The sequence below is a fragment of the Streptomyces sp. bgisy100 genome (assembly GCF_057709105.1).
On the sequence record NZ_JBYITE010000020.1, the window covers coordinates 56,629 to 109,664 of the forward strand.

A 53,036-nucleotide genomic window follows, 5' to 3' on the forward strand; every position below is an offset into this window, starting at 1 on the left:
ATCAACATCCCGCTGATGGCCGTGTGTCTGCCGGTCGGCCGCTGGCTGCTGCCCGAGTCCACCGGCGACCGCAACGGCCCCTGGGACGTGCTGGGCGCGCTGATGGCGGCGTTCGGCCTGTTCGGCATGGTGCTGGGGGTGAAGCGGGCCGGCGGCGGTGAAGCGGTGCTGCACCCGGTCACCCTGATTCCGCTGATCGCCGGAGCCCTGCTGCTCCTCCTCTTCGTCCGTCGGCAGCGCCGCCGCGAGCACCCGCTGGTGGATCTGCGGATGTTCGCCCGCCCCGCCTTCGGCACCTCCGTGGGCTGCATCGTCGTCGGCATGCTGGCCCTGGTCGGCCTGGAGCTCATCGCCACCCAGTACCTCCAGCTGGTCCTCGGGTTCTCCCCGCTGGAGACCGGGCTGCGCATGGTGCCGCTGACCGTCGCCGCCATGGCCGCCGGGCTCCTCGGCTCCCGGATGCTCCAGCGCTTCGGCCCGCGCGCCATGGTCTCCGCGGGCTTCGCCCTCACCGCCGGCGCCGTGTTCTCGCTGACGCTCATGGGGGCGGACGACCGGCCCTGGCTGCTGACCGTCGCCCTGATCCTCCTCGGCTTCGGCCTGGAGACCACCCTCTTCGGCGCCTACGAGTCGATGCTGAGCGAGGCTCCCGCCGCCGACGCGGGCGGCGCCGCCGCCATCGGCGAGACCTCCTACCAGCTCGGCGCCGGCATCGGCATCGCCCTGCTCGGCAGCGTCATGAACGCGGCCTACGCGCCGGGAGTCTCCGCCGTGACCGGTGTGCCGGACCGGGCCGGGCGGGCCGCGGGACACTCGCTCGGCGAGGCGTACGAGGTGGCCGACCGGCTCGGCGGCCCCGCGGGCGCCGCCCTGCGCGCCGCCGCCCGCCAGGCCTTCGTCCACGGCCTGCACGTCACGCTCGTGGTGAGCGGCGTCCTGCTGCTGCTCGGCGCCTGCGCCGCGCTGCGCCTGCCCCGGTCCATGGAGGAGTACGGCGACGAGCCGGAGGACACCGACGGCCCGGCGGCGGAGCACCCCGGGACCCCCGGGACCGGCCGTACCGCCGACGGGCTGCCCGGCCAGCAGAACCGCGGCCGCACCCGGGTCGGCGCCGACCACTCGGGCTGACCGGGCGGGACTGCCCGTCCTCCCGGGCGGGCGCCGGCGTGCGGCCGTACCCGTCGATCGGCCGTTACTTCACTGTGCCCGGGCCGACCGTGCTGACCGGGCGGGACTGCCCGTCCTCCCGGGCGGGCGCCGGCGTGCGGCCGTACCCGTCGATCGGCCGTTACTTCACTGTGCCCGGGCCGACCGTGCTGACCGGGCGGGACTGCCCGTCCTCCCGCACAGGCACCGGCGTGCGGCCGTACCCGTCGATCGGCCGATACTTCACCCGCGCCCGGGCCGGCATGTGCCCGCCCGGCCCGGGGAGAGCGAGCCGCGTTCAGGCGGCGGCCGGTACGAGGCCGCCGGCCGGCCCCGTCGCCCCGAGGGCGGCACGGGCGGTCCGGGGAAGGCCCCGGCCAGGGGTGGACGACGGGGGTTACCCCGCCGTAGCGTCAGGGCCGAACGGGATGATCACAGCGCCCGGCGCGAGCCGGTGGCGGCGCCCTACCGAGCCGGAGGCCGACCGATGTCCGCAAGCCGCACCCTGCCACGGTTCGACCCGGGCGACCCGCTCGGGATCGACGACCTGCTCGGCGAGGAGGACCTCGCCGTCCGCGGGACCGTACGGCAGTGGGCGGCCCGGCGGGTGCTGCCGGAGATCGCCGACTGGTACGAGCGCGGAGAACTGCCCGATATCCGCGAACTCGCCCGGGAGCTCGGCTCCATCGGCGCCCTCGGCATGTCCCTCGACGGCTACGGCTGCGCGGGCGCGAGCGCCGTGCAGTACGGCCTCGCCTGCCTCGAACTGGAGGCGGCCGACTCGGGCATCCGCTCCCTGGTCTCCGTGCAGGGCTCGCTGGCCATGTACGCCATCCACCGCTACGGCTCCGAGGAGCAGAAGCAGCGCTGGCTGCCCGGCATGGCCGCCGGCGAGATCATCGGGTGCTTCGGACTGACCGAGCCCGACGTCGGATCCGACCCGGCCGCCATGCGCACCCACGCCAGGCGCGACGGCTCGGACTGGGTGCTCACCGGCCGCAAGATGTGGATCACCAACGGCTCGGTGGCGGGCGTCGCCGTGGTCTGGGCACAGACAGAGGAAGGCATCCGCGGATTCGCCGTACCGACCGACGCCCCCGGCTTCTCCGCCCCCGAGATCAAGCACAAGTGGTCCCTGCGCGCCTCGGTCACCAGCGAACTCGTCCTCGACGAGGTCCGGCTGCCCGCCGACGCCGTGCTGCCCTCGGTCACCGGCCTCCGCGGGCCGCTCAGCTGCCTCAGCCACGCCCGGTACGGCATCGTCTGGGGCTCGATGGGCGCGGCGCGCAGCTGCTTCGAGGCGGCGGTCGACTACGCGAAGACCCGCGAGCAGTTCGGCCGGCCGATCGGCGGTTTCCAGCTGACCCAGGCCAAACTCGCCGACATGGCGGTGGAACTGCACAAGGGCATTCTGCTGGCCCACCATCTGGGGCGGCGGATGGACGCCGGGAAGCTGCGGCCGGAACAGGTCAGCTTCGGCAAGCTCAACAACGTGCGCGAGGCGATCGAGATCTGCCGTACGGCCCGGACCGTCCTGGGCGCCAACGGTATTTCGCTGGAATACCCGGTGATGCGGCACGCCACCAATCTCGAGTCGGTGCTCACCTACGAGGGCACCGTGGAAATGCACCAACTGGTGCTGGGCAAGGCCCTGACCGGACTGGACGCCTTTCGCGGGGACTAGTGTCCCCGGCTTCCGCCGATGACGCCGCTGCCGCCGCTTCCGTCGTTTCCGGCCGGGGCGGGCTCGTCCGGCCCGGCCCGGAGCACAGGTGTCCGGTGCCGTCCGGCCGTTCCGTGCGGACCGCGCCGCAGCAGGCACTCGTCGGTGCGCGCGGAGCGGAAACGGACAGCGGCGAGCGACCGGGCCCATGGCACGGATCGTGAGCGACGCCCGATGAGCGACGCTGATGAACGACGACCGGTGAACGGCCCGTCGATGAACGACAGCCGGTGAAACACAGCCGGTGAGCGACGGCCGATGAACGACGGTCGGGAAACGGCGGCCGGTGCGGCGGCAGCCGTCGGGCGATGGCCGGGGGCGCGACGGCGGTGAGCGGCCCCGGCTGTCAGCTCTGGTTGAAGAAGCCGTCGCCCCTGCGCCCGGCGTCGCCGCTCACCACCTGGTAGTCGGCCGGAGTGAGCAGGAAGACCCGGGTGGCGACCCGCTCGATGGACCCGCGCAGCCCGAAGGTCAGTCCGGCCGCGAAGTCCACCACCCGCTTGGCGTCCGACGGCTCCATGCCGGTCAGGTTGACGATGACGGGCACGCCGTCCCGGAACAGCTCGCCGATCGCCCGCGCGTCCCGGAAGCTGTCGGGAGTCACCGTCGCGATCCGGGTGCCCTGCTCCTGCGCCGCCTCGTCGGCCACCTGCACCCGCGGGTCGGTCACCCAGGCGTCGACGGGCTCCGGTCCCTCCGCGTAGTCGTCGTCGTAGTAGCGGTCGTCATCGTTGTCATCGACGAGGCCCAGCCAGGCACTCGCCTTGCGCACCGATCCCATGAACGCCTCCTCCCTTGCACGCGGTCTCTGCTGTCCGCCCCTCCATGGTCGTCCATGATGCGGATGTTGCGCCAAGCGAATAGACCCCGCGCAGGGGTTTCGTGACGGTACTGGTGCACAACGGGTGGTGCGGAATCAGGGTTCCGCCTGCGCAGGGCAGCTGACGGGGCGCTGGTGGAAAACCACCCGCCCGGATGGGTGACATGGGGGGCGTCTGGGTGATCGGCACGATCGCTAACATGCCCTCAGCTGCAAAACGTATGTACAGGGGGAGTCTTGTTCGGAATAGTCAGGCCGTGCCGCCACCGTCTCTCCGAGGGGTTGCGGACGCAGTGGATGGCCCATCTCTGCGGACTCTGCCTGGCGTTGCGTGGCGCGCAGGGCCAGTTCGCGAGGATCGCCACCAACTACGACGGCCTGATCGTCTCGGTGCTCGCCGAGGCACAGTCGGAGCGGTCCGGCGCCTGGCGGCGCACCGCGGGACCGTGCCCGCTGCGCGGGATGCGCACCGCCTCGGTCGCGCAGGGGGAAGGGGCGAGGCTGGCGGCCACCGTCTCCCTTGTACTGGCCTCCGCGAAGATGCGCGACCACATAGCCGACGGGGACGGGATGCTGCGGCGCCGCCCGGTGGCCCTCGCGGCCCGGAAGGTGGCCGCGACCTGGGACCGGGCGGGCGCCCGCACCGGAGCCGGTCTGGGCTTCGACACGGCCGTGCTGCTCGACGCGGTGGACCGGCAGGCCGGGATCGAGGCCTGCGCGGGCGCGGGAACCCCCCTGCTGCGGATCACCGAACCCACCGAGACGGCGACGGCGGCGGCCTTCGGCCATACGGCCGTACTCGCCGGGCGGCCCGGAAACATCGCGCCCCTGGAGGAGGCGGGCCGGCTCTTCGGCCGGCTGGCCCATCTGCTGGACGCGGTGGAGGACCTGGCGGACGACGCCGCGACCGGTGCCTGGAACCCGATCACCGCCACCGGTACCGACCTTGCGCAGGTGCGGCAGCTCTGCGACGACGCCCTGCACGGGGTACGGCTGGCGCTGCGGGACGTGACCTTCGCGGGGGACGGGGCGGGCCGGCTCGCCCACGTTCTTCTCGCCCACGAACTGCGGCAGTCGGTGGACCGGGCGTTCGGCAGCTCCTGTTCCCACGCGCAGCACGGAGCGCCGCAGGGCTCCCACGGGCACGGCGAGCCGCCGCAGACCTCGCCGTGGATCACGGACCCGTACGGCCCCGGCCACGTCCGTCCGGGAGGCATGCCGCCCGAGCCGCCCCGCCGGGGGCGCGGGCTGATCGCCGGGTGCGCGGTGTGGACCGGGCTCTTCTGCACCTGTCAGGTGTGCTGCAAGAACCCGTACGAGGACCCGTGGAACGGGCGGCAGCGCGAGGGCTGGTGCCGCAAGTTCTGCGACTGCTGCGACTGTTGTGACGGCTGCTCCTGCGTTGACGGTTGCAGCTGCTGTGGCGACTCCTGCGAATGCTGTGAGTGCTGCGGGTGCTGCGAGGGCTGAACGTCGGGTACCGGCGGCTACGGGTACGGGGCGTTCCCGTACCCGTTCGCGTTCCCGGTGTGGGGTGTGCCCGCGCGGGCGCCCCGCACCCCGGGTGCGTGCGGGTGCGGACTCGACCGGCGACGCGGCCGGCGGGACGGCCGGGATCGGTGGCCGTGCGCTGAGCCGGTGAGCCGGCGGGCCTGTGGGCGCGCAGGCCGGGCGGAGTTGCCACGGAGGAGGGGACACGGCAGGCGCCGAGGGTGGCGCCTGCCGTGGCGGGTGGCGTCGGCTGTGTGAGGGCGGAGGTCGGGAGGCGCTGCGCGGAGCCGCTTCCGGTACGTGCGGCGGACCGGACGGGCGAAGGCCCGGACATGCGGCCAACCGGACGTGCGGCGGACCGGACCTGCGACGGACTGGATGTGCGACGGCCGACAGGAGGGAAGGCGCGACAGGGTGAAGGCCGGTCGGTGCCAAGTCCGTTGCTGCGGAAGTCCGGTACGTGCGGAGCGGGCTCGGGCGCGGAGTCAGCCCGAACAGGACGACGACCACACCCGGCCGAAGTCGATGTGGCATCGCGTGACGAGCCGGTGACCTGCCTGCATGGGGCCAAGTGGACCAGCAGCCCCCCGTGACGTCAACTGCCCCCGGCTCAACGGCTCACAGTGCGGACAACCTTGACAGCGGACCGTGCGCACCGCATAGCCTCGGTGCCCGGCCGTGCTGAGGGGTGCGGTCGGGCTGTTGCTGTGAGGGCGTCCGCCACCCGTGCTCGATCCGTAGCCGACGGAGCCTTTGCATGTCCGTGTCGCCGGACACCGTTTCATCGAACGCCTTCGCCGTTCCGGTTGCTGTTCCCGCCCCGGTCCCGGGGACCTTGGGTCTCCGCTGCGGTACCGAACCCCGGTCCGCTGTCCCTGCCGTGATTCCGCTCGCCGCGCCGACGGCCGACTCCGCGGTCCGGAAGGGCAGTTGGCCGCCGTGGCTCTCCGTGCGTCCGGGGAACCGCCGTGACCGTCCGGATGTTCCTGCCGCGGCGCGGTGTCCTGCCGTCCGCGGTGGCGATCCGCCGGGCGCCGAAGGCGGGCGCGGCGCGGTGTCCGGCGGTCCGTACGGGGCCGCCCGCGCACGGGCGCACTCCGCTCCGCGCGTGCCCTCGGGCCCGGTGCCGGCTGCCGTGTCCCCTCGTTGAACCGCTCCTTGCCACCCCCCTCTTCCGAAGGATGACCATGCCCGGACCGACCCGACCGCTCCATCTGGCCGCCGCTCTCGACACCGGTGGGTGCCAAGAGGCCGACACGTATGTGGAGTTGGCCCGGCTCGCCGAACGCGGCGCCCTGGACTTCGTCACGCTCGACGACAGCGCCGCCCCCGCCGGAGGCACCACCCTCGACGCCCTCGCCGTGCTGGCCCGGGTCGCGCCTGCCACCGAGCGGATCGGCCTCGTACCGACCGTTGCCGCCTGCCGCACCGAGCCTGCCCGGGTCGCCGCGTCGCTCGCCGCGCTGGACCGGGCGAGCCGGGGCCGCGCGGGCTGGACCGTCGACGTCCCGGCGCCCCGTGCCGCGGACCGGCCGGCCGGCGCGCGCCCGGCCGCCGAGGCAGCGCTGTGGGCCGAGGCGGACGACGCGGCCGGGGCCGTCGCGCGGCTGTGGGACGGCGGGGAGGACGGCGCGGAGGTGCGGGACACGGTGGCCGGCCGCGTGGTCGGCCACGACGGGCCGCGGTGGGGGGATTCCCTGAGCTCGTTGCGTACCGTGCGCGGACCGTCGGCGCCGCCCCGGTCGCCGCAGGGCCGTCCCGTGATCGCCGTCGACGCGACGGGGCCGGGCCAGGAGACCGCGGCCCGCCATGCGGACCTCGTCCTGGTCCGCGCCGAGGACCCCGACACGGCGCGCGCCGTCGGGGAGGAACTGCGCGAGCGCGCTCGCGCCCACGGCCGGGAGCCGGGCCGTCCGGCCGTCTTCGTCTCGCTGCCCGTCGAACTCCGCACCCCGGCCGACGCCGTGGGGCTCGCCCACCTCATCGGGGACTGGTACGCGGCGGGCGCCGCCGACGGCTTCCACCTGCGGCCGGCCGACACCCGCCGTGACCTCGGGCTGATCGTCGACGGCACGGTGCCCGTCCTCCAGCACCGCAGTCTGCTCCGCCGCTTCTATCCGGGCTCCACCCTGCGGGAGCACCTGGGGCTCGGATACCCCGCCGGCCGGTGCGCGGCGGCGGGAGCGCGGGTCGCCGGGCCGTGATGCCTGAGCCAGGGCCGGGGTTCGGGAGCCGGGGGCGGTCGGCGTGGGCGGCTGCGGTGGTCGGGTGCCACGGCTGCGGAAGCCCGCCGCGGCCGAGTCCGGCCGGAACGGCCGCAGAGCGGCGCCGCGGGGAGCCACGGTTCGGCTGACGTTCCGTCCGCATATCACAGATCGTGCCCGAGCGGCTGGATGAGGTGGTCGACCGGGTGGAGCCGCTGCTTCAGGAGCGCGGCGCGTTCCGGACCGCGTACGAAGGTGCGACGCTGCGCAAGCACCTCGGCCTTCGTCGGCCCGTACGGCTCGTAGGAAAGGACTCCACCCCGGCATGGAATGGGACCACCCCGGCATGGAACGGGACCGCATGAGCGCGCAGCGGCAGCGGGCGGCATGGCTGCCCGCCCGCGGTGCCGCGTGTGCTGTGCCGGTCCCGGGTGTGCGGGCGTTGCCGAGGCTCTCGACTCTTCCGGCGTTCCCGGCCGTTCCGAGGGTTCCGGCTGCCTCGGCCGCGCAGTCCGCGCAGTCCGCGCCGACCGCGCCGGCCGTGCCCGCGATCCCGGCGCAGCGGCGCGGTCCACGCGCTCTTCCGGAGCGGCGCAACGGCCGTGCGGGCGCCGGTAGCTGCCGGGCCACGGAGCACCGGGCCGTGGGGCGTCCCGCGTCGGCGCGCCCCGCCACCCGTCTCCCCGCCCGGCATCGCCCCGCCACTCGTCTCCCCGCCCAGTACCGCCCAACCCTGCATCTACCCACCCGGCATTGCCCCCGCCCCGGCCTGCGCCGCCCCGCCGCGGAGTGCCGCGAGCCGGAACGACGGGGCGGTCTCTGCGAGTTGCCCCGTTGCGTCCCGACCGGGCGGATCCGCGGGCCTGAGCCGTTGAGCGGCCGATCGGAGGGGCGGATTCCGGACACTCCTGCGCGCTGGATGGACAACGGCCGTCCGGCTGTGCCGCATCCCGCAGTCGACGGCGCCCGCGCCGCCGTCGGGTATCCGTCCGGTGGCGTTGCCAGGCCCTCCGGGGTGACCGAGGAGCGTGCCGCGCCCGCGGGTTCGCCCCTCGGCGGCGGCGTCCCGCGGCTCGTCGTCCCCTGTCGCTGCGGGGTGTGCGCGCTATGGGCCCCGGTCCCCGGGGCCGGGTGGCCGAGCAGTGCGGCGCCCGCGGGCCCGCCCCCCGGCCGGTGCCGGGCCGCGTCGGCCATAGCCCGGCCGTACGGCGGACGGCGCACGGCCCGGGTGCCCGCCGCCGACGGCTCCGCGTGCGGACCGGGCCCGGGCACGACGCCGGACTCCGCACCGGACGAACCGAGAACGCCTTTCGGGCGGCAGCCGAGACGGATGGGACGCAGTGGATCGTCTTCGCCGATGCGATCAGTGGGAGCGGGAGTCGCCGCTGCCGCTGGTCCGGGCTGCTCCCGGCCACCGCCACCGCGGTGGCCTCGGACGGCGCGCGGACCCCGCCGTCGTCGTGCCCCGTTGCCGGGACCGTGCGGCGCCCCCTCCCGCCCCCTGTGAACACCGCTCCCTTTGCTGTCGCGGCGGGGGAGCGGAACCTGCTGACCCACCGGCCCGTCCGCGCGCGGGCCGGGTACCGCGGGCCCCCGGCGGCCACCGGCCGCCGAGGCCCCGCTGCCTGCGCGGACCACGGCTGAAAGGCGCTCTTGCGGCCCGGGGCGCGGCGGCCGAATACTCCCCCCAGCGCTTGTCAGGAGCACGTCCAAAACGACTCCGGAGTGCTCTCCGACTGCGCCTCACGGGCCTGCCCACCCAAGCGGACCCCCGATTCCCCACTGGAGGAAGAAGTGAGGATCAAGCGCATCACCCCCCACTCAGGCATCGCGAGACGCGCACGGCTGATCGCCGTCGCCTCCGGGCTCGTTGCCGTCTCGGCGTTCGCGGTCCCCGCCGCCAACGCCGAACCCCCCGCCCCCACCTACAGCGCGGCCCAGCTCACCGAGGTGAGCGACGCCGTACTCACCGCCGATGTCGGCGGCACCGCCTGGCATGTCGACAAGGAGACCGGACGGGTCGTCGTCACCGCGGACAGCACCGTCTCCAGCGCCGAGATCGCGAAGATCCAGCGACAGGCGGGCCGGGACGCCGGTGCTATCCGCATCGAGCGCACCCCCGGCAAGTTCACCAAGCTGCTCTCGGGCGGCGACGCCGTCTACGCCGACGGCTGGCGCTGCTCGCTCGGCTTCAATGTGCGCAGCGGCAGCACCTACTACTTCCTGACCGCGGGCCACTGCACCGACGGCGCGGGCAACTGGTACACCAGCGCGGCCCGTACCACGGTCATCGGCCCGACCGCCGGGTCGAGCTTCCCCGGCAACGACTACGGCCTGGTGCGCTACACCAACAGTTCGATCAGCCACCCGGGCACCGTCGGCAGCCAGGACATCACCAGCGCCGCCGACGCCACCGTCGGGATGTCCGTCACCCGCCGGGGCAGCACGACCGGCACCCACGGCGGCACCGTCACCGCCCTGAACGCCACCGTCAACTACGGCGGCGGCGACATCGTCTACGGCATGATCCGCACCAATGTCTGTGCCGAGCCCGGTGACAGCGGCGGCCCGCTCTACTCCGGCAGCAGTGCCGTGGGTCTGACCTCGGGAGGCAGCGGCGACTGCACCTCCGGCGGGACGACCTTCTTCCAGCCGGTCACGGAGGCGCTGAGCGCGTACGGCGTGAGCGTCTACTGATTCCGCGCCGTCCGGCGCCCATCGCACCATCCCCTCCAGCCGTCCCCGGCCCGGTCTCCCACCCCCACCCCGGAGAGTCCGCGGCCGGTGACGGACGAGCCCCCGCCCGGTCTTCCGGGCGGGGGCTCGATGGCTGCTCGGCGCCCCTCACGGTTCCGCGGCGCGGGATTATCGTGGACAGCAGAGGCCCTCAAAAGGGGCATGATTCGCAAATCAGACGGGTGGGTGGCCGTGATGGTCGAGCAGTTCGTGACAGCGGCAGTCGCGGCACTCTGCTGTGTCGCGGTATACCTCCTGGCCGCGGCGCGCGTGGTCAAGCAGTACGAGCGCGGGGTCGTCCTCCGGCTCGGGCGGCTGCTGCCACAGGTGCGGGAACCGGGATTCACCATGATCGTCCCGCTGGTGGACCGGCTGAACAAGGTGAACATGCAGATCATCACCATGCCGGTGCCGGGGCAGGAAGGCATCACCCGGGACAACGTGACGGTGCGGGTCGACGCCGTCGTCTACTTCAAGGTCGTCGACGCCGCCGACGCGGTCGTCCAGGTCGAGGACTACCGCTTCGCCGTGTCCCAGATGGCGCAGACCTCACTGCGCTCCATCATCGGCAAGAGCGAGCTGGACGATCTGCTGTCCAACCGGGAGAAGCTCAACCAGGGCCTGGAGCTGATGATCGACAGCCCCGCCCTCGGCTGGGGGGTGACCGTGGACCGGGTCGAGATCAAGGACGTGTCGCTCCCCGAGACCATGAAGCGGTCCATGGCCCGGCAGGCGGAGGCCGACCGTGAGCGGCGGGCCCGGGTCATCAACGCGGACGCCGAGCTGCAGGCCTCGAAGAAGCTGGCCGAGGCGGCGCAGCAGATGGCGGACACTCCGTCCGCGCTCCAACTGCGGCTGCTCCAGACGGTGGTGGCGGTGGCCGCGGAGAAGAACTCCACGCTGGTGCTGCCCTTCCCCGTGGAGCTGCTGAGGTTCCTGGAGCGGGCCCAGCAGGGGCCGTACGCCCCGCAGCAGGAGGTCGGGGCGGCGCCGCGGACCCCGGTGGCCGCGTCCGGCCCGGTGTCCGACGGGGCCTCCGACTCCGCTTCCGGCGCCCCGACCGGTACGGGTTCCGGCGCCCCGACCGGTACGGGTTCCGGCGCGACGCCCGCGGAGACGCCGGCCGCCGCGCCGACCGCAGCATCCGGTGCCGGTGCCGGTGCCGGTGCCGGTACCGAGGCCGGTGCTGCTGCCGGTGCCGAGGCCGGGGCTGCTTCTGCGACGGCGGCCGGAGCCGGGCGGGAGGCCGCAGGGGCATCCGACTCCCCGGCCGACGCGGCTGCCCTCGCCGCCGACGATCTCCGCTCCGGCCGCCGGCCGGAGGCCCGTACCAACGGCGACGGTTCGGCGGCCGGACCGCCCGTGGCCGGGGTGCCGTGATGTCACAGGTGTGAGGTGGTGAGGTCCTGACCGGGGCGGACGGCCCGCCCCGGTCGGGCGTGCGACGGGGGCGTTACGGCTGGTGGCCCGCGGCCGTGAACGACCGGGCCGTCGGCCGTCGGCCGGTCGATGATCTGGGGGGGATGGTGCGGGTGCGGGTACGGGGGCGGGGATGGGGATGAGGGCGGGGGACGGTCCCGGTGCGGGTGTGAAGGTCCGGCCGGTGTGACCCGAGGCCGGCGGGGGGTGGTCTTCGAGGGCGGGTGCCGGTAGCGGTTTCCGGCAGCTCCGGCTCCGCAACGGTCCGGCGTCATGACCGGGTGCGGTGCGTCGGCCGATGTGCGGCGGCCGCCGTCCGTCGTCTCCATGACGGACATAGCGTCGCAATGCCTCCCCGGGTGGACGCCGCTCTTGTGGCTTCGTACACACGGCCGGAGCCCGACCTTGTGTGTCGGTGGGGGACCTGGGCATACTCGGCGCGCCAATTGGCATGGACGCGGCTCCTTTTCGGCGGGCCCGTCCTCGTCTGTACGTATGTGCCAGGTGTGCGTGATGTGCACCCTCCGGGCCGAATGCTCCCCACAGCAGGCCCAACCCCCCACTGGAGGTCTTGACTTGAAGCACCGACGGATCACCAAGCGGCGCACCGCGATTGCGGGCGCGGCGGCGGCAGCCGTCGTCGGCGCGGCGTTCACTCTGCAGAGCGCCACCGCCACCCCCGCTCCGCCCCGGGCCGCGGACCTGCTGTCGGCACCGGCCGCCGCGAAGCTGGCCTCCTCCGTCACGTCCGATCTGCGGGGCGACACCGCGGGCGCGTACTACGACACCGAGGCCAGGAAGCTCGTGGTCAACGTCGTGGACAAGACCGCCGCGGACAAGGTCCGGGCGAAGGGCGCGGTCGCGAAGGTCGTCCAGCACACGCTGGCCGAGCTCAAGGAAGCGCGGACGACGCTGTCGGACAAGGCGACCATTCCCGGTACGTCGTGGTCCGTCGACCCGCGGAAGAACAAGATCGTCGTCACCGCGGACCGGACCGTCAAGGGCGGCAAGCTCCGCAAGCTCGACACGGTGCTGGACAGCCTGGGCAGCAAGGTCGCGCTGCAGCGGACCTCCGGTGCATACCGGCCCTTCGTCGCCGGCGGCGACGCGATCACCAGTGGCGGCGGTCGCTGCTCGCTCGGCTTCAACGTGACGGTCGGCGGCGAGCCCGCCTTCATCACCGCGGGGCACTGCGGCAAGAAGGGCAGCGAGTGGTCGGCCGACGGTGCCGCGATCGGCACCATGGAGGACTCGCAGTTCCCGGGCAACGACTTCGCACTTGTGAAGTACTCGGGCGACACCGAGCACCCCAGTGCGGTGAACCTCTACAACGGCAGCACTCAGAAGATCACCGAGGCGGCCGAGGCGACCGTCGGCCAGAAGGTGAAGCGCAGCGGCTCCACCACCCAGGTGCACGGCGGTGAGGTGACCGGCCTCAACGAGACCGTCAACTACCCGGAGGGCACCGTCGAGGGGCTCATCAAGACCAACGTCTGCGCCGAGCCGGGCGACAGCGGCGGCGCGCTGTTCGCCGGTTCGTCGGCGGTCGGTCTGACCTCGGGCGGAAGCGGTGACTGCTCCGCCGGTGGCACCACGTTCTTCCAGCCGGTGCCGGAGGCGCTGGAGGAGTTCGGCGCCGAGATCGGCTGACGCCGGGCGGGTCGCCCCGCAGGTGTTGCGGGCCGCAGGCCCCGGGTACGTCCGACGTACCCGGGGCCTGCGCTGTTGCGTCCGGGCCCCCCACGGCCCCGGTCGCTGCCGGCCGGCGCCCCCACAGCACCGGTGCGGCTCAGCGGCCCCCCGGATGTTCTCCGGGTCCTGCAGGAGGGTTCCCCTCCCGGCGGGGAGGATGCGCTCTCCCGGGCGGGCAGGGAATCACTCCCTCCTGGTCAGAAGGCGAAGACGTTCCCCTGGGTCGTCCCCTCCATCACGCACTGGTTGGCGAAGGTCTGCGACCAGGAGACGCGACGGCCGTTCCAGACCCCGTCCGCGGTGACCGTGACCGGGTCGTAGATCCTGGTGCACACGGTGCCCGGTGCCGGGGGCTGGGTCAGCGCGGAGAACTCGCCGTTCACGGCACGGAGCTGGGAGCACGCCTCGGCCGCGGCCGGGTGGTCCCCGCCGGGCCTGGGGGTGCAGCGCAGCACGACGGCCCGCTGCACGGCCGCGGTCGCCGCGTCCTCGCCCTTGCCGATGGTGAGTACCAGAGCCGACGGTGCGTAGAGGCTGCTCTGACCCTGGCTGTCGGCGTGTGCCACGGCGGTCGTGCTCGCCAGGCAGCCGACGGCCAGGGCGGCGGCCGCCCCCAACGCCCCAATGGTGTAGCGCATTTCGAAGGCTCCTTCTGTTCGCGGGTGCAGATGCCGGACGGGAGTCTTGCTCATGCGAACGGTGAACGCACACCGAGCGGTCACTTCTGGTCGCCACACCGGAACACACTGTGCCCGAATGTATATTCGGGCAGGTCGGAGGGGGTGTGAGGCTGTCGAAGATGTGTCCGACATGTGGACGAAAATTCCCGCTTGAAGCAAAAACTTCCGTCTGACCTGCGCAAACGCTGTGCAACGTTCCTGGCTTGTCGTGCCACCTCGGCTGGAAAGTGCCGTTCGGCTCCGGCGTGTCGCCGGGCTTCGGTGGGGGCGGCTCGACTCGCCCCGGGCATATGTCCGCAATCGGACCGGTCTCCGGGGCGCCTCGGGGCTGCCGAGTGCGGGGTGGTGGGTGCGGATCGCGCCGTCCCGCCCTGTTCACCAGGGGGGTGTGCGGTGTTCACCGGCAGTCCGGGCGGCGCTCCGGCGGGCCGTCCATATCGATCGTACGAATGTTCGATCCTTGGTCTATGGTGGAGACCGGGGAGACAGAAAAGTTCCGGCCAGGGGGTGTACGAGCTGCAGGAGGTGCGGGTGTCCGGGTTCACGCATCTGCACACCGTCTCCGGCTTCTCCATGCGGTACGGGGCCACCCATCCGGAGCGGCTCGCCGAGTGCGCCGCGGAGCGGGGCATGGACGCCCTCGCGCTGACGGACCGGGACACCCTCGCCGGCGCGGTCCGGTTCGCCAAGGCGTGTGCCCGGGCCGGTGTGCGGCCGCTGTTCGGGGCCGCACTGGCCGTGCGGGGACAGGCGCCGGACGGTTCCGGGCGCACGCTCGGCCGCACGCCCCCGGGGCGGCGGAACCCGGTGCGCGGCGGCGCCTTCCTCGACGAGTCAGCGCCCCGGGCGGTCTTCCTCGCCCGGGACGGCGCCACCGGCTGGGCCGGACTGTGCCGCCTGGTCTCGGCCGCCCACGCGGGCGACGCCGGACAGCCCCTCCTGGACCGGTCCGACCTGGAGAGGTCCGCGGACAGCGGGCTGACCGTGCTGCTCGGCCCCGGCTCCGACGTCGGCCGGGCCCTCGCCGAGGGCCGCCCCGACCGGGCCGAGCGGCTGCTCGCCCCCTGGCGGGATCTGTACGGCGGCGCGCTCCGGCTGGAGGTCGTCCACCACGGGCGCGGGGGCACCGGGCCGGGGTCGCTGCGGCTCGCCGCCCGTACCGTCGGCTTCGCCGCCGACCAGGGCGTGCCGGCCGTCCTGAGCAACGCCGTCCGCTACGCCGACCCCGGGCAGGGCCCGGTCGCCGACGTGCTGGACGCCGCCCGCCTCCTCGTCCCCGTCGACCCGCGCCGGCCCGACCGGCTCGACAGCGGCGAACGCTGGCTCAAGGACGAACGGGACATGGCCCGCGCCGCCGAGCGGATCGCGGAGGCCGCGGGCTTCCGCCGGGACGCGGCGCACCGCCTCCTGGAGGAGACCCGGCGGACCGCCGCCGCGTGCCGCGTCGACCCCGAGGACGACCTCGGCATCGGCACCGTGCACTTCCCCGAGCCGCGGCTGGTGGGTGCGGAGCGGCGCACCGCCGACCGCGTCCTGCGCGGCCGGTGCGCCGCCGCGATGGTGCTGCGCGGCTACGACCGCGAACGGCGGCGCTGGGAGCGGCTGCACGAGGAACTGGCCATCATCGAACACCACGGCTTCGCCTCGTACTTCCTCACCGTCGCCCAGGTCGTCGACGACACCCGCGCGCTCGGCATCCGCGTCGCCGCCCGCGGCTCCGGCGCCGGATCGCTGGTCAACCACCTCCTCGGCATCGCGCACGCCGACCCCGTCGAGCACCACCTGCTGATGGAGCGCTTCCTGTCGCGGGAGCGGCGGGTGCTGCCCGACATCGACATCGACGTGGAGTCCGCCCGGCGCCTCGACGTCTACCGCGCGATCTTCGACCGCTTCGGGGCGGAGCGGGTCGCCACCGTCGCCATGCCGGAGACCTACCGGGTGCGGCACGCGATCCGGGCCGTGGGCGCGGCCCTGGGCATGGACCCGGCCGAGACCGACCGGCTCGCCAAGGCCTTCCCGCACATCCGGGCCCGCGACGCCCGTGCCGCCCTCGCCGAACTGCCGGAGCTGCGCGCGGTCGCCGCGGAGGGGGACCGCTACGGACGGCTGTGGGAGCTGGTGGAGGCGCTGGACGGACTGCCCCGCGGGATCGCCATGCACCCCTGCGGAGTGCTGCTGTCCGACGCCTCGCTGCACGACCGCACCCCCGTCGTCGCCAGCGGTGACGGCTTCCCGATGGCGCAGTTCGACAAGGACGACGTCGAGGACCTGGGGCTGCTCAAACTGGATGTGCTCGGGGTGCGGATGCAGTCCGCGATGGCGCACGCGGTGGCCGAGATCGCACGGGCCACCGGGCGGGGGCCGGATCTGGACGACCCCGCGCAGGTGCCGCCGGGCGACCCCGCGACCTACGACCTGATCCGCTCCACCGAGACCCTCGGCTGCTTCCAGATCGAGTCCCCGGGGCAGCGCGATCTGATCGGCCGGCTCCAGCCCGCCACCTTCCACGATCTCGTCGTCGACATCTCGCTCTTCCGGCCCGGCCCGGTCGCCGCCGACATGGTGCGCCCCTTCATCGAGGCGCGGCACGGACGGCGGGTGCCGCAGTGCCCGCACCCCGACCTGGCGGACGCACTCCGCGAGACCTACGGGGTGGTCGTCTTCCACGAGCAGATCATCGAGATCCTGTCGGTCATGACCGGCTGCGGACGGGGGCGCGCCGACGAGGCCCGCCGCGCGCTGTCCGACACCGAGCGGCAGGGGCGGGTACGGGCCTGGTTCGCGGCGGAGGCCGCGGCCCGGGGGTACGCACCAGAGGTGGTGGAGCGCACCTGGGAGATCGTCGAGGCGTTCGGCTCGTACGGCTTCTGCAAGGCGCACGCCGTGGCCTTCGCCGTGCCGACCTACCAGTCGGCCTGGCTGAAAGCCCACTACCCGGCTGCCTTTTACGCGGGGCTGCTCACCCACGACCCCGGGATGTACCCGAAGCGGCTGCTGCTCGCGGACGCGCGGCGGCGCGGGGTGCCGATCCTGCCCCTGGAGGTGAACCGGTCGGCCGCCGACTATCGAATCGAACTGGAGTCCGGTGGAAAGTGGGGCATTCGCCTCGCGCTCTCCGAAGTGCACGGCATCAGCGAGGCCGAGACGGAGCGGATCGCGTCCGGCCGTCCGTACACCTCGCTCCAGGACCTCTGGCACCGGGCCCGCCCGGGGCGGCCGGTCGCCGAACGGCTCGCCCAGGTGGGCGCGCTGGACGCGTTCGGCAACAACCGGCGCGACCTGCTCCTGCACATCGCCGAACTCCACCGGCACCAGCGCGGCACCACCGCCCGCGCCGGACAGCTCCCGCTGGACGCGGACGCCCGGCCCGCCCTCGCGGAACCGGCCGGACTGCCCGACCTCGACGCGGGCGAACGCCTCGGCGCCGAACTGGGCGTGCTCGGCATGGACACCTCCCGGCACCTCATGGGCGACCACGCCGCCTTCCTGGAGGAGTTGGGGGTGATTCCGGCCAAGCGGCTGCGCGCCGCCCGGCACGGCGAGACGGTGCTCGTCGCCGGTGCCAAGGCCGCCACCCAGACCCCGCCGATCCGCTCCGGCCGGAGGGTCGTCTTCACCACTCTCGACGACGGCACGGGCCTGGTCGACCTGGCCTTCTTCGACGACAGCCACGCGGCCTGCGCCCACACCGTCTTCCACTCCTGGCTGCTCCTCGTCCGCGGCACGGTCCAGCGGCGCGGACCGCGCAGCCTCAGCGTGGTCGGCGCGGCGGCGTGGAACCTCGCGGAGCTCGCGGAACTGCGCCGCGAGGGCGGTCTGGACGCGGTCGCGGCGCGGCTGACGTCCGGCGCCCCGGGGGACTCGGGGGAGCCGGGAGGCCCGGGGGAGCGGCCCGACGGCGGGCCCGGCGCGGAGCCGGCGTCCGGGGCGCCCGCCGGCTCCGCGGACGGCCGCCGCATCCACCTGTCCACCGGCTACGCCATGCACCCCTGGGCGGACCTCCGCCCCGCGGGCGACCCGGCCGCCACCGGCCGCAAACTGTGGCACTCCAGCCCGGGGAGCGCGGGCCGATGACCTCCCCGACTCCTCGGAAAGCGGCCCCGGCCCCTCGGAAGGCGGCCCCGACTCGGAAGGCACCCCCGGCTTCCGGGAGCGGGCCCCGGGCTCTGCGGAACACGGCCCCGGCTTCCGGGAGCAGGCCTTCGACGCTGTACGTGCGGTTCCGGACCGCGGGGACGGAGACGGCCCCCGGCGAGGAGACCTATCCGGAACTCCTCGGGCTGCTCGCCGAGTTCAGCCCCGTGATCGAGGCCCTCCCGCCCGACGCGGCCCTCGTCGACGTCCGCGGCGCGCTGCGCTACTTCGGCCGGGACGCCGTCGGGATCGCCGGCCTCGTCCGGGTCCGGGCGCTCGCCCGGCACGGCGTGGACTGCACCGTCGGGGTTGCGGGCAACCCCCTGCTGGCCCGCCTGGCCGCCCTCGACCCCGCGCCCGGTGACGCGATCCGTACCGTCCCCGACGACCCCGGCGCGATGGCCGCCTTCCTCGCGCCCCGGCCGGTCACCGCACTCCACGGGGTCGGCCCGGCCACTGCCCGCACCCTCGGCGCGTACGGACTGGACAGCGTCGGCCGGATCGCCGCCACTCCGCCGGCCACCCTCCAGCGCATCCTCGGCGCGAGCGCCGGGCGCCGGGTGTACGACCGCGCGCACGGTATCGATCCCACCCCCGTCTCCTCGGCTCCGGGGCACGGGCCGGCAGGCGCCACGACGCGCTCGGTCAGTGCCGAACAGCGCTTCGACCACGACGAGCTGGGTGCGGACCTCAGGCGCCGGGCGCTGCTCGCGCTCGCCGCCGACCTCGGCTTCCGGATGCGGGCCGACGGCCGGGTGGCCCGCGCGCTCACCCTCACCGTCCGCTACGCCGACCGCACCACGACGACCCGCACCCAGGCGCTGCCCGAGCCGACCGCCCACACCCCGGCCCTGGCCGCCACCGCCTATGCGCTGCACGACGCGCTGGGCCTGCAGCGGGCCCGGGTCCGGGCGGTCTCCCTGCGGGCGGAGGACCTGACCGGCCCCGAACGCTCCGGCCGGCAGCTCACCTTCGACCGGCAGGCGGCCAACGCATGGCTCCTGGAACCGGTCCTCGACCGCGCCAATATGCGCTGGCCCGGGGCGGTCCGGCCGGCCGTCCTGGCGGACCCGCCCCGCCGCACCGCGTGACCGGCGGGCAGCGCCGTCGCGCTCGTGCACGGCGCGGCTCCCCGTGGCCTTCCGTTGCACGGCGCCGCTCCCCGTGGCCTTCCGGCAGCGGGCGGACCCGTCAGCGGACGGACCGTCAGAGGGTGAGCCCGAGCCCGAACGCGGGGAAGAGTTCGGCGTCGAAGGTGGTGATCTCCGCGATGGCGCCGCCCTCGACCCGCAGCACGTCGAGTTTGAACGCCCGGTGGCCGGATTCGCCCTCCGGACGCAGGTAACCGGCCGCCGCCGGCGAGCGGTTGGCACCGGTCGGCAGCAGCTTCCAGTCGCCGGGCCGCTGCGGACCGAAGGTCTGCTCGAAGAGCGGGGCGAGCGCTGCCCGGCCCTCGTAGGACCACGGGCGGGGCAGCGTCGTGACCCGTACGTCCTCCCGCAACAGCGCGCTCAGGGCGGCGGTGTCGGCCTGTTCGTGGGCGTCGACGTAGCGCCGGAGCAGCTCCGCCTCCGCCTCCGCGTCCACCTCCGCCGCGCCCTCGCGTCCGGCCGCGGAGCCCGGGTCGTCCAGGTGCGGCGGCCGGTGCTCCCGGAGGGTCGCCCGGGCGCGCTGCAGCGCACTGTCGGCCGCCGTCGCGGTGGTACCGAGCAGTGCCGCGGTCTCCTCGGCCGCCCGCCCGAGCACATCGCGCAGCACGAGCGCGGCCCGCTGCCGGGGCGGCAGGAGCTGGAGGGCCGCGAGGAAGGAGAGTTCGATCGTCTCCCGGGTGACGGCCGCGGGCCCCGGTCCGCCCCCGCCGGGCGCGGCCTGGTCCAGCAGCCGGTCGGGATAGGGCTGAACCCAGGGCACCTCCGCGATGGAGTGCAGCGCCGGCAGCCTCCGCTTGTGCCGCAGCGCGTCGTGGCAGACCACCGTCGCGATCCGGTACAGCAGGGTCCGGAACTCCGGTTCCCGTGACGCCGGATCCCCCTCGGCGCTCCTCGTCTGCCGCCGTGCCCGCAGCAGCGTCTCCTGCACGAGGTCCTCGGCCTCCTCGAACGAGCCGAGCATGCGGTAGCAGTGGATGTGCAGCTCACGGTGGTGCCGCTCGGCGAGCAGGGCGAACGCCGACCGGTCGCCGCCCGGCGTCGCACCGCCCGGCGCGGCAGGGGGCGACGCCGTACCGGACGGGGCGTCCCCGGGGTGGCTGCCGGGGCCGGGCTCAAGGTGACCGGGCTCGTGACGGCCGGGGACGGGCTCGTGGTGGCCGGGGGTGGGCTCGTGGTGGGGCACGGACGGGCTCTCCCGTTCCGGATCGGATGGGCCCCTGCACAGTAGAACGCGCGGAGCGGCGGGAACCGACCGGCGCGCGGCAGGGCATCCGGCTGTTGTCCGTCACGCGTTCCCCGGCGGTCCTCACGTGTCCGCGTCCTACGGCCCGTTGCGCGTCGTCCGGTCACGGGCCGGCGACCGCACACCTCCGCACCGGGTCGTCGCCCCCCGGCCTTGTGCCCGCGGGGGCGCCGGCCGTCGGGTGCGGAAGCCGTTCCGTGCGTGGGGGCAGGTCCATGCTGGTGGGGCGTTCGCGGGCTGTTCGGAAGCCGTTTCCGTATACCCGCTGCCCCCGCCCTGGGGCGGCGGGTGGGGCGGAGTGCTGCTCCTGAGGTGAATTATGAAGAGTGCATGACATTCTCTTTGCCGCCGCGTGACTGGCCAGACGTGCTACTCGTCCGTAATTTGACATGAGCACAGCTTTCTTGTGATCCGGATCACAGGGTTCACGGTCACCCCACTCCGTGTCGCCCCGCGAGGAGATCACATGAAGCTGCCCTGGAAGCGAGCGCTGCAGCTGCTTCCCGCCCTCCTGCTCACCGCCGCACTCACCGCCACCCCGGCGGTGGCGGACGACAGCACCGCTGCCCGTACCACCTCCAGCGGCTGGAACGACTTCTCCTGCCGGCCGTCCGCGGCCCATCCCCGTCCGGTCGTGCTGGTGCACGGCACGCTCGGCAACTCCATCGACAACTGGCTCGGCCTCGCCCCCTACCTGGTGCAGCGCGGTTACTGCGTCTTCTCCCTGGACTACGGCCAACTGCCCGGCGTTCCCTTCTTCCACGGCCTCGGCCCCATCGAGGCGTCGGCCCGTCAGCTCTCCGCCTATGTGGACCGTGTCCTGGCGGCCACCGGCGCCGCCGAGGCGGATCTGGTGGGCCACAGCCAGGGCGGGATGATGCCGCGTCATTACCTGAAGTTCCTCGGCGGCGCGGCGAAGGTGAACGCGCTGATCGGGCTGGCGCCCGACAACCACGGCACCACCCTGAACGGACTGACGTGGCTCCTGGACCAGTTCCCCGGAGCGAAGGACGCCGTCAGCCGGTCGGCCCCCGGCCTCACCGACCAGGTGGCGGGGTCGGACTTCCTGACCAGGCTCAACGAGGGCGGTGACACGGTGCCCGGCGTCCGGTACACGGTGATCGCGACCAAGTACGACGAAGTCGTCACGCCGTACCGGTCCGCCTTCCTGTCCGGGCCCGACGTGCGCAACGTCGTGCTCCAGGACCTCTGTTCCGTCGACCTGTCCGAGCATGTGGCCATCGGTCTCCTCGACCGGATCGCCTTCCACGAGACCGCCAACGCCCTCGACCCGGCCCACGCCACGCAGACGAACTGCCTGTCGGTCTTCAGCTGACCCACGCGCGGTCTTCAGCTGACCCACGTGCGGCCTTCGGCTGACCCACGTGTGGTCTTCGGCCGCCCCACGCGCGACGGCCCCCGGCACGCGACGGTCTGAGAACCGTCGTGCGCCGGGGGCCTTTTCCCGCCCCGTCACGGTGCTGCCGCCCCCCGGGGGGAGGAGGTGCGGCAGCCCGGCCCACTGGGGCGGTGGTACGGAGGCCTGGAGCGGTGGTACGGAGTCGCGCGGATCAGCCGCGTCGGTGGGCGGCCTTGCGTCGGGTGGCGAACAGGACCGAGGCGCCGAGCGCGAGGACCGCCGCGCCGCCCATCGCGAGGGGAGCGGTGCTGCTGTCGCCACCGGTCTGCGCGAGGTGTTCCTCGTCGACCGGCTGGGTGATGGCGCCCTTCGCCACGGGGGCGTTGCCCGCCGGGGTGTCCTCGCCGGTGGCCGTGGTGCCGGCCGCGTCGGCGCTCCGTGCGGACGAGCCGCGTGCGGACGAGGAAGTCTCGGCGCCGTTCTCCGGCCGGGTGCCGTGGCCGTGTTCCGTCCCGGTGCCGTGGCCGGTGTCACCGCCGTGCTCGGCGGCTCCGTGGCCGTTGTGGTCCACGGTGGACCTGGCGGCGCCGGCCTCGATCTGCTGATCGCTCGGCCCGCTCGCCGCCGCGGCGGAACGGACTCCGCTGCCCTTGCCGAACACCACGTCGGAGCAGGTGTAGAAGGCCTCCGGGCTGTCCGACCGCTGCCAGACGCTGTATATCAGGTGCCGTCCCGTCCGCTTCGGCACCTTGCCGCTGAAGACGTACTCGCCGTTCACCAGCTTGGGGTCGCTCACCTTCGCGAAGGGCTTCGCCTCCAGGTCGGACCACTTGAGCGGCTTCTTCGGGTTGTAGCCGCTCCTGGTCAGGTAGAGCGCGAACGAACCCTTGTGGGGTGCCGTGGCCTTGTAACGGAAGGTGTGCTTGCCGGCGGACATCCGGGAGGACGGCCAGTCGGCCCGCGGCAGGTCGAGCCCCTTGTACTTGTCGCGGCCGGCGCTGCACAGCTTGCCGTCGGGGATGATGCTCCGGTGCTTCCCGGCGGCGTCCGCGATGTTCACTTCGTTCCAGTCGTACAGCGGCTGGGTCCCGCCGGCCGCGACAGCCGCCTTGCATGCGCCCGACTTGGGGCTCTCCGGACCCTCGGCGAAACAGGCGGACACCCGGCTGACGGGGTCGGTCATGGAACCGTGCGCGGCCGCAGGCCCGGCGGCCAGCCCGGCGAGCGCGAGCGGCGCGAAGCCGGTGGCGACGAGCCGGGCGGCCTGACGACGTGCGGTCATGTGGGGTTGCTCCTTCAGGGTGTTCGGGGGAACTGCGGGCGGGGGCCGGCCGGCGGTTCCGCCCCCCGAATCCGGCGGCACCGACGGCCGGAACCCCGCCCCGGCGATCAGCACGCTAGACCGGCGGGACGGCGAAAAACGCCCTGAGGAGGGGGAGAAGGGGATCGTTATGGTCCGCTTAAGGGGAAGCTAAGCGGGGGCTCAGTCAGTGGGTGTCGGCGGGGGTGGCGGGGTGTGGAGCGGATGCTTCCGGAACCGGGGGCGAGGTCTCCGAACGGGGCGGAAGGCCGTCGGCCCCCATGCGGTGCGGGGGCCCCGGTGATCCGCCCTACGGAAGCGGATGACCGGGGCCGGTCATAGGACGCAATGCCTCAGACAGTCCAGGAGTCGGCCGGATCGTCCAGCCAGGCCCGCTGTCCCCCGGCGGTGACGGTCAGGCCGAAACGGGTGTGTTCGGGCTTGCCACGGCCGGTCCACCACCGATGGGCCGCCTCCACCTCGTCCCACAAGCGGCGGGACCCCGACTGCCAGACGTGCGCCGTCTCTCCGTCGCGGAACATCACGCATGCCCAGGAGCGGTCACCCAGCCCGTAGAACCAGACCGGGCGGGCTCCGTCGCGTTTGTCGGCGACGGACTGGACACAGCCCCGTACGCGGAGCCCCAGAGCGAAGGGCAGGGCGGTGTACCTTCCGTGGACGAACTCCGCTTCGGTGATCTCCGTGGTGGAGGTGTCGGCCCCCTCCATGGCTTCCGCCGGGACGTACTCGGCATGGTCGGCGGACGGCAGCCGCTGAGCGCGGAGCTTCATGAACTCCACAGGACGGGTGAAGCGCCCGGATGCCTCACCGTCGCCGACGACGAGCCGGACGACGGCATCCGCGTTGCTGTAGTGCGTGCCCCAGGGAGCGACGACCAGACCGCCCCGCCGGGTCTGCTCGATCCACGCTCCGGGGATCTCCCGGACTCCAACGGTGGCCAGCATGCGGTCATACGCTGCCGCGACGGCGTGGCCCCGGAACCCGTCGCCCACGACCACCTCTGGGTACAGCCCGGCAGCGCAGAGCCGCTCACGGGCATGTCGTGACACCGAGGGATCCACCTCGATCGTGGTCACGTTCCCGTGGCCGAGCCGGTGGGTCAGGGCTCCGGCGCTCTCGCCGGTACCCGTACCGACGTCCAGCACACGCATTCCCTGGTCCACATCGAGGGTCCGGAGCATCGCGTACACCACGGAGGGCATGGAGGAGGAACTGGTGGACACCCTCCCGGGTTCCGGGCCGGAGTGCTCACCGTCATCCCACTGGGTCACGATGGGGACGTTGCTGTCCGCCTTCGCGTACCAGGCGTCCGGGTCGTCCGTCCGCTCCAGTGCGATGCTCCTGCCCGCGTCCATGTCGAAAGGCCACATCAGGTCGGGCAGGAAGGCGGCCCGGTCCACGGCCGCGAAGGTCGGAGCCCAGTCCGACGACAACGCACCTGTCGCGACGAGGACACGCCCCAGCTCCGTACGGCTGGGGCGGTCCGCCTGCGCGGAGTCGCGCGTCACTTGCGATGTGTCCCGTCACCGGGCGGGGTGTCGCCGTCCGGTGACGGCGGTTCCTGCGGAGGCGTCCAGGGCTGGCCGGGATGTCCGTCACCCCCGTCCCCGCCACCTTCGCCGTGTCCTCCGTTCAGGAAGCCGTTGATCCGGTCCTTGCGCATGTCGGGCCCTCCTCGGTCGTGGCTCGGCTCCCTGCACCCGGGCACCGGAGTCGGCTTCGGGGATCCGGGTGCTGGGGGAGCTCCATTGGCACGTTCGGCGGCTTGTGGGTTCCGCATCGCGGTCCCCGGCGTCGGCCGTGCAACACCAACGCTAGGGACCGCCGTGTCCCAACTCCCAGCCGATTGCACGTGATTGCGGACCGATCAGGCGAATGAGTCCCCTGCCGCTGCGATCAGCGCGCGAGCCTTTGTGCCGTGGACGGCGAGGGCGGCCAGCATGGCGAACGTTTCCGCATAGGCGGCCACCTCGCTGGGCTGCGTGATCGTGAGGTATCCGGATACCAATTCCACGTTCACCTGGGCCGTGTCGAAGATCCAGAAGCCTTCCACCGGCATCCGTGCCCGCCCGAGGCGGGCCGGGATCACGCCGATGCTGACGTTGGGCAGCGCCGCCATCGTCAGGAGGTGGTCGAGCTGCTCCGCCTGTGTGTCGGCGTCACCGATCCCGTTGTTCAGGACGGACTCCTCCACGAGGAACGCGAAGCGCCGCTGCCCTTCATGGATCACCCGCTGACGCGCCATGCGGGCGGCCACCGCGTCGGCCACGTCATCGGTCTCGACCCGCCTGCGCTGAACGGTACGCAACACGTCTTCCGTGTATCCGCAGGTCTGGAGCAGTCCAGGCAGGAGACCCGGCGAGTACGCCCGGAACCAGCGGGTGCGCTCGTACAGCGGCAAGCGGGCTTCCTGCGCTCGCCGCAGCCCGGCGCGCTCCATCCTGTGCCAGGACACCCACATGCCCTCCATGGCCCGCAGAGAGGCAATCAGGTCTTCCGTCCGGTCCTCCGCGCCGCAGGCCCGGCACCAGGCCCGAATGTCGTCGGCGGACGGCTGGGACTTCGCTGTCGAGATCCGCGACACCTTGGACGGGTGCCACCCGCACGCGGCAGCAAGGCCCTTGCCGTCCAGCCCGGCGTCCCGGCGCAACTCGCGCAGGTGGTCGGCCAGGACTTTCCGTGCCTGCTGGACGCTTGACGATCCTGATACGGGCATGGTGCGTCAGACCGGCTGGTATTCCTCGTGAGGGGTGGCGCGCTCCCAGACGGTTTCGAAGGCGGAGCCGACCAGCTCCACGACGGCCGGTTGCCTGTGCCACTCCCGGTCGACCACGTCGCCGACGCCCGAGAAGTAGGTGAACAGCACCGACTCACGGTCGAACATCCACAGATCGGTGCCGGGCAGAGCGATGTCAGCCGCCTTCCGACGGGGCAGCCAGCGGACCAGTTCACCCGCGGCCACGTTCGGGAACGTCACGTCGTACTCGTACCGGATGTAGTCCGTCACCGGCTCCGAAACGATCCGGGCCCGGCGCATGACGACTCCGCGCCCTGTCGTCTCGGTCACCACGTCCAGGAACGGACGCCACCACTCCGACCGGTCGGCGGCAGGATCGAGGCGCTTCCCGTTCCGCCATGCGAGGAACTCGGGGTCGCTCGGCTGGTAGGCGTCACGCATCTCCAAGTGCACAGCGGAGTGCCGGGCCTTGGCCAGTCCCTCGAGCACGGGGTTCGTCATCGTCACTGCTCACTGTCGGGCCGGGGAACGTAGTTCAGCATGACCTTCGGGAGCCGGATGACCGTCTCGTGATCCGGCACGTCGGTGGAGTGGCCCGGAATGGAGCCGGTCTCCTGGCACGCCTTCACCTCCTCCTCGGTGGCCTTGTAGGACTGGATCAGCAGATCCCCGCTGTCCTCGTCCAGCCAGATCGTCGGTGAGTCCGTGTCTGGCGTGTTCGGGATGATCCCGAGAAAACGCAACTGCATGCCCTCTCCCTGAGTCGATCCAATTGCGCTCGATTGCGCGACTTTCACCTGCTCCGCCGAAGCCGTCAAGAGAGCCGATTCAGCCGACTCACGGCTCCTGACGGATGGGCCGGGGAGGGGGAACGACGGTGCCCCGAACCTGTGGGTGAACCGTCCCTCGGGGGAGTTGAGGGTTCCGTAGCGGTCGGTCAGGCCCGATCCGGCGGAAGGGTCTGCGGCTTCGCCGGCCCTGGCACGCCGGCACTCGGTTGCGGGGCATCGGGCCGGGGCGGCACCGGTCCGGGGCACCGCCACACGTTCAGGCCAGCGGCCCCGCGATGGCCCGCAGGGCGGCCATGTGGCGTCGGTAGACGGTCAGTCCCTCCTCGGTCAGTGAGAGCCAGGTGCGCGGTCGGCGGCCGACCTGTCCCTTCTCCACCGCGACCCAGCCCGCCTCCTCCAGTGCCGAGGCCTGCTTCGAGAGGGCGGAGTCGGTGATCTCGACCAGGTCCCGCACATAGCCGAACTCGGCCTTGTCCACGGCGGCCAGCGCGGCGACCACCGACAGCCGCACCGGCGAGGCGAGCAGCGGTGCGAGCGCATGGCGCGGGTGCGGGCCGTCCCCATGCGGGCCGTCGGCCTGCCGCCCGTCGCCGCGCTGCCCGTTCTCGTGCTGCCCGTTCCCGTGCTGTTCGATCCCGCGCTGTCCGTTCCCGCGCCGCGCGGAGGGAGTTCCCGGCGCCGTCTCCCGTGTCACGCCGGACGCCTCGTCCGCCACGCGCCCCACGCGGGCGGCAGGGCACAGGCCACCGCGGCCATCGCGACGAAGGGCGGGCCTGGCTCCAGGACGGTGAATGCCAGGACGACGCTGCCGGTGTAGGCCACGGTCCAGGCGCCGATGACACCGAGGTGCCTGCGGGTGTGGCCACGGGGCACGGTCCGCTGCCGTGCGGCGTGGACGGAGAGCGCCGTGACGAGGGCGGCGTTCGCCCCGCCGCAGACCAGGGCTCCCACCGGCCCGCGCCACAGGAACAGGGTGGGCACGAAGATCAACTGCCACCCCGCGAACACCCACAGATAGGTCGCGTACCAGCCGCTGTGGGCTCGCGCGGCCCGCTCCATCCGTGCGGCGCTTTCCAGTGCCGCGCCGGCCTTCACCGCTCCGGACATGGTCGTCCCCCTGTTCGTCGGCTCGGTCTCCGCCTTCGGTACTTTCCATACTGGCATCTACTTTCCAAAGTGGAAAGTAGATGAGGGTGCGCTCTGCCGCGCCGCCCGGTGTCCTCGCCGGTGGGAGCCGGTCCACGAGGGGGATTGCGTCCCGTCGGGCAGGCGGGTGATCGTGGCAGGGTGTCCTCCATGACGCGACCGAGCCCCCGCACCCCGGCCCTGGACCTGATCGCCGCCGTCGTCGACCCCGGAACCTGGCGCGGCTGGGACGAGCCGGTCGCGGTCACCACCGAGGACCCCGACTACCGTGCCGATCTGGAGCGGGCCCGCGAGCGCACCGGTCTCGACGAGTCGGTCGTCACCGGCGAGGGCGCGATACGCGGACACCGGGTGGCGGTGGTGGCCTGCGAATTCCGCTTCCTGGCCGGGTCGATCGGGGTCGCGGCGGGGGAACGGCTGGTCCGGGCGGTCGAACGGGCCACCGCGGAACGGCTGCCGCTGCTCGCCGCACCCGCCTCCGGCGGTACGCGGATGCAGGAGGGCACCATCGCCTTCGTCCAGATGGTGAAGGTCACGGCCGCCATCGCGGAGCACAAGGCGGCCGGGTTGCCGTACCTGGTCCATCTGCGGCATCCGACGACGGGTGGAGTGTTCGCCTCCTGGGGCTCCCTCGGACATGTCACGTCCGCCGAACCGGGTGCCCTCATCGGATTTCTGGGTCCCCGGGTCCACGAGGCGCTGTACGGCGAGGAGTTCCCGCCCGGCGTCCAGACCGCCGAGAACCTCCTGGCGCACGGACTGGTGGACGCGGTCCTCCCGGTTGAGCAGCTGCCCGAGGCCGCGGCGCACGCCCTCGCCGTCCTCCGCGGTGGCGAGGTCGGACGGCCCGGCGAGGCCGGATCGCACGGCGAGGTCGGACGGTACAGCGACGTCGGACCGCATGGCGACGCCGGACCGCATGGCGAGGCCGGACCGCGCGGCGAGGCAACGGAGCAGGGCAGCGAATCAACGGAGCAGGGCGGCGGGGTGGCGGCGCGGGACGGTCGCGCGCCGCGGCAGGACGAGGCGGGCCCCGAGCCCGCCCGGGACGTTGCCGCCCGGAACGCCGGTGCGAGGGAGGCCGGGGCGGACGGCCGGACCGCGAGCGGCCCGGGGGACGGGCTCGTTCCCGGGCCCGGGAACGAGCAGGCGACCGCCGACTCCATCCGGCGCTCCCGTCGCCCCGAACGGCCCGGCGTCCGCGCGCTGCTGAAGGCCGTCGGCCACGATGTCACCCCGATGAGCGGCACGGGAGCGGGGGAACACGACCCCGGACTGCTGCTCGCCCTCGCCCGGATCGGCGGAACGCCGTGTGTGGTCCTCGGACACGACCGGCAGGGCGAAGCGGCGTCACCGCTCGGTCCCGCCGGGCTGCGGGCGGCCCGCCGCGGGATGCGGATCGCCGCCGAACTCGGCGTTCCGCTGCTCACCGTGGTCGACACCGCGGGGGCCGCACTGTCCCGGGAAGCCGAGGAGGGCGGACTCGCCGGTGAGATAGCGCGCTGCCTCGCGGACCTCGTCACGCTGCCCGCGCCGACGCTGTGTCTGCTGCTCGGCCAGGGCGCCGGCGGTGGCGCGCTCGCGCTGCTGCCCGCGGACCGGGTGCTCGCCGCACGCCACGCCTGGCTCTCCCCGCTGCCGCCCGAGGGCGCCTCCGCGATTCTGTACCGCACCACGGAACGGGCCTACGAGGTCGCCGCCCGCCAGGGCGTGCGCTCCGCCGACCTGCTCGACCAGGGCATCGTGGACCGCATCGTCGAGGAGGTGCCGGACGGCGGTGCCGCGGGCGGAGCGACGCTCGACGCCGCGGACGAGCCGACCGCTTTCCTCGCGCGGCTGGGAGCCGCGCTGGGCGAGGAACTCGCCGCCCTGCGCGGCCAGGAGCCCGACGCCCGGCTCACCGCCCGCCGGCGGCGGTACCGGGAACTCGGCGCGCGCCACCGGCGCCCTTGACGGGGATCGGGGCCGGAACCGGAAACGCCAAGTCCCCTCCGGAAGACACCGTCCCGGAAGGGATCGTTCCGGGACGCGCGGGCGTTGTCAGTGGCCGGTGCGACGATCCCGATGTGCACTCCGAGACCTCGAAGAACCCCAAGAGCCCGCAGAGTCAGCCGAGTCAGCCGAGTCAGCCGAGTCAGCAGAGCCCGCAGCGCCCCCAGAGCCCGCAGAGTCCGATGAGTTCGCAGAGTCCGACAGGTTCGACGAGCCCGACAGGTTCGACGGACCCGACGGATTCGACGAGCCCACGGACACCGGCGTCCCTGACGCCTTCGCCGGCCCCGGACGCCCGGACGGCCTCGGCGGCCGGGTACTGGGACTCCGCCGCGGCGGCGTTCGACGACGAACCGGACCACGGGCTGCGCGACCCCGCCGTACGGGCCGCCTGGGCGGCGCGGCTGGAGGACTGGCTGCCCGACGGCCCGTCCGACGTCCTCGACATCGGCTGCGGGACCGGCAGCCTCTCCCTGCTCGCGGCCGAGCGGGGCCACCGGGTCACCGCGGTCGACCTCTCCCCGCGCATGGCGGAGCAGGCGCGGGCCAAGCTCGCCGGGACCGGCGCGCGGGTCCTCGTCGGGGACGCGGCAGAACCCCCTGTGGGGGAGCGGCGGTTCGACGTCGTACTCGCCCGCCATCTGGTGTGGATGCTGCCCGACCGGGCCGCGGTGCTGCGTCACTGGGCGGGCCTGCTGCGCCCCGGCGGGCGGCTCGTTCTGATCGAGGGGGTCTGGGGCGACATCGATCCGGCGGGGGTGCCGCTCGGTGAACTCTCCGCGGAGGTGGCCCCCTGGGCGGCCAAGGTGCACACCGAGCGGCTGTCCGCCGACCCGGCCCTCTGGGGCCGGCCGGTCACCGACGAGCGGTACGCCATGGTGGTCCACCCGGCCCCGCCGCGGCGCCACACCGAGGTGGTGGATGTGCACCTCGTGCTGCGCAGAGAGGGGCAGGTCCTGCTCGGCCGCCGTGCCAACACCGGCTACGCCGACGGCCTGTGGCACGCGCCCTCCGGACATGTGGAGGACGGCGAGGACGTCCGGGAGGCGATGATCCGCGAGGCGCGTGAGGAGACCGGACTCGACCTTCGCCCCGAGGACCTGCGGGTGGCCCTGGTGATGCAGCACCGCGCGCCGCGGGCCGGTGCGCGGCCGCGCACCGGCTGGTTCTTCGAGGCCACGTACGGGGCGGGCGGCGAGCCGGTGAACCGCGAGCCCGAGAAGTGCTCGCAGCTCGACTGGTTCCCGCTGGACGCCCTCCCGGACGACATGGTCGCGTACTGCAGGGCGGGGCTGGACGCCTACCGGGCGGGAGACCGCTTCGTGCTGCACTGGCACCGGGCGGGCGACCCCGTCGCGTACGACCCGGCGCTGCCCGACCGCGCCGTGACACTGCCGCCCACGACCGGCCTCCCGTCCGAAACGTGAGCCTCGCCCCGGGGTTTTCCCGGAATCGTGCGGGAGCGGAACCGGGGCGGCCCGGTGGGGTGTTTCGGATGAGTGGGATGTTTCGTACGACACGCCGGGACGCCGGGCCGGGCGTGCGAGACGATGGTGCCGAACAGCTCAGCGCATTGTGAGGAGTCCCCCGTGAGCTTGAAGGTCACCGTCACCGGCGACTCCCCCGAGGCACCCTACGAACAGGTCCGCGCCCAGATCGCCGACCAGGCACGCTCGGGCGCGCTGCCCGTCGGGTACAAGCTTCCGACGGTCCGGGGGCTCGCCGAGGAGCTGGGGCTGGCGGCCAACACCGTCGCCAAGGCGTACCGCGCGCTGGAGTCGGACGGGGTGATCGAGACCCGCGGCCGCAACGGGACGTTCGTCGCCGCCGCGGGGGAGGCCGCCGACCGGGAGGCCGCCGCGGCCGCCTCGGCCTACGCCGGGCGGGTCCACCGGCTGGGCCTGGACCACGCCGCGGCACTCGCAGCCGTCGAGGACGCCCTGCGCGCCGCCTACGGCACCGACCGGCCGTGAAGGCAGGGTGATGGCCCGCCGCGCCCCGGCAGGCCCGATGGGCCGGACAGGCCCGAAGCGCGGGTGGGCCCGGCGGCACCGGCAGTCCATCAGTACCGGCAGTCCGTCAGCACCGGCAGGCCCGGCGGGAGATAGGCCGCAGGAGGCCGGAGCATACGCCCCGCCGGAGCCGGAGCCGGAGCCGGAGCCGGAGCCGCAGCCGCAGCCGCAGCCGCAGCCGCAGCCGGAGGCGGCCGGCCGCACGGTGCGCGGCAACGGCCGGGAGTTCAGAGGTAGAGCCCCGCGTCCGCTCCGGTGGCCGGGTGGGGCAGGACGGAGGCCGGGCCGGTGCCGCGCCGCAGGGCGAACAGTTCCGCCAGTGTTGCGCCGTCCCGTCCGACGCCCTGCTCCGTGCCGAGCCAGCTCACCGCCTCGCCGCGGGTCAGCGACCCCACCTCGATCCGGGCCAGGCACCGGCCCGGCCGGACCACGGCCGGGTGGAGCCGTTCGAGGTCCTCGTTGGTGGTGACACCCACCAGGACGTTGCGCCCCTGTCCGAGCAGTCCGTCGGTGAGGTTCAGCAGCCGGGAGAGGGCCTGGCCCGCGGTATGCCGGGCCTCGCCGCGGATGAGCTCGTCGCAGTCCTCGAGGAGCAGCAGCCGCCAACGGCCCTTCGCCGTGCCCTCGTCCTCGCCGATCGCGATGTCCATCAGATAGCCGACGTCGTTGAACAGCCGCTCCGGGTCCAGGACGCAGTCGACCTGGCACCAGTCGCGCCAGGAGCGTGCCAGGGTCCGCAGGGCGGAGGTCTTGCCCGTGCCGGGCGGGCCGTGCAGCAGGAGGAGACGGCCCGAGATGTCGTCCGGGGTGACCTTCATCAGCCGGTCCATCGCGTCGGCGACCGGCGCCGTGTAGTTCGGCCGGATCTCCTCCCACGTCCCGGCCGAGATCTGCCGGGTCGTCCGGTGCGGGCCGCGCCGCGGCGACACGTACCAGAAGCCCATCGTCACGTTCTCCGGCTGCGGCTCCGGCTCGTCCTCCGCGCCGTCGACGCTCTGCCGGAGCACCTCCTCGGCCAGTGCGTCGTCGACCGCCGTCACCGTGACATCGGCGCCGCGGTTCCACCGGGACACCAGCAGCGTCCAGCCGTCGCCCTCGGCCAGCAGCGCGCTGCGGTCGTCGTCGCGCGCGGAGCGCAGCACGGTGGCGGCCTCGGGCAGCAGGGTCGCCCCGGACCTGACCCGGTCGATCGACGTGCTGCGGGAGTACGGCTGCTCACCGTTGGCGAACCGGCCGAGGAACAGCGCGTCCACGACATCCGACGGGGAGTCGCTGTCGTCCATCGTCAGCCGGATCGGCAGGGCGTCGTGCGCCGCGGCGGGCTCCGCCCGGGGCGGTGGGGCGTCGGTCGGCAGGGTGTCCTCCGGCTCGGTCGAGGGCGCGGACGGTGGTCCGGGCGCGTGTCACGCCCATGATCCGGCACCGGCGCCGCCGGTGCACGCAGGTTTCCCGGATGCCCGGCCGTGCCGCCGGAAAACCGGGGCCCCGGGGTGCGGGGTTGCGCCGATCGGTTCCCACCGGCGTCGGCCGGTGCTGACCGGGTGTCACCGTCGTGGGACCCGGACCGGCCGCGGGATGCGGCAGTCGGGGCGCCATCGGTGGGCGGCGCTGACGATGTCGCCGTTCCCGGCCGCGAACGCGTGGTGTCCGCCGCACTCCGCCGTGGGGGCGCTGCCCTGTTGAACCGTCAACTCGCAGCCTGTTGCGGCCGCTTCGGAACTCTTCGCAGCGCAAACGAAACAGAGTTCCTACGCAGGCTAGGTATAAACCGAGGGCTTCTAGGTTATCCTCGAAGGAGGTGACACAAGGTCCGCACTGATCTCGCACCTGCCGTCATGCCGGCGTGCACCCCCGGCCGCTGCGCGACGGCTCGGATCGTGTCCGGCCGCTGTCACCGCGAGTCCACCGGCCGTCTCCGTATCGCCGATCCCCCGTCAGGGGACGGCCGGTGGGCGAAAGCCGCATCCGGACGTCCGCCACCGGACAAGGGGACAAACGTCGCAAGCACCGGCCTGCTGCCCGCAGGCATGTCCGGCAGCCCTTCTGCATCGTGAGCTCGACCGGGCGGCGGCGACAGCACCGTTCCCTCTGTGGGGGCGCCCGCTCTGGCGTCCGAATGGCCCACTGCGCGGTCCTGTTACCGGCGCAAGCCGACGGCGACGCCTACCGTCGCCAGGGCAGCAGCTCGAGCGATGCAGGCGCAAGAGCGACTTCGCCTTCGGCCCCGACGCGGACTTCTCCTGGCAGCACGACGCACGGTTCGCGCCCGGCGGCAGGATCAGCCTGTTCGACGACGGCTGCTGCAACCAGCCGGACGGCACACCGGAACAGGAGTCGCACGGCCTGGTCCTGGACCTGGACGTCGACCGCCGCCGCGCGGACGTACTACCACCGGCCACCGCTGTTCTCGGCGTCCCAGGGGAACACCCAGTCCCTGGACAACGGCAACAAGTTCATCGGATGGGGCCAGAGCTCGTACTACTCGGAATACGCCGACGCGGGCAACGCGCAGGGCGACGGCTCGGAGAACCTCCTCTACGACGCGGAGTTGCCGGGTTCGAACATCTCGTACCGGGCCTTCCGGAACACCTGGGTCGGCAAGCCCCACTATCCGCCGAGTGCGGCGGCGAGGACCGACGGCGGGAACAGCGTCGTCTACGCCTCCTGGAACGGTTCGACGCAGACCACAGCGTGGCGGGTGCTCGCGGGACCGGACCCCGCATCCCTGGCGGTGGTCGTGCGACACGCCCGGCGGACCGGATTCGAGACGGCGGTCCCGACGGACGGTCCGGGACCGTACTTCCGGGTCCAGGCGTTGGACGACAAGGGCGGCGCCTCAAGTCCTCCGCGGTCGTGACCCTCCCCCGCTGACGGCCTGCCCCGGGCGATCCCCTGACGCACCGGCCTCGGCACCCCCGTCCCGCTCCGGGGAGGTGTCCATTCGGGCCGTGTGCAGCCAGGCCACCGCGTCGAGCAGGTCGGGCGTGGTCAGCGGTGCCAGCAGCGAGTTCCTGGCCTCGGCCGCCTCGCCCGCGGGGTGGTAGAGCGCCTCGCCCATCCACCGAGCGGTGTCCTGGGCGCGGCCGGTGCGCTCCCGGCGGACGGCGGTGAACCGGGCGAACCGGCCGGCGACCTCCTCGGTCGCACAGTCCAGCAGGTCGCCCAGGACCACGGCGTCCTCCAGGGCCAGGCAGGCGCCCTGGGCCGCGTACTGCAGCATGGGGTGCGCCGCGTCGCCGATGAGCACCGTCCGCCCCTCCGCCCAGCGCCGCACCGGGTCGCGGTCGCACAGCACCCAGGTGCGCCAGTCCCGTCCGAGTTCCAGCAGGTCGCGCGGGGTGCCGCGGACCTCCGCGTAGCTCTCCAGCACGTGTTCGCGGCGCACCGGGAGCCCGGAGACGGCGGTCGTGGCCCCGTCGTCCCGGACGATCGCGAGGTTCAGCGTCGTGCCTCCGGCGATCGGGTAGTGCACCAGGTGCCAGCCCGGACCGGCCCACAGCGTCACGGAGTTCCACCGCAGGGCCCGGGGGACGGACTCCATCGGCACGACCGCGCGGTGGATGGTGTGGCCGGAGACCCGCGGGTCCCCGTCGCCGAGCAGCTGCCGCCGGACCGCCGAGCGGATGCCGTCCGCGCCGATCAGACCGTCCGCCTCGATCCGCTCACCCGAGGCGAGCAGACAGTGCACCGAAGCGCCCGCGTTCTCGAAGCCCGCCACGGTACTGTCCGCCCGCAGCCGGATCCCCGGGTGCTCGCGGCAGGCGCGCAGCAGCGGTGCGTAGAGATCGCCGCGGTGCACGACGGCGTACGGGTTGCCGAACCGCTTCCGGTACTCCGCGCCGAGCGGCAGGGCGGCCAGCACCGATCCCGACAGGGCGTCCATCAGGCGCAGGTCGTCGATGTGGACGGCGGTGCTGCGTACGTCCGCTCCGACGCCGAGCCGGTCCAGCGCGGCGAAGGCGTTGGGCGCGAGCTGGATTCCGGCGCCCAGCTCCGCGAAGGCGCCGTTGCGTTCCAGGACGTCGACGCGGTGACCGTGGCGGGCGATGCCCAGGGCCGCGGCCAGTCCGCTGATGCCGCCACCGGCGATGACAAAGTTCGACACTGTTCGACCTCGTGCGTAGCGGGGACGGGGGGCTTGTGGGACGGAGAACTCGAAGGGGAGGAGAAGGGCATCAAGGGGCCGGGGTGGGTCAGTCGACCGGGACGGGCGCGCTGCTGTGCGGGGAGCCGGAGAGCAGGGCGCTGACCGCCTCGCCGAGCACCGCCATACCGTCCCGGCTGAGCACCGACTCGGCGTGGAACTGGAGGGAACGGAAGGCCGGTCCGCGCAGCCCGTGCACCTGACCGGTGTGCTGTTCCCGGCTCACCGCGACCGTCCCGGCGACGCCGTCGCACCGCACCGCGTCGGTGTCGCAGGTCAGGGCGAAGGTGTTGTAGAAGCCCAGCCGCACCCGGCGCCCGAAGAAGTCGATGTCCTGCTGCACGCCCTGGTTGGGGCGCTCCCGCCGCACCAGGCCGAAGCCGAGCAGCAGCCCCAGCACCTGGTGGCTGAGACAGACCGCGAGGAACGGGGTGCGGCAGGCGAGCAGCCGGCGGATCGTCGACCGCAGCCGGGCCATCCGGGGGTGGTCCCGGTCCCGCGGGTCGCCCGGTCCGGGGCCCATGACGACCAGGTCGTACCCCTCGGTCCGGTACGGCTCGTCGAACCGGCGCACCTCGACGTCCAGGCCGAGCGCGCGCAGTTGATGGGCGAGCATCGCGGTGAAGGTGTCCTCGGCGTCGACGATCAGCGCCCGCCGGCCGGCCGACTCCGGCCGGACGAAGGCACTCCGCTCCTGGCCGGACCGGTCCAGCCAGAACGGCGCGAGGTCCGCGTTGCGCGCCTGGAGCACCCTGCGGACGTCGGGGTGGACCGCGAGGTGGGGTGCGGGGCCGGCTGCCGGGGCGCCGGGCCCGCCGCGGACGCCCAGCGCACGGAGCACGCCCTGCGCCTTGGCGTGGGTCTCCGCGACCTCCGAGCGCGGGTCGGAGTCGCGGACCAGGGTCGCGCCCACAGCGATCCGCAGCGACCCGCCGGAGAGGTCGGCCGTGCGCAGCAGGATCGCCGAGTCCAGTGAGTGGCCGCCGTTGATGTCCCGGCTGACCAGCGCGGCGACCCCGCTGTAGTAGCCGCGCCCCTGCGGCTCGTACTCCCGGATCACCCGGCAGGCGCTCTCCAGCGGGCTGCCGGTCACCGTGGGGGCGAACATCGTCTCCCGCAGGATGTCCCGCACGTCCCGCGAGGTGCGCCCCTCGATGAGGTACTCGGTGTGCGCGAGCGTCGCCATCTCCTTGAGGAACGGCCCGACGATCCGCCCGCCGCGGTCGGCGATCCGGGCCATCATCTTCAGCTCCTCGTCGACCACCATGGACAGTTCGCCCGCCTCCTTGGGGTCGGCGAGGAACCGCATCACATCGGGGAGGCCCGGCCCGGCCGGCGGGTACCGGAAGGTGCCGCTGATCGGGTTCATCACGGCCGTCCCGTCGAAGAGGCTCACGTGCCGCTCCGGGGTGGCACCCACGAACGTCCGGTCGCCGGTGTGCACCACGAACGTCCAGTACGCGCCCCGCTCAACGGTCAGCAGCCGGCGGAACAGGGTCAGTGCGGTACGCGGCGAGAAGTCGGTGACCTCCGCCAGGAACGACCGCTTGATGACGAAGTTGGCGCCCGCGCCGTGGCCGATCTCCCGCGCCAGCACCCGCCGGACGATGGCCGCGTAGGCCTCGTCGTCGATGTCGAAGTGGGCGCCGGCGAGGCTGATCGGGGTGTCCGGGAGGTGCGCCAGGGCCGTGTCCAGCGGGCAGACGGCCTGCTCCGTCACGGTGAGGGCGAGCAGGGGCGCCCCGTCGTCGTGACAGCTGAACCCGCGCTCGGAGATCTGCCGGTAGGGGACCAGCGCGAGCAGTTCGTGCCGCGGCCGGCCGGTGACCCGGCCCGGCTCGGCCAGCGGCAGGTCGGCGAGCCGGTGCGGTGCCGAGATCTCGCCGAGGAGGATCTCGACCCGCCGGCCGGCGGCCTCCGGGCGGTGCAGCAGCGCGTAGGCGGGCGGATCGGGAGCGGCCAAGCGGTCCAGCAACTGCAGGTGACGTGCCCGTTCGTGCGTCATGACGCCTGCCCTCCGAAAAGACGCGCTGTGGACGGGCGCCCGTGGCGGGCACCCGGCGGGGACCGGGCTCGGGCGCCTGTGCCGGGCGCCCGACGGGAAGCCGGCCGTCAGGCCCGGCCGAGGAGCTGCGCCTCCAGACCGGCCAGCAGGGCCCGGGTCGGGAGCACGACCGCGCACCGCGCCGCCGCGTAGTCGAGCGCCATCGTGTGGTGCTCCGCCGAGAAGTCGGCGACCGCGTCCGCGACGAGAAACGTCTCGATGTCGTGGCTGAACGCCTCGACGGCGGTCATCAGACAGCCGACATGGGCGTAGACCCCACAGACGATGAGCTGGTCGCGGCCCGAGGACCGCAGATGATCGAGCAGGCCGCTCCGTTGGAAGGCGCTGTAGCGCCACTTGGTGAACACCGCGTCGGCGGGATCGGGGGCCAGCGCGTCGACGATGCGGCGGTGCTCGGGGGCGGTGTTCATGCCCGGACCCCAGAAGTCCGCGAGCAGGCCCCGCTGTTCCTCGGTCATGTTCCCGGGCTGTGCCGTGTAGGCCACGGGGATGCCGTCCGCACGGCAGCGGCGCAGCAGCGCCGCGGTATGGGCGACCAGTGCGGTGCCGGGCTCGCGGCCGGCCGGGAACCGCTCGACGAAGTACCGCTGCATGTCGTGCACCAGCAGCACCGCACGGCGCGGATCGGGCTTCCAGGGCGCCGTGTTGGCCGGCAGATCCTCCTGCCGGGGCATGGGATACGGAGCGATGGCGGGGATGGTCAAGGCCGGAGCTCTCCTCTCGGGGTCGTCGGCTTCGGGAACCGGAGGGTGGCGCGGCGGAGCGGCGGAGCGGTGATACGGCGGTACGGCGCGGGGCCCGGGCGGAGGTGACGCGGGGGCGGTACGGCGTGGGGCCCGTGCCGAGGTGACGCGGGGGCGGTACGGCGCGGGGCCCGTGCCGAGGTGACGCGGGGGCGGTACGGCGGGCGTTGCTGTCGTGTCCACGGTGTGGCGTCGTGCCGGCGGCGCGGCACCGGGGGTGCGGAGCGGTACACCGGACGGGCGGGTGCGGGAAGGCCGGTCCGATGAACGGGCCGGTGCGACGGGCGGTTCGGCGGGATGACGGGCGGGCCGGGCCGGCAGGGCGGTGGGTTGCAGTGCCGGTGCCCGCCGGCTCAGCGGCCCAGTGCCGCGCCGCCGTCGACGACCAGGTCGTGCAGGGTGATGTGGGAGGCCCGGTCCGACAGCAGGAAGCACACGGCGTGCGCGACGTCCGAGGGCCGGGCGAACCTGCCGAGGGGGATGCCGACCCGGTACTCCTCCGGCACCCCGTCGAGCGAACCGCGGGGACCGCTCTCGTCGTGCCACAGCGAACGCAGCATGGCGGTGTCGGTGGACCCGGGGGCCACCACATTGCACCGGACGCCGTGACCGGCCAGTTCCAGCCCGAGGTTCTTGGTGAACGCCACGGCGGCGGCCTTGGACGCCGCGTAGGCGGACATGTGCATCCGGGGCACCTGGGCGGCGTTGGAGGCGACGGTGACGATCGCGCCGCGCTCCCGCCCGGCCATCCGCCGGGCGACGGCGGTGGACAGCCGGAACACCCCGCCGGCGTTGACCGAGAAGGTGTGCTCCCAGTCCTCCTCCGTCAGGGACAGGGCGGAGCCGGCCCGCAGCACCCCGGCGCAGTTGACCAGCTGGTCGATCGGGCCGAGACGCCGTTCGACCTCCGGGACCACCGTCCCGACCTGTTCCGCCGACCCGACATCGGCGACGAAGCCGGTGACCGAGGTCCGCTCGCCGCCGGCCTTGCGTTCCAGTGCCCGCAGCGCCTCCGCGTCGAGGTCCACCGCGGCCACCGAGGCACCGGCCTCCGCCAGTGCCAGAACCACGGCCTCGCCGATGCCACCGGCCGCACCGCTGACGAGGGCGACCTTGCCGGAGAAGTCTTCCGTGCCCATCTGCATCCTTGTCCTCGGAAAAGGTGTTCGGGACCGTGCTGGTACGGGTGCTCGTGGTGCGGCCGGGGCGGTGCGGCGGCTGCTAGGCGCCGCGCGAGGCCGGGCCGACGGGATGTTCCGGACCGGACCCGGGCCGTCCGGCGCGGGTCACCCCGGGCCCGCGACGCCCGGCGCCGCGCCGCGCGGTGTGCTCGGAACGTCCGCACGGGACGGCACCGCGGCCGTCGGCCCGCCCGGTGACGCTCCGCCGGGCACCGCCGGGAGGTGTCCCCGGCACCGGACACCGCGGGCCGCTCCGGGCTGTTCCGGCCGGACCGCCGGGCGGCGCCAGGCCGCGACGACATCCCGGGCCTGCTCCGGGTTGAGCCGCGGGTCGCACAGGGTGGTGTAAGGGGCGCCCGGCTCGTCCCCGGTGTCCCGGACGCATTCGGCGACGGCGTGCGGTGTGGCCTCCAGATGGACGCCGCCCGTAACGCCGCCTTCGGCTCGTACCGCGTCCTGGAAGCCCTCCAGTTCACGGATCAGGGCGGTGACGGCACGGGTCTTCCTGCCCCGGGTGCCGAGCACGGTGTTGCCGTGCATCGGGTCGCACAGCCAGATCACCGGGTGCCCGGCCCGGCGCACCGCCCTGACCAGCGGCGGCAGCCCGGTGCGCACCCGGTCGGCGCCGAGCCGTGAGACCAGGGTCAGCCGGCCGGGTTCGCGGCCGGGGTCGAGCATCTGGCACAGCCGCAGGAGCTCGTCCGGCGTCATGGCCGGTCCGACCTTGCACGCGACCGGGTTGATCACCGAGGAGAGCAGCCGCACATGGGCGCCGTCGAGCTGCCGGGTGCGTTCGCCGATCCACGGCACATGGGTGGAGGACAGCAGCAGGTCACCGCCGCTGAGCCTGCGGAGCAGCGGCACTTCGTAGTCGAGCAGCAGCGCCTCGTGGCTGGTCCACACGACGGCCTCGTCCGGAGCGCCGGGGCCCCGGCCCAGCTCGGCCAGGTGGTTCATGACCGACATAGCCAGGTGGTGGCCGGTCGTCAGGCGCAGCAGATCGGGTGCCCGGTCCGCGTCGGTGGGTGCCGGGCCGTTGACCAGGGGGCCGCGGTAGGAGGGGAGTTCGCGTTCGCCGACGCGTTCGGTGGGCCGGGAGCGGGGCTTGGCGAACTGACCGGCCATCCGGCCGATCCGCAGCACCGGGAGACCGGACCGGACCGCCAGGTCCCGGCCGAGTGTGTCGAGCAGGGCGACCTTGGCGCGGACATGGGCGGCGGTGCACTCGGCGGGGTCCTCCGCGCAGTCGCCCGCCTGGACGATCCCCATCCGCCCCGCGGCGACCTGCGCGAGCAGGGACCGCAGCCGGACCGTGTCCGCGGCCGCCACCGGACCGGGCCGTCCGCTCAGCTCCCGCCGGACCTTCTCCAGCAGCCAGGGGTTGCTCCAGACCGGTTGCTGAGCGGCCCCGGCGGCGGACCATGGGTCGGCGGGCGGCCGCGCGGGTGGCGCGGTGGGCGGTTCCAGGACCGGCGGCGCCGTGGTCACTTCCCGGACCGGTGGCGCGGCCAGGACCGGTGGTGCGCCGGATGTGCCCCGGACGGGTCCGCGTAACGGCAGGGGCCGGTCGTCCGTCTCGTCCCCGGCCGCCGGCCGGCCGACGGCCGTGTTTCCCCCGTCTCCCCCCACGTGTCCCCCCTGTATTGGGTCAACGGGTCCTGGCACCCCGCCAGAACCAGCAAATAGGCAATGGATTCGCGGGATTCCCTTACTCAATCGCTGGCCGTGAACGTGAAGCCTCGGCAATGAATCCGGGTGCCGGGTAAGGAATGAGCAAGCGGCAGCGAACGCGGTGCGGCTTGCAATGCTGCTGCAATCTAAGGGGCCGTGATCATAACGTCAATATACCGTGACCCAAGTCACATTCAAGGGTGCGTGGGTGCTGTCGGGGTGCGGTCCGCGCCACCGTCGGAGGTGGGGTGGGGGCAGGGGAGTGGTGACGTAACGTCATGACGGGGGCGAGGGGCGGGCAGTGTTCATTGCCTTTTGTCGAGAAATGCGGCAATCCCCAACGAGGGGGTGGCTGCGGACAGTCAACTTCTCCTGCTTCTGTCAGGTTTGACGGGAGTCTGTATATGCTGAGCCTCCCGCCACTCGGAAGATGGCTCCATCAATGCGAAGCACTCCTGGTCGCACGTGCTGCGACAACATCGGCGGGGTAATTGACGATCACCTTCCGGATATTCGCCGAACATCGTTGATCCTTTTGTGTCGAAGCAGTGCGGCGACGTGCGGGGGAATCTTCCGGAGCCGGTTCTCGGCGTGCTGACGCCGGTCTCCGGTGCCGGGTATTCCGGTTTTCCGATTCCGCCTGCCGGTACGCGCGGGAGCGCGCGGCAGGAGGCCCGCACGACCGCACGATCGCCGCGCACGTCCGCCCCGCACCACCGCACCACCGCCCCGACCGGCCGGGCGGTCCGCCCCGGAGGGCGGAACGGCCGGACGCGCCCTGCACGGTCCGCCGGGCTCCGGGCCGCCGGAACCCGGGTCCCGCGTGACCTCGAACCGTCCGCTCGACGCTCCGAAGCGCCTCAGATCAGGTGGTGTCCATGAGAATCCTCTTCGTCACCGGCGGCAGCCCGGCGACGGTCTTCCCGCTCACCCCGCTGGCCACGGCCGCCCGCAACGCCGGTCACGAGGTGATCGTGGCCTGCAACGACGAGACGGCGGACGCCGTCGCCGGGGCCGGCCTCGCGGGCCTCTCCGTCTCCCCGGTCCCGATCCGGCAGCACTTCTCCACCGACCGCTCCGGCTCCCCGGTCGCGGCACCGGAGGGCCCGTCGGAGCACATGGAGTTCATCGGGCGCGGCTTCGGCCGGATGGCGGCGGCCTACCTGGCGCCGCTCGGCCGGCTCGCCGAACAGTGGCGCCCCGACGTCGTCGTCGGCGGCATGCTCTGCTTCTCCGCGCCCCTGCTCGCCTCCCGGCTCGGCGTGCCGTACGTACGTCACTCCTGGGACTCCGGGGAGCCGCCCGCCTTCGACACCGCCGCCGAACAGGAGCTGCGCCCCGAACTGGACCGGCTGGGCCTGGACGGCATCCCGGCCGCCGACCTGTGGATCGACATCTGCCCGCCGAGCGTCCGCCCCGCCGACGCTCCCGCCGCCCAGCCCATGCGCTATGTGCCGTGCAACCTGCAGCAGCCCCTGGAGCCCTGGATGCTGGGCCGGTCCGCCACCCGGCGGGTCTGCGTCACCGCCGGAACCAAGGTGGCTCCCGGCTACTTCGACGACTACCTGGTGGAACTGGTCGGAAAGGTCGGGGAGCTGGACGCCGAGATCGTCGTCGCCGCCCCGGCAGCCGTCGCCGGAGACCTCACCAGGCGGCTGGGCGTCCGGGCGGGCTGGCTGCCGTTGGACGTCGTCGCCCGCAGCTGCGACCTGCTGGTCCACCACGCGGGTGGCGGCACCGCTCTCACCGGTATGGCCGCTGCCGTACCGCAGCTGCTGATCCCCAACATGCCCAAGCTGGTACCGCCGTCGGAGCGGCTGGCCGGATACGGCGCCGCCCGGATGCTGCTGTCCGGCGAGGACACCCCTCAGGCCGTCGCCGCGGCGGCCGAGGACCTGCTGACCACCCCGTCCTACCGGGAGCGGGCCGCGGAACTCGCCCGCGAGATCGCCGCGATGCCCGCCCCGCCGGAGGTGCTCGCCATCGTCGAGAAGCTGTCCTGACGGCGCGCCGGCGCAGGCCGTCGCCTGTGGCCGGGACGCCGGGGACCGGCCTCCGGCGTCCGCCGCACCGGCTCGCCGCCCCGGCCGCCGCACCGGCTCGCCGCCCCGCCCGTCGGCCCGTGCTCGCCGCCCCGGCCGTCGGCCCGTGCTCGCCGCCCCGGCCGCCGGCCCGTGCTCCCTCCCCGAATTCCCGCGCACCGAAGGAGATCCGTTAATGCACCTACTCGTCACCGGGGGAGCGGGGTTCATCGGATCCCACTACACCCGGATGCTGCTCCGGGACTCCGGCGCGGACGCCGTCACCGTGCTCGACAAGCTGACCTACGCCGGCAACCTCGACAACCTCGCCGACGTCATGGACGACCGCCGGCTCCGGTTCCGGCAGGGGGACATCACCGACCGCGCGATGCTCGACCGGCTGCTGCCCGGCGTCGACACCGTGGTGCACTTCGCCGCCGAGTCCCATGTCGACCGCTCCATCGAGGACGGCAGCGGGTGCGTACGCACCAATGTGCTCGGCACCCAGTGTCTGCTGGACGCCGCGCTGCACCACGGAGTGGGGACCTTCGTGCACATCTCCACGGACGAGGTCTACGGCTCCATCGGGCACGGCTCCTGGCGGGAGACCCACCCGCTGCTCCCGAACTCCCCCTACTCCGCGTCCAAGGCCTCCTCCGACCTGCTGGCCCTCGCCCAGCACCGGACCCACGGCCTGGACGTGCGGGTGACCCGCTGTTCCAACAACTACGGGCCGATGCAGTTCCCGGAGAAGGTGATCCCGCTCTTCGTCACCCGGCTCATCGACGGGCTCACCGTGCCGCTGTACGGCGACGGGCGCAACATCCGCGACTGGCTGCACGTCGAGGACCACTGCCGGGGCATCGAACTGGTCCGCACCCGGGGCCGCGCCGGGGAGATCTACAACATCGGGGGCGGCACCGAACTGTCCAACCGCGAGCTGACCGAGCGGCTCCTGGCGGCATCCGGAGCCGACTGGTCCGCCGTCCGGCAGGTGCCCGACCGCAAGGGCCACGATCTGCGCTACTCGGTCGACTGGAGCAAGGCCCGCGAGGAACTCGGCTACGCGCCGCGGCACGACCTGGCGTCCGGGCTGGCCGCCACCGTCCGGTGGTACCGCGACAACCCGCGGTGGTGGCGTCCCCTCGTCCGGCGTGCGGAGACCGGGGCCGGCGGCCGCGCGGGGGCCCTCTCCTCCACCGCCTGAGCCCCGTCCTCCGACTGCGCCGACACCGGCCGGTCTCCGGTCCCTGCCTGGTCTCCGGCCCCTGCCCGGTCCCCGGTCCTGCCCGCTCCCCGGTCCCGCCCGGTCCCCCCGATGACACCCGGTCCTTCGGAAAGGAACTCACCACGATGCGCGGAATACTGCTGGCCGGAGGGTCCGGAACCCGGCTGCTGCCCCTGACCTCCGTCAGCTCCAAGCAACTGCTCCCGGTCTACGACAAGCCGCTGATCTACTATCCGCTGTCGGTGCTGATGCTCGCCGGCATGCGCGAGATCCTCGTGATCAGCGACGGCCGGCACCTCGACTCCTTCCGGCACCTGCTGGGCGACGGCGAACGCTTCGGCCTGGACCTCCGGTACGCCGCCCAGGACTCACCGCGCGGAATCGCCGAAGCGCTGCTCATCGGCCGCGAGTTCGCGGGCGAGGAGGACGTCTGCCTGATCCTGGGCGACAACATCTTCTACGGGCAGGGGCTGCCCGCCACCCTGCGGGAGGCCGCGGGGACGGTGGACGGCTGCACCGTCTTCGGCTATCCCGTCTCCGACCCCGAGCGCTACGGCGTCGCCGCCCTCGACGAGGACGGCCGGCTGCTCGACATCGAGGAGAAGCCGGCCGAACCGCGGTCCAACCTCGCGGTCACCGGGCTGTACATGTACAGCAACGACGCCCTGATCTGCGCGGAGAAGATCTCCCCGTCCGCACGCGGGGAGCTGGAGATCACCGATGTCAACCGGATGCTGGTCGCCGAGGGCCGCGGCCGGCTCGTACGGCTCGGACGGGGCACGGCCTGGCTCGACGCCGGTACGCATGACAGCCTGCTGGAGGCCAGCCAGTACGTGCAGGTGCTGCAGAAGCGCCAGGGGTTACGGATCGCCTGCCTTGAGGAGACCGCCTACCACATGGGGTACATCGGCAAGGAGCAACTGAGGGCCCTCGCGGACGGGCTGTCGGCCGGGTCCGACTACGGCAGACATGTCCGCTCCCTGCTCCGGACCTGACGGGGGCGGGGGCGGCGGGGGTCGCTCCGGCCCGCTGTCCCGTTGCCCCGGCCCGGCGGGGTTCCGCCCCGGGCGGGGCGGCGTACAGCGGTGAACGGCCGGGCGATGGCGGGGCGGACGAGGTCCGGTCGCACCGCCGGAACCCAGCGGTGAGCAAGCGCACGAACACACCACAGGAGAGGGGGAGACGGGCCGTGTTCTACCACGTCTGCTTCGTCGTACCGGACATCGAGCGTGCCATGGACGATCTCAGCCGGACGGTCCGGACCGAGTGGAGCCCGATCAAGGAGGACTCCCTGGGCCCTTGGGAGTACCGCATGGCGTTCTCCCGCACCGGGCCGCCGCACTTCGAACTGATCCAGGGACCCGAGGGCAGCCCGTGGGACTCCTCGCTGGGCGCCCGGTGCGATCACATCGGGTTCTGGACCCGTTCGGTGGAGGAGAGTTCCCGCCGACTGGCCGACGAGGGCCTGCCCCTGGAGTTCACCGGCTGCCCGTACGGCCGTCCCTTCGCGTACCACCGTGCGGACAGCCTGGGCGTGCGGCTGGAGATGATGGACGTGTCACGCCAGGAGGCGTTCCTGAAGCAGTGGAACCCCGGCGGGGAGCCCATGCCGGTCTTCGATTCCTGATTCCCGGGTGGGACCTGCCCCGGTGGCCGTCCGCAGGTCTGGGCCCATGAGCTGTTGGCGCCGCCGGCCCGTGCCGCCCCGCACCGTCGGGGCGGCAGGTCCGCGTATCGGCGTCCGACTGTTCGCGTCCGCGCGGTCCCGGTCCGGCCCCGGTCCGGTCCCGGTCCCGCGGCCCCGTCAGGACTCTGCGGGCGTCCGGCAGAGCAGTGAGGCCAGCACCCGCCGCAACTCCTCGCCCGGGGCCTCGCCGAGCGCGGGAATCCGCCGGCCGATGAAGCCGTCCGGACGCACCAGCAGGGCCCCGGAGTCGCTGATGCCGACGGATCGGGGCCAGGGGGTGACGGCATCGGTGAGGTCGGTGAGGTCGTCAGTGCCCCCGATCCGGTGACCGGCCACCGTGACCCCCTGCGCGGCCGCCGCCTCCGGGAGGGCGTCCAGCCATGCCCCGCCGTCCGGTCCGGTGAGCAGGGCGAAGCCTCCGCCGGCGAGATCCAGCGTGGACACCCGCTCCTCGCCCCGCCGGAGCCACCGGTGCGGGAGCCGGGAGCCCGGGGCGCCGTCCAGGGCGCGTCCGATGTCCTCCGTGGAGGGCAGGGCCGGCCGGGCGTCCACGACGGCGGCGGAGTCGTAGCGGTAACCGAGGTGGACCACCGGTGCGTTGAGGGCCCCCGCCGCCGCCCGCGCACGAGCGGCCTCGGGGCCCCGCCCCCAGTGCAGACCCGGGTCGTCCAGGCGCAGCAGCGACTGCTCCATCGTGGTCAGCGCCACCGGGCGGCGCTCCGCCTCGTAGGTGTCGAGCAGGCCGGGTCCGGCGGTGCCCCGGAGCACCGCGGCCAGCTTCCACGCCAGGTTGTGCGCGTCGGCCACTCCGGTGTTCATACCGAACGCCCCCACCGGCGGGATGACATGGGCGGCGTCCCCGGCGAGCAGGACCCGGCCGGACCGGAACCGGTCGGCGACCGCGGCCCGCACCTGCCACGGCAGGACGTCGACGATCTCCACCTCCAGACCCGGCACGCCCACGGCGGAGCGGACCAGCGCACGGCAGCGCTCAGGGGTGAAGTCCTGGAGCGACTGGCCGGCCGCCGGGTCGTAGCGCGTGTGGTAGATCCACTCGCGGTCGCCGTCGACGGGCAGCAGACCGCCCGCCGCCTCGGGCGTGGTGATGTCGCACATGACAAAGGTGTGGCTGCCGGTCAGGTCCCGCAGATCGCTGCGGAAGAGCACGCTCACCAGCGGCTGTCCCAGCTCGCCCGGTCCGGAGACGGCGATGCCGAGGGCGGACCGCACCGGGCTGCGCGCCCCGTCGGCCGCCACCAGATACCGGGCCCGCACGGTGAACGAGCCCTCCGGTCCCTTGAGTTCGGCCTCCACCCCGTCCTCGTCCCGGACGAAGGAGAGCAGCTCGGTGCCGAAGGCGACGGTGGCGCCGTGGGCGCGGGCGGCGTCGATCGCCACGGTGTCCAGCCGGCCCTGCGGGCAGGTGCCGCGGAGCGTCCGGGGGGTGACGTCCCGGAAGTCGTCGGTCCGCGGCGGCGCGGCCTCGGCCAGTGCGTCGAGGTCGGCCGTGGCCAGAGTGGGCGCGGAGAACATCTGCAGATTGCTGCCGGACATGTCCACGCAGCGGGCGTCCACCGCGTCGTCGATGCCGGCCTCGCGCAGCAGCTCCACGGTCCGGGGGCCGACACCCATGGCGCGCGGGTGGGCGAGCGGAGCGGAGTGCCGTTCCACGGCCAGGACCGGAACACCGTGCCGGGCCAGGAACATCGCGGTGAACAGGCCGACGGTGCTCGCCCCCGCCACCAGCACGTCCACCTGCTCCGTGGGCGTGCGGGGCTCACCGGACGTCGGCGGCGTGCTGTACCTGGACGGTGTGCCGTGCATGTGTCTCTCCCCGGGTGCGTATGTCCCCGGGCGTACCGCCGCCGGCGCACAGGCACGGAACGCGGGCCGTCCGGAGGAGCCGTCAGTGTGGTGCCGGGTGTCGTCGGCGTCGGACGACGGTGCTGCTGGTGATCGAGCCTGGTGCGTGGGGCGTTGTGTGTCGCGTGTGATGCGCTGTGCCGGGCCTGGGCGTTGTGCCCGGCCGTCGGCTGCCTCGTACCCGGTGCCCGCTCCGTCGCGCGCTGTCGGGCGGGGACGCTGGTCCGCGGCCGGCGACGCCGACCGCGCGGTGACCCGGCGGCGCGGTGCCGCACCGGACCCGGCCCGCGGTGAACGGTGTCCGGCATCGTCCGGGTGCCCGTGTCGCACTGTCCGGTTCGCACCGGTCCCGCACCACCGGCCCGGTGACCCTAGCAGTCGACGGATGCCGCCGCGCCCCGTTCGTGCCATCCCTGCGCACCCGTTGACCGGGGCCTCCCACTCCGCTTCGCGGCGGTTCGGAGGGGCCTCACCGGTCCTCAACTCATGGCTTGGCAAAGGTCGTTACCGGAGCTCAGGGAATGCTTGCCTCCGCCACGACACACCGTGTTAATGTTCGTGCCCGGTGGCCCCGGCTGCCGATTCGGCCCACGCGTGGAGCGTCGGCCGCGTCGCGTGAGGGGCTGTGGCCGCCCGTATGTGAACAGCCGTATTCGCACCAAGCGCACGACGCTGAACACCGGAAGCGATCTCTGCCCACGGTGTTCCGTCCACCGGACGGAAGTTGCGGGGCACCGCGGCGGCAACGCCGAACTGTTCATCCATGATCCCCAGCCGTACCCCGGCTGATTCCCGACACCGTCAAGGCACCGCTCCAGGTGACCGAGCGGCCGCACCGCCGTGTCCCGGCGCCGCCGCCGCCCGCCACCGGAGGGTTCGTTGTGCGCTCTGCGCGCGGCACATGAGGGGGATGCTTGACAGCGGAAGTGGCTCGGACAGCACTGGTCACGGGGGCGAGCCGCGGCATCGGACGGGCGACGGCGGAACGCCTCGGCCGGCCCGGCACCGTGGTCGCCGTGCACTACGGGCACGACGGAACCGCGGCGAAGGAGACCGTGTCGGCCATCGAGCGGAACGGCGGACGGGCCTTCGCCGTGCGGGCCGAACTCGGTGCCCCCGACGCCGCCGAGGTGCTGTTCGCCGGGGTGGAAGCGGGGCTGCGCGAGCACACCGGCGGCACCGCCCTCGACATCCTGGTCAACAACGCCGGCATCGGATGCTCCGGGGACATCGAACACCTCACCCCGGAGCAGCTGGACCGCGTCCTCGCCGTCAATGTGCGGGCGCCGGTCTTCATCGTCCAGCGCGCACTGCCCCTGATGCGACCCGGCGGACGGATCGTCAACATCTCCTCGCTCGCCACCCGGGTGGCACACCCCCGGATCATCGGCTACGCCCTGAGCAAGGCCGCCCTCGAGGCGTTCGGCCGCTCCCTGGCACCGCACCTGGGGGAGCGGGGGATCACCGTGAACACCGTCGCACCGGGGCTGATCGACACGGACTTCCACGGGGACCGGTTCCGCGGGGACCCCGCGGCGGCGGCCGACGCGGCGGCTCAGAGCGCCTTCGGGCGGCTCGGCCGGGCCGCGGACGTCGCCGACGCCGTCGCGTTCCTCGCCTCCGAGGACGCCCGGTGGATCACCGGCGAACGGCTGGAGATCGCCGGCGGGGCGCATCTGTGAGGGTGGCGCAGCGGCCGGGGCCGGTACGGGCAGTACCGGTACGGGCAGCGGTCCTGTTCCCGAGCCGGTCGCCGGTGCTGTCCCCGGGACGGTCGCCGGTCCTGTCCTGGGGGTGTTCACCGTCTCGGGCAGCGGTCCCGTCTCCGCACCGGTCACCGCTCCCGGCCACCGATCCCGCCGACGGCCCGGTCACCGGCCCGGCTCGCGTTTCCGCCACTGCCCCGGAGCCCGGTCACCGGGTGGGACGTGGCGCTGTCACTGACCCGTATGCGTGCGATCCCCGCGAGCCCGCTCGTGCCGCACGGTGATGAGGAGGTTGGGCATGCTCCTGAACGACATCTACCTCGACGCGATAGGGGTGCGGCTCGGCCGGCCGACCGATCTGGCCGACGCGGTCGCCGAGGGGCGCTATCCGTCCGCCGAATACACCGCCAACGCCCTGCTGGGAGCCGTCGTCTCCGACGAGTTCGCCCCCGACATGGCGGTCAGCGCGGTGCGGCAGGCCATGGAACGGAGCGCGGCACGCCCCGCCGACGTCCGCATGATCCTGCATGCCAGCACCTACTACCAGGGCCAGGACATGTGGACCCCGGCCTCGTACATCCAGCAGCAGACCATCGGCGGGAACGCGCCGGCCGTCGATGTGGACCAGAAGTCCAACGGCGGTGTGGCCGCGCTCAGCCTGGGTGCGGCCTACCTCGCGGCGTGCGACGACGACGCGGCCGTGCTGCTCACCACCGGGGAGCGGTTCTGCGACCCCGGCTTCGACCGCTACCGCAGTGAGAGCGGCACGGTCATGGCCGACGGCGCCACGGCGACCGTCCTCACCCGGCGCCCCGGCTTCGCCCGCGTCCTGGCCACCGTGCTGACCGCCGATCCGACGCTGGAGGAGATGTACCGGGGCCGCTCGCTGCGCGACGCCCCGGCGTCCGGGGACAAGCCGCTGAACATGCGGTCGCGCAAGAAGCTGTTCATGCGCTCCCGGCTGCGCGACCTGGAGAAGATCTCCGAGCAGATCGCCGGCGGAGTGGGCGACTGCATGGGGCGGGCACTGACCGAGGCGAAGACCGAACTGGCCGAGGTCCGCCGCTTCGTCCTGCCGAACGTGGGCCAGACCGTCCGCTGGTGGAGCGTGCTCGCCGCGATGGGCGTCGGACATGAGCGCACCACCTGGGACTTCGGCCGCGGCATCGGCCACCTCGGAGCCGGGGACCAGGCGCTCGGTCTGCACCATCTGGTGGAGACCGGCGCGCTGGAGCCCGGCGACCGGGTGGTGCTCGCCGGCACCGGATACGGGTTCAACTGGGGCTGTGCCGTGGTGGAAATCCTCGACACGCCGCGGTGGGGCGGCGCCGCTTCGGAATAGCCGGAAGCGGGCGGAGGCACCGTCGGTTCCGTCGCTGAGCGCTGAGTCTTCGGGTCCCTTTCCGGTTCGGCGGGGAAATCCAAGGGCCTTGTGCGGTGCGGAAGGTCTTCTTCGGTTCGCGATTTCCGTTTCTCGCCGGGACGGGGCGCCGTTCCGGGGCGTGAGAGAAAGGGAGGATGGCGGAAGGGGGGGGGCGTGGCGGAAACAGGTGTGGCGGAAAGGGGGGTTCGCCGGAAAGAAGGACCGCGAGCGATGTCGTCAGCACCTCCGTTTCCGAATGAGGAGTCCCATGCCTTTCCCGCCCCTGGTCGAGCCGGTCGAAGAACTCGGTGACATCGATGTGCGCCGGCACGCACGACAGCTGATTCTGGCCGAGATCGGCGCGCTCGGTCAGCGCCGGCTGAAGAACGGCCGCGTTCTGGTGATCGGCGCCGACGAGGTCGGTGCGCCCGCTCTCGGCCATCTCGCCGACGCCGGCGTGGGTGTGCTCGGCATCGCCGACGGCGCCCCGCTGCACACGTGGGACCGCTGCCCGGGGCGGCCCGGACCCGACGGCCGCCCGGTGCCGCAGGAGTCACGCGCCGCCGCGTGGGCGGCGGCGCTGCGCGAGACCCATCCCGCCGTCACGGTCGTGACGCACGGGACCCGGCTGGACGCCGGCACCGCGGAGGCGGTCCTCGGCGACTACGACGTGGTGCTCTGCGCGAGCGAGGACCCCGCCCGGTGCTACCTGGTGGACGACGTCTGCGCCCGCCTGGGCAAGCCGTTCGTCTGGGGCGGCGTCGACCGCCTCCGGGGGCGCGTCGGCGTCTTCTGGGACGCGCACGGACCCACCTACCGCGATCTCCATCCGGCCCCGCCCGCGCCGTACTTCCGCGGGATGGCCGGGTTCCTGGAAATCCTCGGCGGCTGGCTGTCGGCGGCGCTGGCGGTGGAGGCCGTCAAGCTGCTGACCGGCGGCGGAGAGCCGCTCGTGGGCCGGATCACGGAGTACGACGCGCTGGGCGGCGACTGCCGGACGGTCCCCCTGGAGCGCGACCCCACGGCCGTCCGCCCGGCCGGGCTGACGGCCGCCGAACCGTACTTCGGGCTGCTCTCGCCGGAGGCGGCGGAGGCGGCCCGGGAGCACACGATCTCCGTCGACGAGCTCAAGGACCTGCTCGACCGGGACGTACCGCTGTACCTGGTCGACGTCCGCGAACCGGACGAGCACGCCTTCTCCGACCTTCCCGGCTCGGTGCTGATCCCCAAGGGGGAGTTCTTCGACGGGAGTGCGGCGGTGGAGCGGTTGCCCGAGGACCGGAAGGTGGTCTTCTTCTGCCGGATGGGGATCCGGTCGGCGGAGGTGCTGGCGGTGGCCCGGAAGTACGGGCATCCCGATGCGGTGCATCTGGGGGGCGGGATCGTGGAGTGGGCGGAGCGGGTTGATCCGGGGATGCCTGTGTATTGACGGGGGGTGGGGTCTCGCCGTGCGGCGCGCGCTCGGGGGTTCAGCGGTTCGTTTCGGCGGGTGTCCGGTTTGTTGGGTGCGGGTGTGTGGTGGGTTTCGGGGGTGGGGGGGGGGGGGGGGGGGGGGGGGGGGGGGGG

38 protein-coding genes (1 of these 38 running past the window's edge) are annotated in these 53,036 nt (G+C 73.4%); 21 read left to right on the forward strand and 17 right to left on the reverse strand.

What is annotated here, in order from left to right; genetic code table 11:
• Both AC3EQ1_RS15995 and AC3EQ1_RS16000 read left to right on the forward strand, forming a co-directional pair.
• Positions 1-1,128 carry the 3' portion of an MFS transporter gene (locus AC3EQ1_RS15995; protein WP_432094972.1) on the forward strand. 570 nt of this gene lie to the left of the window's left edge, so the window shows 1,128 of its 1,698 coding nt (coding positions 571-1,698); its start codon lies off the left edge, out of view; the stop codon is at positions 1,126-1,128.
• Between the two features lie 505 nt (positions 1,129-1,633).
• Positions 1,634-2,830, forward strand: coding sequence for an acyl-CoA dehydrogenase family protein (locus AC3EQ1_RS16000; RefSeq protein WP_432094973.1), 1,197 nt, complete (start codon positions 1,634-1,636; stop codon positions 2,828-2,830).
• A 385-nt stretch (positions 2,831-3,215) separates the two neighbouring features.
• On the opposite strand, the gene AC3EQ1_RS16005 is transcribed toward AC3EQ1_RS16000, so the two are convergent.
• Positions 3,216-3,650, reverse strand: a complete 435-nt coding sequence (locus AC3EQ1_RS16005; protein WP_351507461.1) for a cell division protein SepF — start codon at positions 3,648-3,650, stop codon at positions 3,216-3,218.
• A 276-nt stretch (positions 3,651-3,926) separates the two neighbouring features.
• Here AC3EQ1_RS16005 and AC3EQ1_RS16010 point away from each other — a divergent pair, with 276 nt between their 5' ends.
• From AC3EQ1_RS16010 to AC3EQ1_RS16030, 5 genes are all read left to right on the forward strand, one after another.
• Positions 3,927-5,159: a DUF5685 family protein gene (locus tag AC3EQ1_RS16010; RefSeq protein ID WP_432094974.1), complete on the forward strand. Its 1,233-nt coding sequence runs from the start codon at positions 3,927-3,929 to the stop codon at positions 5,157-5,159.
• 1,208 nt (positions 5,160-6,367) lie between these two features.
• Entirely contained in the window at positions 6,368-7,384 is a 1,017-nt protein-coding gene (locus AC3EQ1_RS16015) for an LLM class flavin-dependent oxidoreductase (RefSeq protein WP_432094975.1), read from the forward strand.
• Positions 7,385-9,178: 1,794 nt separating this feature from the next.
• Positions 9,179-10,081 carry a S1 family peptidase gene (locus AC3EQ1_RS16020; protein WP_432094976.1) on the forward strand — a complete coding sequence of 301 codons (903 nt, stop codon included), beginning with the start codon at positions 9,179-9,181 and terminating at the stop codon, positions 10,079-10,081.
• Between the two features lie 234 nt (positions 10,082-10,315).
• Positions 10,316-11,500: a slipin family protein gene (locus AC3EQ1_RS16025; protein WP_432095009.1), complete on the forward strand. Its 1,185-nt coding sequence runs from the start codon at positions 10,316-10,318 to the stop codon at positions 11,498-11,500.
• Between the two features lie 615 nt (positions 11,501-12,115).
• Positions 12,116-13,189 (forward strand): S1 family peptidase, encoded by a 1,074-nt coding sequence (locus AC3EQ1_RS16030; protein WP_432094977.1) that lies wholly within the window; start codon positions 12,116-12,118, stop codon positions 13,187-13,189.
• 239 nt (positions 13,190-13,428) lie between these two features.
• On the opposite strand, the gene AC3EQ1_RS16035 is transcribed toward AC3EQ1_RS16030, so the two are convergent.
• The gene (locus tag AC3EQ1_RS16035; protein ID WP_351507470.1) at positions 13,429-13,869 is read right to left on the reverse strand and encodes a subtilase-type protease inhibitor; all 441 of its coding nucleotides are present in this window, start codon (positions 13,867-13,869) and stop codon (positions 13,429-13,431) included.
• A gap of 573 nt (positions 13,870-14,442) precedes the next feature.
• On the opposite strand from AC3EQ1_RS16035, the gene AC3EQ1_RS16040 reads away from it, so the two are divergent.
• Together AC3EQ1_RS16040 and AC3EQ1_RS16045 are read left to right on the forward strand one after the other, a co-directional pair.
• Positions 14,443-17,985 (forward strand): DNA polymerase III subunit alpha, encoded by a 3,543-nt coding sequence (locus AC3EQ1_RS16040; protein ID WP_432095010.1) that lies wholly within the window; start codon positions 14,443-14,445, stop codon positions 17,983-17,985.
• A 140-nt stretch (positions 17,986-18,125) separates the two neighbouring features.
• Positions 18,126-19,136: a DNA polymerase Y family protein gene (locus AC3EQ1_RS16045; RefSeq protein ID WP_432094978.1), complete on the forward strand. Its 1,011-nt coding sequence runs from the start codon at positions 18,126-18,128 to the stop codon at positions 19,134-19,136.
• Between the two features lie 115 nt (positions 19,137-19,251).
• Here AC3EQ1_RS16045 and AC3EQ1_RS16050 read toward each other — a convergent pair whose 3' ends face one another.
• Positions 19,252-20,379 carry an RNA polymerase subunit sigma-70 gene (locus AC3EQ1_RS16050; protein ID WP_432094979.1) on the reverse strand — a complete coding sequence of 376 codons (1,128 nt, stop codon included), beginning with the start codon at positions 20,377-20,379 and terminating at the stop codon, positions 19,252-19,254.
• 526 nt (positions 20,380-20,905) lie between these two features.
• On the opposite strand from AC3EQ1_RS16050, the gene AC3EQ1_RS16055 reads away from it, so the two are divergent.
• Positions 20,906-21,775: an esterase/lipase family protein gene (locus AC3EQ1_RS16055; RefSeq protein WP_432094980.1), complete on the forward strand. Its 870-nt coding sequence runs from the start codon at positions 20,906-20,908 to the stop codon at positions 21,773-21,775.
• Between the two features lie 235 nt (positions 21,776-22,010).
• Here the strand turns inward: AC3EQ1_RS16055 and AC3EQ1_RS16060 are convergent, their stop codons facing one another.
• The 7 genes from AC3EQ1_RS16060 to AC3EQ1_RS16090 form a co-directional block, all read right to left on the reverse strand.
• Positions 22,011-23,081, reverse strand: coding sequence for a lytic polysaccharide monooxygenase (locus tag AC3EQ1_RS16060; protein ID WP_432094981.1), 1,071 nt, complete (start codon positions 23,079-23,081; stop codon positions 22,011-22,013).
• A 371-nt stretch (positions 23,082-23,452) separates the two neighbouring features.
• Positions 23,453-24,628, reverse strand: coding sequence for a methyltransferase domain-containing protein (locus AC3EQ1_RS16065; RefSeq protein WP_432094982.1), 1,176 nt, complete (start codon positions 24,626-24,628; stop codon positions 23,453-23,455).
• A gap of 359 nt (positions 24,629-24,987) precedes the next feature.
• Positions 24,988-25,836, reverse strand: a complete 849-nt coding sequence (locus AC3EQ1_RS16070) for a helix-turn-helix domain-containing protein (RefSeq protein ID WP_432094983.1) — start codon at positions 25,834-25,836, stop codon at positions 24,988-24,990.
• Positions 25,837-25,842: 6 nt separating this feature from the next.
• The gene (locus AC3EQ1_RS16075) at positions 25,843-26,358 is read right to left on the reverse strand and encodes a DUF6879 family protein (protein ID WP_432094984.1); all 516 of its coding nucleotides are present in this window, start codon (positions 26,356-26,358) and stop codon (positions 25,843-25,845) included.
• Between the two features lie 2 nt (positions 26,359-26,360).
• Positions 26,361-26,606 carry a hypothetical protein gene (locus AC3EQ1_RS16080; protein ID WP_432094985.1) on the reverse strand — a complete coding sequence of 82 codons (246 nt, stop codon included), beginning with the start codon at positions 26,604-26,606 and terminating at the stop codon, positions 26,361-26,363.
• A gap of 298 nt (positions 26,607-26,904) precedes the next feature.
• Positions 26,905-27,342, reverse strand: coding sequence for a winged helix-turn-helix domain-containing protein (locus AC3EQ1_RS16085; protein ID WP_432094986.1), 438 nt, complete (start codon positions 27,340-27,342; stop codon positions 26,905-26,907).
• Positions 27,339-27,812: a hypothetical protein gene (locus AC3EQ1_RS16090; protein WP_432094987.1), complete on the reverse strand. Its 474-nt coding sequence runs from the start codon at positions 27,810-27,812 to the stop codon at positions 27,339-27,341. Before AC3EQ1_RS16090 ends, AC3EQ1_RS16085 begins: the two co-directional genes overlap by 4 nt.
• Positions 27,813-27,944: 132 nt before the next feature.
• Here AC3EQ1_RS16090 and AC3EQ1_RS16095 point away from each other — a divergent pair, with 132 nt between their 5' ends.
• The 3 genes from AC3EQ1_RS16095 to AC3EQ1_RS16105 all read left to right on the forward strand — a co-directional run bounded on the left by AC3EQ1_RS16095 (position 27,945) and on the right by AC3EQ1_RS16105 (position 31,759).
• Complete coding sequence (locus tag AC3EQ1_RS16095; protein ID WP_432094988.1) at positions 27,945-29,747, forward strand: carboxyl transferase domain-containing protein; 1,803 nt, start codon at positions 27,945-27,947, stop codon at positions 29,745-29,747.
• A gap of 221 nt (positions 29,748-29,968) precedes the next feature.
• Complete coding sequence (locus AC3EQ1_RS16100) at positions 29,969-31,213, forward strand: methyltransferase domain-containing protein (RefSeq protein ID WP_432094989.1); 1,245 nt, start codon at positions 29,969-29,971, stop codon at positions 31,211-31,213.
• 162 nt (positions 31,214-31,375) lie between these two features.
• Complete coding sequence (locus tag AC3EQ1_RS16105) at positions 31,376-31,759, forward strand: GntR family transcriptional regulator (protein WP_432094990.1); 384 nt, start codon at positions 31,376-31,378, stop codon at positions 31,757-31,759.
• A 266-nt stretch (positions 31,760-32,025) separates the two neighbouring features.
• On the opposite strand, the gene AC3EQ1_RS16110 is transcribed toward AC3EQ1_RS16105, so the two are convergent.
• Positions 32,026-33,153: a DUF5925 domain-containing protein gene (locus AC3EQ1_RS16110; RefSeq protein ID WP_432095011.1), complete on the reverse strand. Its 1,128-nt coding sequence runs from the start codon at positions 33,151-33,153 to the stop codon at positions 32,026-32,028.
• Between the two features lie 769 nt (positions 33,154-33,922).
• Here AC3EQ1_RS16110 and AC3EQ1_RS16115 point away from each other — a divergent pair.
• Positions 33,923-34,669 (forward strand): arylsulfotransferase family protein, encoded by a 747-nt coding sequence (locus AC3EQ1_RS16115; protein WP_432095012.1) that lies wholly within the window; start codon positions 33,923-33,925, stop codon positions 34,667-34,669.
• On the opposite strand, the gene AC3EQ1_RS16120 is transcribed toward AC3EQ1_RS16115, so the two are convergent.
• The 5 genes from AC3EQ1_RS16120 to AC3EQ1_RS16140 all read right to left on the reverse strand — a co-directional run bounded on the left by AC3EQ1_RS16120 (position 34,635) and on the right by AC3EQ1_RS16140 (position 41,419).
• Positions 34,635-35,903, reverse strand: a complete 1,269-nt coding sequence (locus AC3EQ1_RS16120; RefSeq protein WP_432094991.1) for an FAD-dependent monooxygenase — start codon at positions 35,901-35,903, stop codon at positions 34,635-34,637. The genes AC3EQ1_RS16115 and AC3EQ1_RS16120 overlap by 35 nt on opposite strands.
• Before the next feature lie 88 nt (positions 35,904-35,991).
• Positions 35,992-37,947 carry an anthranilate synthase family protein gene (locus AC3EQ1_RS16125; RefSeq protein ID WP_432094992.1) on the reverse strand — a complete coding sequence of 652 codons (1,956 nt, stop codon included), beginning with the start codon at positions 37,945-37,947 and terminating at the stop codon, positions 35,992-35,994.
• Positions 37,948-38,054: 107 nt separating this feature from the next.
• Complete coding sequence (locus tag AC3EQ1_RS16130) at positions 38,055-38,711, reverse strand: isochorismatase family protein (RefSeq protein ID WP_432094993.1); 657 nt, start codon at positions 38,709-38,711, stop codon at positions 38,055-38,057.
• 392 nt (positions 38,712-39,103) lie between these two features.
• Positions 39,104-39,889, reverse strand: a complete 786-nt coding sequence (locus AC3EQ1_RS16135) for a 2,3-dihydro-2,3-dihydroxybenzoate dehydrogenase (RefSeq protein ID WP_432094994.1) — start codon at positions 39,887-39,889, stop codon at positions 39,104-39,106.
• Positions 39,890-40,036: 147 nt separating this feature from the next.
• Entirely contained in the window at positions 40,037-41,419 is a 1,383-nt protein-coding gene (locus AC3EQ1_RS16140) for a 3-deoxy-7-phosphoheptulonate synthase (protein ID WP_432094995.1), read from the reverse strand.
• Between the two features lie 1,061 nt (positions 41,420-42,480).
• Between AC3EQ1_RS16140 and AC3EQ1_RS16145 the strand changes: the two genes are divergently transcribed.
• From AC3EQ1_RS16145 to AC3EQ1_RS16160, 4 genes are all read left to right on the forward strand, one after another.
• On the forward strand, positions 42,481-43,605 hold the full coding sequence (locus tag AC3EQ1_RS16145) for a nucleotide disphospho-sugar-binding domain-containing protein (protein ID WP_432094996.1): 1,125 nt from the start codon (positions 42,481-42,483) through the stop codon (positions 43,603-43,605).
• A 214-nt stretch (positions 43,606-43,819) separates the two neighbouring features.
• Complete coding sequence (rfbB, locus tag AC3EQ1_RS16150; RefSeq protein WP_432094997.1) at positions 43,820-44,830, forward strand: dTDP-glucose 4,6-dehydratase; 1,011 nt, start codon at positions 43,820-43,822, stop codon at positions 44,828-44,830.
• 146 nt (positions 44,831-44,976) lie between these two features.
• Positions 44,977-45,846: a glucose-1-phosphate thymidylyltransferase RfbA gene (gene rfbA, locus AC3EQ1_RS16155; protein ID WP_432094998.1), complete on the forward strand. Its 870-nt coding sequence runs from the start codon at positions 44,977-44,979 to the stop codon at positions 45,844-45,846.
• Between the two features lie 194 nt (positions 45,847-46,040).
• Complete coding sequence (locus tag AC3EQ1_RS16160; RefSeq protein ID WP_432094999.1) at positions 46,041-46,478, forward strand: VOC family protein; 438 nt, start codon at positions 46,041-46,043, stop codon at positions 46,476-46,478.
• Between the two features lie 177 nt (positions 46,479-46,655).
• Here the strand turns inward: AC3EQ1_RS16160 and AC3EQ1_RS16165 are convergent, their stop codons facing one another.
• Positions 46,656-48,362 carry an FAD-dependent monooxygenase gene (locus AC3EQ1_RS16165; protein ID WP_432095000.1) on the reverse strand — a complete coding sequence of 569 codons (1,707 nt, stop codon included), beginning with the start codon at positions 48,360-48,362 and terminating at the stop codon, positions 46,656-46,658.
• Between the two features lie 965 nt (positions 48,363-49,327).
• Between AC3EQ1_RS16165 and AC3EQ1_RS16170 the strand changes: the two genes are divergently transcribed.
• The 3 genes from AC3EQ1_RS16170 to AC3EQ1_RS16180 all read left to right on the forward strand — a co-directional run bounded on the left by AC3EQ1_RS16170 (position 49,328) and on the right by AC3EQ1_RS16180 (position 52,899).
• Entirely contained in the window at positions 49,328-50,083 is a 756-nt protein-coding gene (locus AC3EQ1_RS16170; RefSeq protein WP_432095001.1) for an SDR family oxidoreductase, read from the forward strand.
• A 322-nt stretch (positions 50,084-50,405) separates the two neighbouring features.
• Positions 50,406-51,449, forward strand: a complete 1,044-nt coding sequence (locus AC3EQ1_RS16175) for a ketoacyl-ACP synthase III family protein (protein ID WP_432095002.1) — start codon at positions 50,406-50,408, stop codon at positions 51,447-51,449.
• Between the two features lie 289 nt (positions 51,450-51,738).
• Entirely contained in the window at positions 51,739-52,899 is a 1,161-nt protein-coding gene (locus tag AC3EQ1_RS16180; protein ID WP_432095003.1) for a ThiF family adenylyltransferase, read from the forward strand.
• Positions 52,900-53,036 lie beyond the last annotated feature (137 nt).

Coding starts and splice junctions, on each gene's coding strand:
- AC3EQ1_RS16000 (WP_432094973.1), top strand. CDS start 1,634: ATGTCCGCAAGCCGCACCCTGCCACGGTTCGACCCGGGCGACCCGCTC.
- AC3EQ1_RS16005 (WP_351507461.1), bottom strand. CDS start 3,650: ATGGGATCGGTGCGCAAGGCGAGTGCCTGGCTGGGCCTCGTCGATGAC.
- AC3EQ1_RS16015 (WP_432094975.1), top strand. CDS start 6,368: ATGCCCGGACCGACCCGACCGCTCCATCTGGCCGCCGCTCTCGACACC.
- AC3EQ1_RS16025 (WP_432095009.1), top strand. CDS start 10,316: ATGGTCGAGCAGTTCGTGACAGCGGCAGTCGCGGCACTCTGCTGTGTC.
- AC3EQ1_RS16035 (WP_351507470.1), bottom strand. CDS start 13,869: ATGCGCTACACCATTGGGGCGTTGGGGGCGGCCGCCGCCCTGGCCGTC.
- AC3EQ1_RS16055 (WP_432094980.1), top strand. CDS start 20,906: ATGAAGCTGCCCTGGAAGCGAGCGCTGCAGCTGCTTCCCGCCCTCCTG.
- AC3EQ1_RS16060 (WP_432094981.1), bottom strand. CDS start 23,081: ATGACCGCACGTCGTCAGGCCGCCCGGCTCGTCGCCACCGGCTTCGCG.
- AC3EQ1_RS16070 (WP_432094983.1), bottom strand. CDS start 25,836: ATGCCCGTATCAGGATCGTCAAGCGTCCAGCAGGCACGGAAAGTCCTG.
- AC3EQ1_RS16075 (WP_432094984.1), bottom strand. CDS start 26,358: ATGACGAACCCCGTGCTCGAGGGACTGGCCAAGGCCCGGCACTCCGCT.
- AC3EQ1_RS16080 (WP_432094985.1), bottom strand. CDS start 26,606: ATGCAGTTGCGTTTTCTCGGGATCATCCCGAACACGCCAGACACGGAC.
- AC3EQ1_RS16090 (WP_432094987.1), bottom strand. CDS start 27,812: ATGCCAGTATGGAAAGTACCGAAGGCGGAGACCGAGCCGACGAACAGG.
- AC3EQ1_RS16095 (WP_432094988.1), top strand. CDS start 27,945: ATGACGCGACCGAGCCCCCGCACCCCGGCCCTGGACCTGATCGCCGCC.
- AC3EQ1_RS16100 (WP_432094989.1), top strand. CDS start 29,969: ATGAGTTCGCAGAGTCCGACAGGTTCGACGAGCCCGACAGGTTCGACG.
- AC3EQ1_RS16125 (WP_432094992.1), bottom strand. CDS start 37,947: ATGACGCACGAACGGGCACGTCACCTGCAGTTGCTGGACCGCTTGGCC.
- AC3EQ1_RS16135 (WP_432094994.1), bottom strand. CDS start 39,889: ATGGGCACGGAAGACTTCTCCGGCAAGGTCGCCCTCGTCAGCGGTGCG.
- AC3EQ1_RS16145 (WP_432094996.1), top strand. CDS start 42,481: ATGAGAATCCTCTTCGTCACCGGCGGCAGCCCGGCGACGGTCTTCCCG.
- rfbB (WP_432094997.1), top strand. CDS start 43,820: ATGCACCTACTCGTCACCGGGGGAGCGGGGTTCATCGGATCCCACTAC.
- rfbA (WP_432094998.1), top strand. CDS start 44,977: ATGCGCGGAATACTGCTGGCCGGAGGGTCCGGAACCCGGCTGCTGCCC.
- AC3EQ1_RS16165 (WP_432095000.1), bottom strand. CDS start 48,362: ATGCACGGCACACCGTCCAGGTACAGCACGCCGCCGACGTCCGGTGAG.
- AC3EQ1_RS16175 (WP_432095002.1), top strand. CDS start 50,406: ATGCTCCTGAACGACATCTACCTCGACGCGATAGGGGTGCGGCTCGGC.
- AC3EQ1_RS16180 (WP_432095003.1), top strand. CDS start 51,739: ATGCCTTTCCCGCCCCTGGTCGAGCCGGTCGAAGAACTCGGTGACATC.